Source organism: Patescibacteria group bacterium (genome assembly GCA_035529375.1).
GTDB lineage: Bacteria > Patescibacteriota > Microgenomatia > PFEM01 > JAHIFH01 > DATKWU01.
Map to the genome: position 1 here is coordinate 283,436 of DATKWU010000009.1, position 56,745 is coordinate 340,180.

Here is a 56,745-nt window from a genome sequence, read left to right on the forward strand (position 1 = left end):
ATCTCGGTGAATCTTAGCAAAAAAAATTATCACTTTCAAGTGACGATCGCTATTCTAAATACTGATAACAAACTTGTCAAGAGCTAATTAAATAGATTATCATTATCCTGAAGATGCGGAAGAAATTGCTCTTTTGGCATTTCAGGTTTCATCGAGGCGGGTGTTGAGAGTAAAAGATGTCTTCTCTCGAAAGAGGTTAAAGTAATGCTCCATGGCCGAGCATTACGGGAAGCTTTAACCTTCCACAAGAGAAACAAAATTTACTCTCTTTCCTCCCCCGCCTCTTTTCATAATTATCCCATAGTATTGACTTTTGCCTTATTTTATAGTATACTGCCCCAGCTTTCTCAGGGAAGCACTTTTCATTCTTGCGCACCTATCATGGAGAAAATCACCAAGGAGGAAAGAATGTCTATTCTCAATTGTGTCACCTGTCTCCTTGTACTTGGAACAGCTGTTTTTCTCTCAAAGGTGAGAGGAAAAAGGAGCATGGCGTTCCTTATCCTAGCCGGCTTTATTCTTCTCATCGCTCTGCTGAATAGTGGCGATTTTTTGATAAAAGTCGGCGAGTTGAGCCAGTCGGCTGGCAACTTCATACTAGGTGTCAGCCAAAAAGTACCATAAGCAATCCGCGCAAGAATGGAAAAGAAAGGCCTGTTAGAGGTAGAGATCTGGGTCAAAAGGCGCAGCAATATATAATTCATCATATATTGAACCCAGATAACTATCTCAGCAGGCCTCTTTTCTTGGTTAAAAAAGGAATTATTTCAAAATATTGTAAGCAGTCCAGATAATAATTAAGCCACCAATCATCACAAAAACCCAGTCTTTAAAGTTTATTTTTCTTATCCCTTTTCTAAAAATCTTGATGATTTTATAAACAAACCAGCCTAGAATTATTAAGGTGGTTGGCCAGGTAATTAAATCAACAAAAATCTCGACTTGGTGTCGGTAATTGCCTAGAAAATAACCTACTGATCCCCAAATTGAAACCCAAAAAATAATCGAGAAACTAATAAAAATTAAATACTTTTTATAGGGAACACCTAAAACTCCAGCCGCGGTAGAAACAAAAGTCGCAAAAGAAGGAATGACATGACCAAAAAAGAGAGCCTTTTTATTATACTTCTTCATGAGTTCCTCACCTTTTTTCAATCCCTTATCCATTCCCAACCAAAGAAGAAAACGATACCAACCATATTTCCCCAAAAAATAATTAAGATTATCACCAATAAACCAACCAATAACAGCCAAAATTAAAACATAAGGCAGAGAAAGAATTCCTTGGCGGGCGTAAAAAGTAGCCAAGAGAACAATAAAGGTTCCTGGTACTTGCCAAGAAAGACCAAAAATTGTTTCTAGAATAGAAAAAAGAAAAACAAGAGGATAACCGTAAACGACGTAATATTGTTCAAAAAAGGCAATAATCTCTGTACCCGAGGGCATAATCTTTACTCAATCCACTGAAAGCTTTCAGCTAGTTGAATAATAATAGGATTGTTAACTAATTGTTTTAAGTCTTTTTCCGGTGCTTCCTTGATTGGCGTCTGGATCACTAAAACATAACTGCCTTGCCTGAAAGCCACGGCTCCAATTCCTGTGGGTGTCAAACCTCCTTGAGGCAAAACGAATTGAAGGGCTTCCTGATTATTAATTTCCGTCTCTTGAGTCCAACTAACCCCATCACCAACATCAAAATAGCCCCGAACAAAACTCCCCAAGGAAATTGGTGAAGGCTGATCATAAATGTTAATAATATAAATTTCATCATCAGGATTTAAATTAATAGTGTAAAGGTGTTGTTGAGAAGGAGTAATTCGTTTTTCTTCAGGCAGATCCCAATCATTTAAATAAGCAATAGAAAAACCAAATTCCTCATTAGTGTAATTGGTGTAGTTTTGATCTTCTTTCGGTCCCAGGTTTACTTCAGGTGAATTAGTTTCTGTGGAAGCCCCAGAAGTAATGGCCGGTTTTTTAATTGAAAACCTGCCGGTAAAAATCGCCCAAAAGAGACCAACATTAACTAAAGCAAGAGAGGTTAAAAAAATTAAAACCAATCCTTTTTTATTCATTACTTCCCCTTACTTTTCAATTTCACAATTTCTTTTTTAATTTCCACAATCATACTCTCCAAAACTCTCATTTGTAAATCTCGAAATTCATTACCGTATCGAGCTGAGGCTACCTTATCACTTTTTTGAAGTCGACTATATTCCTCTTGATATTTTCCTAATTTCTGTTCAAGCTCTTCCAATTGATTCACAGGACAACTCTCCAACAAACAAAAACCTAAAAACTATTTCAAAAACAGATTATTCTGAGGTCGGTCCAGATTGTTCTTCCCCAGAGACAGGCTCCTCGCCTGCGATTGGTGAAGATACTGGTGTTTCTATCGGTTCAGGTTTTGGTGCTGGCTCTGTTGGCATCTCTGGTGCCGGCTCAGATGTTGGTATTGGTTCAGGTGTTGGTGTTGGTGCTGGCTCGGTTGCTAGTGGAGTGGTCGGTTCAGAGGTTCCTAATGCCGCACTGCCACCATCCCCTTTCCAAGCTGCCATACTACTCATTAATTGATCCGTTAATTTTTCTGCTTCTTCTTGAGTTTTACTCTGCTTCTGAATATAAAACTGAATCATCTTAGCTCGAACCTGGTCTTTTGGTAAGAGATTTCCTTGATCATCAGTACAATATTTGCAAAAAGGATTGTTGGCATCAACGCCACCATGATCCTCGAGTTTATCCATGGGCATACCGCATGATTGACAGTTCAGATTAATCACCTCCTTTCTTTTAATTTAAAACCAAAATAATAACAAACTTAACTAGAATCAATCCTAACATTAATGAAAATTAATTGGCAAGTCTCTAAAAGTGGAAAGGCTACCTGCTTCTTTGTCCCTAAGGACAAACAGGTAGCCTCTTTGGCTCTTTTCCTCCACGATTACTTGTTTCCTTCATGCTCTTGCCGACTCTCCTGCTGGTGCGGTCTTCCTCAGAAGAACAATCGTTGTTACTGCTCCGGAGAACATCCAGAAGACAATGAAACCCACCAGGTACAAACCTCTCGAGTTGCTTGGAGGGACACCCCATGTCGACTGAACAAGAGTCTCGAACCAAAGAGTACCCCCTATACCCGAGGCGATCCAGGCTACTGTTCCGAATAGAAAAGCAGTAGCATCTCTGTATCTTGAACCAAGAAAGCCACTGATCATCGATAGGCAACCCGTAAGAGTCCCTATCATCAGCCCTCCCAGGAGAAGGAGGAGATTGGTCGCCATCTGAGGTCCGGTCTGGTTGGTGATAATCGCCAAGGCGACTGGAACCGAACAATAGAGTGAGAAGAGGACTGGCTCGATGTATTTGAGCCGCCAACCGCTCGCTCTTTCGATCCGGTTACCTAGATCGATGACGTAAATCGCCACGTAGAACCAAACAGGACTAGCGATGACGAGGGAGATAACCAGATGGCGGGTTATGAGCCAAAAGACAAAACCCGCCAAGGTCGGTCCTCCAATCCAGATGAGTATCTCCCGTGCCAACGAACTCCGGGGGCCTTCGGTTAAGACGAAATAGATTAGCCAACCGAAGCCCAATACAGTTAGACCTACTATCGTCAAAACGAGCCAAACAGCCAACATCTCCGTCTCCCTCCTCTTCTTCTCTGTAATAGTGGAGTCAAAAAACCAGCTATCTTATAACATAAACTTTTAGGATAAGTCAATCAAGGCGAAGTTTTTTCAGTCTGCTTTGATATTCCTTTAAAACCCAATTTCTGGCATCTTGGGGATGAAAGCGAATCCGGCCGGCTTCAATCACCTCGGTTGTTCGCCGAGATTCCATATATTTTAACTGAGACCAGCGAGCTAGGGCTTCCAGTTTGGTAAAAATTGTTTCACCCATAAGTTTTTCTTGATAAACTGTTGATAAGTTTTGTCTTTATCCCAAAGAGGTTTTAACTGACAAACCTCATGAGCCGAAAATAAATCTCTTTCTTTCTTAGGAAGACTTAGATGGTCTTCATCTAAAAACATATTAGGGCAAATTTTATTTTTGATTTGATTAGGTTGGCGATAAAAACCAGTCAAACGTAAAAAAATCACTACCAATCCCCGACTAAGCCAGAGTCGGTTTTTAGTGGTAACAAAAAGTAGGTCAATATCATCTTCTTTGTCTGAATTTTCCATAGCTAAAGCACCAGTAACGGCAATCATTTTAATCGCAGGAATTAACTTTAACCAAGCCATTACTTTTTTGGCAATTTTCATTTTTTCTTGGCTCTGTTTCCTTCTTTTTTTACGTAAAGGAACTATTGTTTCCCCTCCTCTTAGAAAATAAAAATCACCTTTTTTGGCTACCAAAGAAGATTTTTCTAATTCTTGGTCAATCTTTAAAGGAAGAGACGAATCAGCCATTAAAAATTTAAGAATCTCTCCTTCTTTTAGAGGATAATCAAAAATGTCAGCGTAAGCCAAGGTTTTTAAAATCGCTTTTTTAACCATCTTTAAGGAGTCACGGCCGTTACCAAACCATATTGAGAGAGAAGTTGATTTATCCCTAAAGCCGCCGTGTCTAAAGCTTTGGTTGAATCTTGGCCTTTATTCACCGTATTAACCGCGTCTTCGAAATAACTGATTGTTTTGTCGTTAATGCCGTTATCATAGGTCCGAGAACAAAGATACCAGGTCTGGGCTTGAGAGGCTTGTTCAACAAAAGGAGTTACTAAAGGATTTGTTTTGGCCTGACTGGCCATTTCCACCCGAGAATAGGGTTCGCCAAAAAGACGAACCTTGGATTCGGCTTGATAAAGTTTCACCAGGGTTTCCTTACTGGAGAGATACTGAAGAAATTCCCAAGCTTCTTCTTTAAATTGACCTTTATTATTGACGCCTTCAACCCAGAAACTCGCCCAGCTAATGTTCGTGCCTGCTAACTGGGGTGCCTGAACCACCCCAAATTCTAAATTAGGATTAATATTCTTAATCTCGAAAATATCCCAGGAGTAGCCAAAATACATCGCCAGTTTTCCGTTGGCAAAAGCGAGCATCGAACTAGGTAAAGTTGAATCCCAAACCCGGTCTGTCCTACTGAAAATAGTATAAAAATCCAGAGCGTCTTCAGCTAAAGCGCCAGTGGGCTTGGCTAAATCTGCCTCATTCTGGAGCATCATTAAACCTAAAATATCTGACCAATGTTCAATATTATTGGTTGTCCCGAGGGCAACACCAGCGGTTTGGATTTTACCTTCTTCATCGTGAGTTGCTAATTCAATCGCTGTTTTTCTTAACTCATCCCAAGTCGCAGGTGGAACTTTGCCGGCTGTTTGAAAAATATCTTTGTTATAGAAAAGAGCCAGAGTATCAATCTCTAGGGGAATTCCCAAATAGCTTGAACCAGAACGAAGATTAGTCGCCGCGACCGGATAAAAGGTCGATTCGTATTGGGAGGCACTCATTACTTCAGTGGGTACCGAATCGAGCTGACCTTTAAGCATGGGTAACCAAGTGACGTGGAAACGAAAAATATCCGGTCCTTCACTTCGGGCAAGAGCTGATTGGAGCCGCTCCCGATATTGTTCTTTTGACTGCATCGAATAATTGACCTTAATACTAGGGTGGTCTTTATTCCAATCATCAATGACCTCACGCATGACTGATTCTGGTTCCCACAAACCCCAGTAAGTTAGAGTCACTTCTTTTTGTTTTTGAAAGCGTGGCAAGCCAAATTTAACCACTAAAAAAACAAGACCAATTACTACAATTAAACCTAAAATAATAGGCAAAATCTTTTTTAATCCCCCTAAAGGAGATTTACTTTGAGAGTGATAAGCTTGGACCGGACCCGAAGGCTCTTCTGGGATTTCTTCAGGAGGAGATTCAACTGGAGCTTCAACTAAAGGTGGAACATTAGGAATTGGTATTTCTACTGGCGGTGTTTCTGGTAAAGAGGGTTCGGTTGACAGATCAGTTTCTTCTGGAACTTCAGTCGTTTCGGGAATTTCAGTCATTGTCTCCTTCGGTAATTCTTCTGCCCCGAGTGCTGGAGTAATTTCAACTGCGGGTCTCTCTTCCTTCAAAGCTTCGGCTAAATCAGTCTCCTCTCCCGATTTTTCCTCTTCTCTTTGCCAGGGGGGCTTCACATTTGAACTTGAATCCGGAAATGGCTTTTCTCCAAAAGTTCGATCTTGGTTTGGGTCAGGCATATCTTAATGTTATCATATAAAAAATGAAGAACAAATTGCAAGCCATCCGTTTAAGGCTCTTATTCTCAATTATTTTGGCGATGATTGCCTTTTTGAGTTTGGTTTTTATTAGTTATCACCTTGCTTATTGGCAAAAGATTTATCCAGGCGTAACTGTCCTTGATCAATCTGTTGGTAACCAAAATTTAGAGACTGCTAATTTCACTATCAGCCGGATTATTAATCAAGCTAGCCCTAGTGCTAACTTGACCCTAACCCTAGAAGAACGAACTTGGTCGCTAGAATTAAGGGATCTCCAATACCAACCAGAAAAAACAGCCGAAAAAGCCTGGCAAATTGGTCGGAGCAACAATCCTCTGAAAAATCTCCAAGAAAAATATGAGGCCTGGATGGGTAAAATTAACCTTCCTTTGGAATATTCACTAGACAACGCTGTTCTTGATGAACAATTAGACCAAATCGCTGATCAGGTCTTTGTCCCGATGATCGAGCCGGCGATTAAAATAGACGCCCAAAAGCAAATTCAGATTGAACCTGGAAAATCAGGTTTAAACTTAGATAAAACCAGTTTATCTTCAACGGTTAACTCTCAATTAACTTATTTGAACTTTGAATCCATTGGATTGCTAACAATTCAGGCTTCTCCCCAACTAACTGAAAAACAGATAGAAGAAACTCGATCCCGAGCCGAAAAATTCCTTAATAAAAAACTCATCCTTATTAACAATGAAATGACTTGGGAATTAGATGATGAACAACTTATTCAACTACTTTCCTTTACTAATGGTTTCAACCAAGAAAAGATTGCCAGCTGGTCAGCCAATCTTGCTTCAGCCATCAACCATCCACCTCAAAACGCGGCTTTTGAGTTCAATCAAGGCCGAGTCACCCAATTTCGAGCCGCTAAAGATAGTCTCAATCTTGAAGAACAAAAAACCATTGATTTGATTGCTCATTCTTTAACCGAATTGGAAAATAATAAAGAAACAATCACGACTCAACTCCCGATTATCACCACGCCACCCCAAATTGCTACGGCCGAAGTTAACAATCTTGGTATTCAGCAATTAGTTGGTCGGGGTATCTCTTATTTCCGAGGTTCAATCAGTTCTCGAATTCACAACATCCAATTAGCGGCTTCGAGATTAAATGGCCTCCTGGTTGCCCCGGATGAAACTTTTTCCTTTAATCAATCCTTGGGTGAGGTTTCACCAACTACTGGTTTTCAACAAGCTTATATTATTAAAGAAGGTCGGACAGTTCTGGGCGATGGCGGTGGAGTTTGCCAAGTCTCCACCACTCTTTTTCGAGCCGCTTTAGATGCTGGCCTACCCATTATTGAACGCCAGGCTCATGCTTATCGCGTCGGCTATTATGAACAAAATTCGACCGTCGGTTTGGATGCGACCGTCTTTGATCCAACGGCTGACTTAAAATTTAAGAACGATACCCCCGCCTACTTATTAATTCAGACTCAAACTGACACTAAAAACCAAAAATTAACCTTTGAACTCTATGGAACCTATGATGGCCGAGTCACAACCATCTCCGAATCAAGAATTTGGGACCAAATCCCACCTCCCCCTGATCTTTATCAGGATGATCCTACTCTCCCGGCTGGCCGAATAAAACAGATTGATTGGCAAGCCTGGGGCGCGAAAGTTGCTTTTGACTATCGGGTTGAACATAACGGAGAAACTCTTCAAGACCGAACCTTTTATTCTAACTATCGTCCTTGGCAAGCAATTTACCTTCGGGGTACCGGCAATCAGTAAAATAAATTATAATAGCAAAAAAATGAAGATCTTAGGTATTGAAACTAGTTGTGACGAAACAGCGGCAGCCGTAGTCGAAAACGGCACTAAAATCCTTTCAAACGCAGTTGCTTCTTCGATCGAACTTCATCAAAAAACAGGTGGGATCATTCCCGAAGTAGCTGCCCGAGAACAAGTTCGGTGTATTATTCCGATTATCAAAGAAAGTCTCAAAAACAGTCAAGAAATTGATGCTTTAGCCGTAACTGTTGGCCCAGGTTTGATTGGTTCTCTTTTAGTCGGCGTCGAAACCGCTAAAACCTTAGCCTATGTTTGGAAAAAACCAATTATTCCCGTTAATCATCTCCAGGCGCACCTCTACGCTAATTGGTTAGAAAAAAAGAAACCTCAATTTCCAGCTATTGGTCTAGTTGTTTCTGGCGGCCACACTGATTTAGTTCTCTTAAAAAACCATACCAAAATAAAATGGCTTGGTGGTACCCGTGATGATGCGGCTGGTGAATGTTTTGATAAAACTGCTCGTCTTCTTAATTTAGGTTACCCTGGCGGTCCTAAAATCGCTAAATTAGCGGAAAAAGGTAATCCTCAAGCTTATGATTTACCCAGACCAATGATGAGACAGGAGAATTTGGATTGTTCTTTTTCTGGTTTAAAAACTGCGGTTATTAATCTTAAAAGAAAAGAGAAAAAAATTAACAAAGCTAACTTAGCCGCTTCTATTCAACAAGCAATTATTGATGTTTTGGTTAAAAAAACAATCAGAGCAACAAGAAAACACCAAGTTAAAAGTGTTCTTCTCGCTGGGGGTGTAGCAGCTAATAAACAATTGCGAGAACAAATGGAAGTCGAAATCTCTAAATTAAAACCCCGGGTTAAATTTTTTGTCCCCTCACCCCAACTTTGCACTGATAATGCTGCCTATATTGCTGCCCAGGCTTTTTTTAATTACCAACCTCTTCCTTGGCAAAAAATCCAAGCCAATCCTAGTCTCAGTATCGAAGAAGCTACTTCTTCTTAATTAAAAAAAGACCTAATTTGGGCAAAGCCAAACTGACTTCTAAGTTTAGGTTTTTAAGTTTAGTAGTCCACCAATTTGATTTTTTAACATTAACATGCGTTGAGTCTAAAAGATAATGCTTACCCTCAAAAGGATTATCTTTAACGCAGATTTGAAGTAAAACATATTTCTGAGAAACCCGCAAAAGTTCTTTTAAAGCAAAATCTGTCCTCTTAACTTCGATATGTTCCATTAAGGCTAGACAAGTTACTACTTCAAACTGACTGTTTTTAAAAGGCAGTTTCAAGATATCCCCTATTTGACACCGGGCTTGAACAATTGGTTTTGCTTTTACAAATCCTTGAGAACTAATATCCACACCAAGAGCTTCAATTTTCCATTTCAACGCCCATTTAACTAGCTTTCCCTCAGCACAACCCACATCAAGTAAATTTTTTGGTCTCAAGAATAATTTAATAAAAATGACATAAAAACAACTTTTAATCCCAGAAAAAAGAGGATTTCTTCTCTCAAAATAGGCTTGATTATAGCTTTTCCCTTTCACTATAAATAGTTTAGCAGGCTTGAGACCAAGAACAAAGTCAGCTATAATTAGTCCAGCAAGTTTATGGATAAAAATTACCAACCTCAAAAAGTTGAAAAGAAAATCTATCAATTTTGGGAAAAAAGTGGCTTTTTTACGCCTAAAATTGAACCCAAAAAGAAACCTTTTACCATTCTTCTTCCTTTGCCCAACGCTAATGATCCTCTCCACATGGGACACGCTATCTTTACGGTAGAAGATATTTTAACCAGGTATCATCGAATGTTAGGTGAACCTACCCTTTGGCTGCCAGGGGGTGATCACGCAGGAATTGAAACCCAATTTGTTTTTGAAAAAGAACTGGCAAAAAAAGGTAAAAGCCGTTTTGACTTCGATAGAGAAACACTTTACAGAATGATTGCCGATTTTGCAGAGAAAAATCGAGATATCAACAAAAAGGAATTAAGAAAGATGGGTTTTTCCCTTGACTGGACAAGATACCACTATAGTCTTGAACCCGAGATTATCGAGATTGTTTTTAAAACCTTCAGAAAATTACATCAAGATGATTTGATTTATCGAGGAGAGAGAATCGTTAATTACTGCACCCATTGTGGCACAGCTTTTTCCAATTTAGAAGTTAAATACAAAGAAAAGAGAGATCATCTTTATTACCTTGATTATGGGCCTCTTCAGATTGCCACTACCAGACCAGAGACAATTTTTGCTGATGTTGCTGTCGCAGTCCATCCCGAAGACAAAAGATATAAAAAAATTACTGGGAAAAAGGCTACTATTCCCTTAATTAATAAAAAAATCCCGATTATAACCGATAAGGTCATTGATATTAAGTTTGGTACTGGGGCTTTAAAAGTAACGCCTGGCCACGATCAAATTGACTTTGAGATCGGCCAAAGGAATAACTTAAAAATTATCAAGGTCATCAATCAAGAGGGAAAAATGATTAATCTTCCCAAAAAATACTTGGACATGAACATTAGTCAGGCTCGAGAAGAAACAGTTAAAGATCTGAAAAAAGAAAAAAAATTAGTAAAAACCGTACCTCTCAAGCATATGGTAAGTTTTTGTTATCGATGTGGGACCACAATCGAACCACTGACCATGCCCCAATGGTTTGTTAAAACCAAACCCCTGGCCAAGCCTATTATTAAAGCAGTCAAAGAGGGTAAAACTAAAATTGTTCCTAAAAAACGGTTCGAGAAAATGTACTTTGACTGGATGGAGAATATCTACGACTGGAATATTAGCCGGCAAATTGTTTGGGGACCAAGAATCCCTGCCTGGTACTGCCTAGACTGTAATCCCGAGATAGTCATCGATTTTCTCGACAAAAAAAATAAAAAGACCTCAGGTAAATATAAGGATTTAAAAGAAGTGTTCAGCTTTACTGAAATCAAAAAAGGCCTTCAACAATTAATTGCTCCTAAAGAGGCGTCTTATTCATTAGATAACCAGTTTTGCGAAAAATGTAAAGGTAAAAATATTCTTCAGGAAACAGACACTTTTGATACGTGGTTTCTATCTGGACAGTGGCCTATTTCTACCTTAGGTTTTCCTGATAGTCAAGATTTTAAGTATTTTTATCCGACTTCTGTCTTAGATACACTTTGGGATATTCTTTTTTTCTGGGTAGCGCGAATGATGATGCTTGGTTTTTACATGACCAAAGAGGTTCCCTTCCGCGTAGTTCATCTTCATGCGCGAGTGGTGGATGAACACGGACAAAAGATGAGCAAAAGCAAAGGGAATGTTATCAGCCCAACAGATATGATCGAAGAATATGGGGCCGACGCTTTAAGAATGGCCCTGACAGTTGGAGTTTCGCCAGGAAGTGACGTGGTTCTCTCCGATAATAAAGTTAGAGCCATGAGAAATTTTGCTAACAAAATCTGGAATGCCAGTCGGTTTATCTTATCCTACAAAGGAGAGGTTAAAAAAGACAAGAAAAATAAAGATGATCTGTGGATTTTAGGCGAATTGGAGAAAACTAACAAAAAAGTAACTAATCTAATTAATCGTTACCGTTTTGATCTGGCATCTGAAGAAATTTATCATTTCTTCTGGCATACCTTTTGTGATCAATATTTGGAAATGAGTAAAAAACGACGTGATGAAGCCCAGCCTACCCTGCTTTATACTCTGGAAACCAGTCTTAAACTCCTCCACCCTTTTATGCCCTTTATCACTGAGGAAATCTATCAACGTCTACCAAAACATAATCAAGCTCTTATTATCGAAAAATGGCCAAAATTCCAAAAGGACTCAAAAAAGTAAAAATTCAACCAGTTAAGCCCTGGTTCGCTAACAAGATTACTGAAGCCAGAAAGCTGAGTGAACATCGAGCGGCAAGGGCAGCCCGCCGCTGGGGCGCCCCTACGGGTGTGGCTATCCTAATTTTGATTATCCTTGGTTCTCTCTTTACTCCTAAAGATAATTTCCAAAAGGCTAAAGATAATCTCCTTAAAAACCCTAAAGATTTCCAAGCCCAGATTACCCTAGCGGAAACACTTCTCGCCAATAACCAATTTGAGGAAGCAGAAAAAACCCTTCTTTTAGCAGAAAGCCAAATGAAACAGACTAATGAACAAATTCTCGGTGAGCAAACTAATTTAAAACTCGAAGAACTTTGGCAGAAAAAATCTTACTCAGATCCAAATGATATTGAAAAACTCATTGCGGCTTGGGAAAAAATTATTGAAGAGAAATCTGATTACCGTGACGGTTATCTTCAACTCGCTTATCTTTATTATCAACTTTACGAGAACGAAAAAGCAGAAAAGTATCTTAAAAAAGCGATTGAGTTAGATCTGAATTATCAACCGGCAAGAGCGCTTGAGAAGTTAATCCAATAATCAATCTTTTATTTATTATCTGATTCTTGACTCTTTTCTTTTTTTGCTGAGGTTTCTGGTTCTTTAGAGGGTTGTTTTTCTTTTTCCTCTCCGACTGGTTGCTTGGTCTCTTCTTCAGATGGTTTCTCTTCAACTTCTACTCCGACTGAGACTTCCTCTTCAGGTGGCGGGGCAATTTCCTCCTCTTCCGCTAGTGGTTCAATCTTAGCTAAAACTTCTTTCTCTAAAACTAATATTTTGATTCCTTTTGGTACCTTTAGGTCGGCGACAGAGACAACGTCATCTACTTTTTCTAAACTCGAAACGTCTAACTCTAACTTATCGGGTAATTCAGCAGGTAAAGCTTCAACTTCTACTTCAGTTAAGGGCTGAATTAAAATCCCTATTTTCCCTTTAACGGCAGGCGCTTCGCCGACCAATTCAATCGGGACTTCTATAGTTACTTTCTCTTTCAAATCTACTTGATAAAAATCTACATGAAGGGGCCGATCGGTCACCGGATCGAGCTGAACATTATGAATTAGAATCGGACGAAACGTCTTTTCATCTTTGATCTTGAGTTTAACAATCCCTGTTTCTCCTGTTTCCCTATAGGTATCAAGGAATAACTTGAGGTTAAGCTGAACAGCTAAAGACTTGACCTTCTTACCATAAATATTCGCAGGTAATAAATCCCCTTTTCGCAAGGATTTAACTTTTCGACCAACAACTTTCCGTTTTTCGGCACTTAATTTTATTTCTTCTTTTTTCGCCATAGCAAGCTCCTATCTTAGCATCCTTCTCCGCTCAAAACAAGAGTTAAGGAAAACCCTCAAAAGGAAACCTCAAAAACTAAATCCTGATTGAATTGAGGAGCAAAAATCACTAATCCTGAAGCTAAGCTTGCTTCTGGACGAGTCGAAACTACGATCGTCCCTGATGGCGGAACTAACCAAAGATTAAAAATTTTATCCTCAATACCCGGTTGCTTTTGGAGGTAAAGTAAATACTGATTGCCAGAATCTGCGGGTAACTTGTCAGCTAATTGATAGCTTATCTCGACTGTCTTCTTAGTTTGAATCGGCACTTCCACTAGAAAACCAAAAGACGATTTTCCCTTTTCCTCAGTCTTATCAATTTTACCTTCATCGATTTCCTTTCCATCAATTACCACCCGCCTAAGCATTGTCTCCGGTGGCGTCAAAATCCGGAGATAATTCTTGTAATCCCCCGCTGGAAAAACTTCTGACTGACTCTGGTTATGGTAATCAATTCTTAAAACTTCTTCCACCTCTCCAGTCAAACTGAATTTAACCTGATGAGTTAGATTTCTCTTAACAAAATAGTTGGCTTTGTTGACACCATAATTAGATTCAACGATCATCAAATAATCAACCAAACACTTACCCTTCTCAGCCAAACAATTGACATTTCTTAATCCCCCATCCCAACTTAAATCAGCTAAAATTTTTGCCGCCTCCTGATTATTAAGGAAAATCAACAAATCCTTTGATTCGAGTGATTGATAGAAAGCCCGGCCGAGAGCCAACCATTTGTCACTCCCGGCTGTCCGAATTTCCTCAAAAAGAGCATTGGCTAAAGCTCCCAAAAAATCCCTTTTCTGAGTAGACCCGGGAAAGAAATTAACCTCAGAATAATATTCAGCTCTTTCAAAAAGGTTATCAGCATTAATTTCCTCCTGGTAATCAATTAATTTAACTGGTCCAATTGTTTGTAAAATACGCTGGGCTAAAAATAAATCAATGCCAATAACTCCATCCACTTTCCTGCCAATTTCCTTTTCTAAAAACCAGCTTGCCCGACTGGCAGAAACAGGAAAGTCCGGACTGAAATTAGAATCACGAAGATACCAACCGGCTTCACCAAGATAACGACGAATTGGTTCCGGCGGTTCAACATGGCCCTTAAGCTGACCGTCCGCAGAATAAACATCCAACACTTGAAAATCAATCAGCCTCCCCTCCTCTAAAGTCGCTAGAGCAAACGAACCGATAAAACCACCCGTTGGTCTCAATTCCATGTTATTTTGAAAGAGAATTAAATAAGTTTTCTTGGTATAAACGCCAGCTAAATCTGGCAATAACTTAACGCCTTCTTTGGCTTGTAAAAGCATTTCCCTAACAGACTTTAAGTTCTCCATTGGTTGATTATTAAATCTAGTAGCCAAGAATTGTTGGGCTCTGGGTTTTGATTTTAATTGGCCCTCAAGATAAGATAATTCACGATAGGCCGAATCAATCCCAGCACTAATTTCAAAAGATAATTCTTGAATATCAACCTTTTGATTTTGAAAAATCGTCTGACCAACCTGACTCATCTCTTGAGCGATTTCACCTAGAATAACGACACTTCTGCCGGCCTGCTGACCGAGAGTCAAGTAACCTTCTATTTTATTTTGAAGTTTTCTTTGCCCTACAAAAGTAAGCAAAGGTCCAAGCGATTGTAAGTTTCCTTGAGTCCGATTGAAATCTCTTTTAGCGGCATTAGCCGAGGCAGTCGTCTTAGTGAAATTACCAGCCAAAGTATTTTGATAGGCCGCATAGAGATTTTTAATCCCCAAAAGGCTATTGAAAACCAAAAGGCCTGGCAAAGAAAAAACAATAAGTAAGAAGATTAAGGTTAAACCAATAATTAATTTTTTCTGTCGGCTAATTGAAAAATTTTTCTTTTTCTTAACTTTCCTTTCTTTTTTCTCAGTCTTTTTTTCTTTATCCTCTTTATCTTCTTCCGTCTCTCTTTTAACTTCCTTTTTAATTCTTTCCCGAAAATAGGCCAAGGTCTGTTCTAAACCTCCACTTAAGTTAATTTTTGGTGTCCAATCTAACTTCCCTCCTTTACCCAAATCTGGCTCTAGTTCGAAAACAGGAAATTCTTCCTCAGCAACATATTCTATCTTCAAATTTTGACCAATAATATTTTGAAGTTGATGAGCCACTGATAAAACGGTTTCTTCCGTAGGATTTATGAGATTAAAGATTTTTCCTGAGGTGCCCGAGCTAAACATTGCTTTCGAAAGACCATAAACAACATCACTGATAAAAGTTGGTCTAATTCTTTGGGAACCATCCCCCGGGATAGCCAGAGATTCATTTTTAACTGCCTGTTTAATCAGTTGGGTTAAAATTCCTCCTTGCTCTAAATTCATCCTCGGTCCGTAGACCCAATTGAGACGAACAATTCGTGCGTCTATCTTCTCATTATCCATATATTCACTTACTAAGGCTTCGGCTGAACGCTTGGCTTCGGCAAAACTGGCCATTTTCGCTGCCGAACCTTGGCCAAAATAATCAATTAATTTTTGGGTTGAGATCTTGGCTTCAAAAACTTTGGGACTTGATCCAAGTAAAAATTTAGCCCCAGTTTCTTCAGCCAACTTTAGAAGGTTGATTGTTCCGGAGACATTGGTCAAAAAGGTCTCCAGAGAAAAATCACTTTCACCAACATAAGGATCAAGGGCGGCTAAATGAAAGATATAATCAAGGCGACTAGTTTCTAAATTGAGTGGTTGATTGAGATTTTGTTTTACAAAAATGAAGTTTTTGTTATTAAGAAGATTAGCAATGTTTTTTTTAGAGCCAGTGATTAAATTGTCAAGACAGATAACTCGACAATTTTGTTGGACAAGCAACTCGCTAAGAAAAGAGCCGATAAAACCCGCACCGCCTGCCACTAAAATCAGTGGTCTGTCTTGAATGTTATCTGAATTGTGAAAAGATTTTTGGGTCATTAATTTTCTTCACTATCATCATAACCCAAAAAAAAATTTCGTTCAACGAAAAAGCCCATAAGAAAAATTACTGTCCAGCACGTGAAAGAGTAGTTTAATATATTAAAGTAGTCTTTTGTTAAGAGTTTGATTGACTAAAGTATCAGCCAATGAATTTTCTTTCCTTGGAATTAATTGATAAGAAACACCTTTCTCTAATTCTCTTTCCAATTGACGAACTTTAATAACTAAGTTTCTCATTTTAACTTCTTTAACTTTGAAAAGGCCATTAAGCTGATTGACCACTAATTTTGAGTCAAGAAAAAATTGGACGCCACTAACCGAAAATTTGGATTTGTCCACTAACCATTTTAAAGCTTCAATTACTGCTTGATATTCTGCGACATTGTTAGTGGTTCTACCAATATATTTTCCTTGCTGATAGACAGTTTTCCCCATCTTGTCTTTAACAACAAAACCTATGGCCGCCGGGCCAGGATTGCCTCGGGATCCACCATCAGCGAAAACTAAAAAATCTTTTTTCATTTCAAAAAATCTTACCACGATTCTTAATAAATTCAACCACTGTTTTTGGAAATTGAATAGGTGAAGGAATAATTCCTAATAAGCGGAAAATAAAAATTGTTGTAATTAACAAAACAAGTCCTTCAGTAAAAATGGTTACGACCGCTGCCCCATAGTAAGAGAATTGAGGTATAATCAAAGCATTACTAACTACGTTAAAAATTAAAGCTCCAAAGGCAATGAAAAAATAACGACGCTGTTTTCCTAGGGCAACAATGGTATAGCCAGTTAGATGATTAAGATAGGCCAAGAAAAGAGCTATGGCTAATAATCTTAAAACAATGACAGAATCGCCAAATTCCGAAAAACGTTTCTGGGTGATCAATTTAACAGCCAAAGGGGCAAAAAACCAGACACTAATCATTGCCGTCAAAGACATTAATAATAAAATGTCAAAAGACTTCTGATAAATATTTTTTACTTTTTCTTTCCATTTATTCAAATCAGAATAGCGAGAGAGAACAGGAAGAAGAGCAATCATAAAATAAGCAGCTCCTAAAATTAAAACATCATAAATCCGATAGGCAGCCGCATAAATCCCTACTGCCCCACTGCCCTTAATTGAACCCAACATAACCGTATCAATTTTATTATCAATAGTAAAAATCAAAAGGATCGCCCCCATAGGGAAGGATTCAATTAACAATTGCTTGACAAATCCCCTATCGAATCGCCAATCAAATCTAATTGTCCTGGTAACTAAGAAAAAACCAATCACTATTCCTATCAAATTAGCCAAAACAATCGCCCCAATAAGTGGGATTAATCCTTGGCCTTGCTGGACCAAGAGAAAGCTGATTAACAAAATGAGAATACTGGTTACCAAATCAATTACGGTTTGTTTTTGGAGTTGTAATTTAGTTTGGAAAATAACTAACAAAGAGGCTTTGATTGTATTGAGAATTAAAATCAAAGAACCAAGCATAATTGCTTGGCGAACAATTAATGGTTGGTTTGTTTGAAGAGGAATAATAACCGCAGCGCCGACCATGATTAAAGCTGCCACTAAGGAAAAAAACATTCTTACTAAAAAGATATTAGCTAAAACTCGACCCTGATCTTTTCTTTCTTTGACTGCCTCACGGGCACCAATCGTAGCTGTTCCCCAATCGGCAAAAGCCCCAAAGATAATTGCTAAGGCAACCACATACATGTAGTTACCAAAACCTTCAGGTCCTAGATAACCAGTCAAAAGAATGGTTACCAATAAACCAAAAAAAACGGTAATCGCTTTAGTCCCAATCTGGACAGCTGTGTTAAAAGCTACTTTCTGAGAGAGATTCATTATTCCCATGATAAACCAAAAACTATTGCCAATAAAAGCTGAGATTGTTGAAGAGTAAACCAATAATGATCAAAAAGACCTAATGACAAAACAACACTGAGAGCCAAAATTAATTGCCAGGAGCTAGTTGTCAATAACCTTCTAAAAGTTAAACCGAGAAGCCAGAAGAAAATCAAAAGCCCAACGAAACCAGTTTCAGCTAAGATAAGTAAATAAATATTATGGACTGGCTGCAACCAGTAAGTTGTTCCAAATTGCTGCCAATAAAAAGGCAATTGGGGAATAAAATTATTAAAACCAATACCTGAAAGGGGATTAGCTCGTATCATTTTAATTGCCACTTGGGCTAGAGAAAAGCGCTGCCAAACAGTCTCCCTACCAGAGAGTGGTAAAGCGATCTGGTAGTAAAAACCACTGATTAAGAGCAGACTAATAATGGTGATTATCACTAAAACTGACTTTCTCCTTTTTTGCCACTGATTCTTAATCACTAATCCTAGGCCAACTAAAATACTTATTAGCCAAACAGAGCGAGAAAAAGAAAAAATAATGGCGACCCCACCTAAAATTAAGGCAAACCAGGTAATCACTTTTCTAAATCCTTGCCTTCTTATACCTAAGCCAATTAAAATCATTGAAACCAAAATAAAACCTGCCAAAACATTAGGATGGGGAAAAGTAGCGTAGGGTCGAAGAATTAAACGGCCACCAATAATGGTTTTGGCAATTCCGGGCGTAATCAAACTAAAGTTCCTTTCTCCCAACCACCAAAAAAGACCACCAACCGTCCCCTGTTTAATAAATTGGGTTAAAGTAATTAAAGCACTATAAATTATTGCTCCGCTTAAAGGAAGAATAATCTCGTTTATTTTATATTGTTCTTTGAATACATAGAATCCAAGAAAGACAAACTCAATTACTTTAGCCAATTTGAAAATAGCCGCTTCTTTATTAGGAGCCAAAAGGGCATTGACCAAAAGAAAAAGAAAAATTGCTAAAAACCACCAATTATTTTTCAACCAATCGACAGCTTTTTTTAATCTTAACGGAGATCTCGTCTCAATCAACCAGAAAAGAAGAATAACAAAAACTAGCAAGTCAGTTAAATAAATAGTTGGGGATAGATAATCAATCGGTAGACCTAAAACTTGGGTCCATTCCGGCCAGAAATGGCGACCGAGCTGAATGGGCAATAAAAAAACTAAAAGCCCAAACAAATAGCGATGTAATTTCATAGCTTAGGCCGAACCACCACATACCGATTCCGGCCTTCTCCTTCAGAAACCGTTTCGATATCAGCCTCATCCGCTAGAACTAGATGGATTATTCTCCTTTCAGAAGCAGGCATTGGTGGTAAAGATTGAGCCTCTTTAGAAAAACGCGCTTTTTGAGCCGCAATCTTAGCCATCTTCTCTAAAGTCTCTTGTCTTCTCTGACGGTAATCACCAACATTAACTGTTATCTTCACCCACTCTTCTCTTTTTCGATAAATAATCATGGCCACTATCCTTTGAATTGCCCTTAAGGTTTCACCATGATAACCAATAAGAATACCAGGATCATTGGTCTCTAGTTGAATCTGGTAGAGTTCTTTATCTGAACTAACATCTACTTCTGCTTCAACCCCAAGAAGGTTAAGGAGATTTTTAACAATTTCTTTGATTTCTGTTATTTTTTGATCTTTAGTTTTTTGAGCCATGGTTCAACGCCGCCCCAACCGCCAATGAAATATTGTTGGATAATCATTATCAGCGAAAAGGCAGACCAATAGAGAACCAAACCAGAAGGAAAAGAATAACCAATAAGAATCGTCAATAAAGGAAAAAGATAGGTCATTTGAGTTTGCATTGAAGTCGCCATATCATCAGCTTTACCTGGCGTTTTGGCTGCTTCTTTTTGGGCAGTGGCTAAAGCCGGCATCATCATTTTCGAAGAAATTAACTGCGACAAAGCAGCCGCTAATAAAAAGAAACCTGGCAGGGGAAAAGGCAAACCAGCGATTGGGAAAACATCTGGTTTCGCCAAATCTAAGTACAAAAATTTCGTATTGATGACTGTTTCTACTGGCAACCGTAATTGGGAATAAAGGATTTCGTTAAGTTTTTGAATAACATCTCCATCAATCCTTAAAACCTGGATAAAAGCTTGATAAAGAGCAATTAAAACAATCAATTGAATAATTTGGGGAAAACAGCCAGCAGCCGGATTGGCTCCGTGTTTTTTATAAAGATCCATTTGGGCTTTGGTATAAGCTTGTTTATCCTTACCATATTTCTTTTTAAGCTTTTCCAGCTCAGGCGCGAGTTCTTTCATTTTATTAGTCGCTTTCATTGAAGATTGAGTTAAAGGTAAAAGAAGGAGGCGAATCCCAACGGTCAAAACAATAATTGCCAGACCAAAATTATGGAAAAGTAACTGGTAAAGAAAAATCAAAGCGTTAACCAGGGGTTGATATAAAAGCAAGTGCCAGAGTTCTCTCATTTTAAATTTAACAAAATAATTTATCTAACTGGATCATCGCCTCCTTTGTTCCAGGGATGACACCTTATAATTCTTCTTAAGCCTAAAAGGCTGCCTCGGATTATACCATAGCGTTCGACTGCTTGATAGGTGTATTCAGCACAAGTTGGCTGAAAACGACAGGCAGCATCCGACAAGAAAAAAAACTTAAGAAGCGATGAGCGAAAAAACCAGGATTTTTTGTAGGCTTTAATTAGAGCCAAAAAGACTTTCTTCACTTATTCAATCACCCCCACCTTGAGAAAAAGTTTCTTAATTTCCGCTCTAATCTCTTGATCATCAACATTAATAATCTTTTTTTTAGCTAAAAAAACAACATCAAAACTAGGTTTAATTTTTAAAGTCATAATCGTTTCACTTAATAATCTCTTCACTCGATTTCTCTTAACGGCTTTTTTATGAATTTTAGAGGAAATGATGAAACCAAAACGTGTTGGTTGGCTTTTACTAGATTTACTTACCTGGAGACTAAATAATTTTCCTTGAATAAGTCTGCCTTCTTTTTTAACTCGCTTTAATTCCGTTCTTAGGGGAAGACGGTATTTTTTAGGTAACATTTAAACATTAAGTTTCTTTCGTCCTTTAAGGCGGCGTCTTTTAATAACCTTCCTACTATTTCCTGTCTTCATTCTTGCTCGAAAACCGTGACTTTTCTTTCTTTTTTTACTTTTGGGTTGATAGGTTCGTTTTGGCATAGTCTTAGGATACTAGGAAATAAATAAAGAAACAAGAGTATTTTCCTTCTTGACATTCTGTGGATAAGTTGTTTAAACTGGAAATCACCCCTGCTCCACGGTAATTAATCTTTAAACATGGAAAAAGATAAACTCTGGCAAACCGTTTTAGAAAATTTAAAACTCACTCTCTCTTCAGCTAATTTCGCCACTTGGTTTCCCCAAACATTCATCAATAAGGTAAAAGAAGTTAATAAAGAACATCAGATTATCGAAATTGCTTCACCTTCTTCCTTTATTAGAGACACCATTGAAAATCGCTATTATGGTTTAATCAAAGAAGCTTTGGATAAAACAACAAAGAAAAAAAATGATTTGACCTTTATTATTAAACAGTCCAAGAAAACTAAAGGTGAAACTGTAAGGGCAACTAAAGAAGGGCCTCTCTTTGAAAAAACAAAACCAGAAAAATCGGTCACCCAGGAAGCGATCATTCGGGCCGGTCTCCGGCCAGATTTTAATTTTGAAACTTTTGCTGTTAATACCACTAACCAAATGGCTCATGCAGCTGCCAGAGCAGTCGCTGACTCACCTGGTAAGGCCTACAACCCACTTTTCCTTTATGGTGGGGTTGGCGTTGGGAAGACTCATCTGATGCAAGCTATTGGAACGGCTGTCCTTGAACGCCGCCCAAGGACAAATATTATCTACTGTATGGGTGAGGAATTCACCACTGAAATTGTAGACGCTATTCGGAAGAAAACGACCAAACAATTTAAAGATAAATATCGATCGGCCAAGATCCTTTTAATTGATGATATTCAATTTATTGCTGGAAAAACAACTGTTCAGGAAGAGTTCTTTCATACTTTCAACGCTATTTGGCGGGCCGGAGGCCAAATTGTGATGATTTCTGATCGACGACCTGATGAAATTAGCAATCTTGAAAACCGTCTTCGCTCCCGTTTTGAAGGCGGCTTAATTATTGATATCCAAGATCCTGATTTTGAATTAAGAACAGCTATTGTCCTTATCAAAGCCCAACAGCGAAGAGTTAAATTGCCGATGGACGTTGCTCAGTTAATTGCCGGCAATATCACTTCTACTCGTCGTTTGGAAGGTTTTCTTATTCGTTTAATTACCGAAACAAAAACAAAAAACGAACCGATTACTCCCGAATTGGCTTCAGCTATCTTAGGCACAACTAACACTGAATCAATACCTAAAAGAATTGTTAAACCAAAAGAGGTTCTGAGCGCCGTCGCCGGTTTTTACAATTTTAAAAATCGCGACCTCCTAGGACCAAGAAGGCCAAAAAAATTAGCCTTATGTCGTCAAGTCTTAATGTATCTTCTACGGACGGAATTAAAAATGCCTTTGATGGATATTGGTCAATTTCTTAATAATCGCGACCACACTACGGTGATGTATGGGGTTGAAAAAATTACTAAACTTTTACCTGAATCTGAAGATTTACGAGTGGATATTGTGGGGATAAAACAAAAACTTTATGGATAAAAATTTCTAGTTATTAACTTATCCACCAAAGAGTGAAAAATATTAACCAAGATTTGAACAAAAAGAAAAACCGAAAAGTAGGTTAATTGGCAAACAAATATTCACTTGTCAACAAACCAACAACAACAACAATTATTAATAATAAGATTAGGTCCTTGAGATCTTAAAAAATTAAAAGTAAAATTGGGGAGAAGCTTTAAATGAAACTTTCAACTCTTCAAGAAAATCTTGCTAAAGGTTTAACAACAGCCAGTCGTTCGGTTGCTAGCCGGGCGCAGTTACCGGTTCTAAATAATATCCTTCTAGTAACTGACCGGGGTCGGTTAAAACTTTCGGCTACCAATTTAGAAACAGGTGTTAATTATTGGCTAGGAGCTAAGGTTGAGAAAGAAGGGACTCTCTCGGTTCCGGCTAAGGTTTTTACTGAATTTATTACTTCTTTACCAGCGGAAAAGGTTGAATTAGAAGCTAAAGAGAATAATTTGTTAGTTAATTGTGGTTCTTATCAAGCTGAATTTAATGGTTTAGCCGCCACTGAATTTCCCAAAATTCCTTCAATCAAGGGTAAGACTGATTTAAGTTTTGTTTCTACTGAATTAATTGAATCGATCAATCAGGTTGCTTTTGCGGCTGCCCAGGATGAAGGCCGGCCTGTTTTGACTGGCGTTTTGTTGGCGATTGAGGGTAAAAATTTAAGCTTAGTGGCTACGGATGGTTATCGTTTAAGTTTGAAAAAGATACCGAGTACTAAAGGAATTGCTCAATCTAAAGAATTGAAGAAAGGTTTGATTATTCCTTCGCGAACTTTGATTGAGTTAGCCCGAACGATTGGCGATTCTGGTCAAGGAAAAGATATTGGTTTGACCATCACAGAGAAATCAAATCAAGCCATTTTTTCCACAACTGATATTGAGATAATCTCTCGTTTAATTGAAGGTAAGTATCCTGATTACAAACGGATTATTCCTGATAAAGGCAAGACAAATATTATTCTTGACACCACTGAATTGACCAGAGCCATTCGAGTGGCTGCCATCTTTGCCAGGGAAGCAGCTAATATTATTCGCCTTAACATTGACAAAAAAGGTTTAGAAATTACCGCCAATACGGCTCAGGTAGGCCGAAACAGAGTTCGTCTTGAAGCTAAAGTCAGTGGTCCTGGTGGTAAGATTGCCTTTAATTCTCGTTATCTTTTGGATTTATTAGGAGTGGCTAATAGTGAACAGATAAACTTAGAAATGGCTGGTTCTCTGAATCCAGGTGTTTTCACCCTGGTAGGTGAGAAGTCTTATCTCCACATTATTATGCCGGTTAGAGTCCAAGAATAAATTAGGATTAAAAATGTTCTTGAGTAGGCTTCAAATACTCTGAAGAAATAGCTGGGAGAGTAAGAACAGCTTGATAGCGATTACTATCTCTTAGAGTGACGTCACCTTTTAAAAGAAAAACTGGCTGGTGATATTCTTGAACTTCAGTGGTTTCGTAATAGGCAATTGAAACCGAGGAGATTTTGACTTCTCGGATTTCTTCTGGAAAAGGGATGATTTTATAGTCTCCGCTTTCAGTCATTAATTCAATGATTTGAGCTTGACCCTCTTTAATTTCGTTGATAACTTCTTCATAAGATTTAAGAGGATATTGACTGATGACTTCCTGGTCTGTTTGGTGAAGCGAGAAAAAGAGATTAAGGAGATTGCCTTGGTTATCAACTTTAGCTTCAAGTAAATTTCGAACTTGACCAATGCCAACTAGAGGATAGCCATTAAGACTGGATTTAAAAGTGATATTAAAAATAGTGGCTTGATCAAGATTGATAACTGGGTTTAATTCCATTCCTACAGGAACAAAGCCGGTCATTACTTCCACCTCTGGCTTACTGGCAGTTAGGCCCCAGGTTTTAATTTTTTCGGCTACTAGATCACCAATTTTGGTAGAACTAGTGGTTTGATTTTGGACTAAAGGACTTTTGCCGATAAAAGAAAATTGACCAGAAGAAAGATTGACTTTAAGGTAATTTTCTTCCTCTCGCCAGATAAGAAAGTTTCCTTCTTTTCTTTGTTGTTCTTCGGGTGTTCCTAGAAAACCAAGGTCAACAATCATTTTCGAAAGACGAGAGAGAATTTCTTCCTGGGCGAATTTTTTGATTTGATAAACCGCTAGGGATTTAGGGAAACTGGCAAAATCATTTTCTGAGAGTAAAACATCGTAAATTGGTTCTTTACCCAGTGGTTGACTTAACTCTGATTGGGGTTGAGATAGAGAACCAAATTGAGGTGTTGGTAGGGGCTGAGAAGAAGGAGAGGTTGGTCGATAGATAAACCGGATGGCCAAAAGGCTGACCACGATAGTGGCTAGTAAAATGAAAAGCCAATAACGTTTAAAAAAATTAAGAATGTTTTCTTTTTTTATTGACATAGAGGTAAACCTTGACAGGCTTCGTCGACGCTGTGATATTCGCAGCTGTCACTACAAATTAAATAATCACAAGGATCAGGCGTTTTACCGCCATCAATAAAGCAGTTTAATTCACCGCAGCTACTAAAGCCAAGGTGGAGGTGACAACCAGTTGATCTGGTGCCCGTAGAGCCAATGTAGCCGATAATTTCGTCTCGCTCAATTGTTTGACCAGGACTAACTTCCCAGGACTCTAAGTGGGCGTAAAGACTATAGAGACCGTTGTGTTTAATAACCACATAATTACCATAACCATCGGCTCGACCAGCGGCCTGGATAGTGCCTTTGGCGGTCGGATAAACAGCAATTCCACAGGAACTGGTTTTGGGCTGAGGTGTCACAATATCAATACCAGTGTGATATTGACAGCAAGGAATGGCGGCAACAGGGTTGCTGCGGTAACCAAAATTTGATGAACAATAAGCAGCATTTCTAATTGGCCACTGAAAACCTAGACCAGCTGGAGGTTTGATAACCGGTGGTTCTTTTGGTGGTGGATAGGCTTGACTTATTTCTGTTGGGCCGATGGGAAGGATAAAAGCACCGGCGGTCGTCATAACAATAAAAAAGGTTAAAACCATGGAGGTACCAATTGTGCCCACCACTAGCAAAATAATGGCGCTACTAGAAATGGGGGCAACTGTTAAGGAGGTGAAGAAAGCAATTACGCCACCACCCAAGCCACCGACAATCGAACCAGCGCTGGCAACTCCCCAACCAATTAAACCAATAATCCCGACCGTAGCTACTCCGACGCCAATAGCAACTAAAGGTCCAGAAAAGGAAAAGAGAGCGGCGATGCCGATGCCACCAAAAGCAAGGGCTAAAGATTTTTCTGGATCTCTAAGGACGGATTTGATTCCATCCCAGATACCTTGAAGACGAGCTTTGATAAAGTCGATGGCTTTACCAACCGCGAGACCAATGACTGTCCCTACTCCAGGCGCTAAGGCGGTTCCAGCGGCAGCAGCACCAAATTGAACACCTAACTTGGTGGCAATCCAAGTAGCGGCCTTAGTTACTAATTTACTGCTTAAGATTTTTTTGGCAATCGGGGTGAAAAATCTTCCCAACGACTTTTGGTAAAGAGTGACACCTAATTGTTTAAAGGATTCAAAACGACCAAAAGAAATGAATTTAATAATTCGGTTCGGTAAAGTGAATCGAATTATGTTTTTACCTGGACCAACGGTTATGGTTTCATAAATTCTGCTCCCTAGACCGATCTTATTTAGAACCTGATGGAGTCCCCAAGAGTAACCGCTTTTTTCTGACCAATCAGGAGCAGGTGAGGTTTGGTAAAAAATACCTGAGGCTTCATCTTGGGCAAGATGAAAGCCGGTTCGTTTGGGAAAGCTATACCACTGTTTGAGAATAGAGGCGGCCGGTTTATCTTGATAGTAAAAGGTTCTATCCGGACGAACGATTTTGATTTTTTGTTGGGCGCGGAATTTAAGGCCTTTATCGTTTAAATATCTGATAATAGGGTCACTGTCTTTTAAACCTAATTCTTTTAGCTTACTAATGGTGGTTTCAATATCTTCAGAAAAAACTCCTTTTTCAATCATTTCCCGCCATTCGGGGGTCATTTCAGGTGTTCCTGCCGCGATTCTCATTATGCCGACTGGTACGGCATAGGGAATTCTCCTGACATAAGAAACGCCCGCTTGGGGTTGGAGTAAAGAATAGAGAGTTAAGGAGGCGACACCATCGGTTTCGAGATTTAATTGTCTAATAATATCTTCAGGTAGTTTCAGATCTTCTGGTTTGATTGTTTTATCAGCAACGGCAGTCGCTTTCGCGATTCTTTCTCGAGGGGTTATAGCAACTTCTCTTGCTTGTTCTAGAGTATCTTTAGAAGCTTCTTCAACAAAATTTTCGGCAACAACTTTTGGTTCTTTCTCTCCAATCCTTCTTAAATTTTGGCTAATTTCTTTTTTGGTTTGGACAAGGATTTGGTGATATTCTTCTTCGGTCAAAGCAACCTTAAGAGCGACAGGTTCGAGTTTGTCAGTAATGTTTTTGGTGATTTCTTCAGTGACTGCCTCTTGAAGGAGAGGATTATCTCTAAATTTTTCTGTGATTTTTTCAGATTGTTCGCCAATTTCCTGGGCAATTCTCTGCTGAAGAAGTTTAAATCTTTCTCGATATTCAGGTGGGGCTTTTTCCGACTCTAGAATTTGACGTTTCTCTAGATATCGCTCGTAATCTTCTCTTAATTCTCGGACTTTAATGGGATCAAGAAGGCTGGTGTCTAGAACTTTATCACGGTCAGCTAGAAGATCAGCAATTTTATCAATTAGTTTGATAAGGAAGTCTTTGTCTTTGGGGCTAATATCAAGACTTTGAGCGGCGAAGACAACTTCGTTTTTGGCTTCGCCTTCATCTCCAAGTTCAGCCGGCCAGGTTCCCAATTGAAGAAAAAAAGCCAAACGTTGAATATGTTGGTAATACTCTTGAAGCTCTTCTTTATTCATCAATTAAATAATAGCAGATTACAACGGCGTTATCTCGGTTTTTTCTTCTCGGTCGGTGGTTTTGCTTTCTTGACTTTCGGTTTCCTTAGCTTCCTCTATTTTAAGTAGCTCCTCGGGTTTAGAGGTGATTAATTGGTGTTCTTCTTTTGAGGCAACCACTCTGATGGCAACATGATTAGGACCGGCAAAGAAAATACCTTCGCCGACATCAGCGCTTAAGAGAAGGTGTTTTTCACCCTCAGAGAGATAAAAGATTTCAGCAACCTTATCAATAGCAGCCGGTGACATTTTCATTAAAGTTTGAATTGAAGAGTTTTGGATAATGGCTTTACCGTGTTCGGAAACCAGGAAATCCTCAACGTCTTGGGTAATGGTAGTTAAGCCCAGATAATATTTTCTGGCTCTTTTGGCAATTGAGTAAAGGAAGTTGGCCGAATCTGGATACTGCATTAGATACCAAGCCTCATCAACTATCAAAATTCTTTTTTTCATTTCTTTTTTGACCTTGGTCCAAATGTAGTCCAGAATAATAAACATGGCAATTGGTCTTAAAGCGTCTTCTAGATCCCTAATCGAAAAAACAGTGAATTTATTTTTAATGTCCACGTTTGAGCGTTGATCAAAGATACCAGAGAAGGACCCTTTGACAAATTTTTCAATCCGGTCGGCCAAGGAGGAAGCTTCAGGCTCTTCCATACCTCTTAAAGCCTTATATAAATCTTCCATTAAAGGCGGTTCTTTTTTCTGGGTGGCTGGGTCTGGGGTAATCCCTTTCATTTTGTAAGTTAGGATTAAAGCTCGATCAAGAACCGCTTCTTCAGTGGCTGAAAGGTTGCCCATAATGACTTTAAATAGAGAGTGCAGAGAAAGAATTTTTAGGCCTAATTCGTTCTCGCCTTCTTCATAAATCGCTGAGAGATCAAAAGGGTTGATTTTCGAGGGTGAATTAAAACCAAAGGTAATGTATTCACCGCCAACTGCTTCGGCTAAAACTTTATATTCAGATTCGGGGTCAATGGCGATAATCTCCGTACCAAACAAAAGAGAACGTAAGGCTTCAAGTTTGACCATGTAAGATTTCCCGGCTCCTGACTTGGCAAAGATGACTGAATTGGCGTTTTCCAGTGTAAAGCGGTCGAAAACAACCAAAGAATCATTATGTTCGTTAATTCCATACATGATCCCTTCATTGGCCGTTAATTCCGAGGAAGTAAAGGGAAAGGTGGTGGCCAAGGAAGTGGTATCCATATTTCGGGTGATCATCAGTCGGTCGACACAAGTTGGGATGGTAGCTCGAAAACCATCTTCCATTTGAAGAGTGGCGTGTTTAGAAATAATTAATAAAGAACCAAGAGCTGATTCAATTTCTTTGGAGGCTTGATTTAGTTCTTCGAGTGAATCGGCCGGAATGGTGATGTAAAGACCGAATTGGAAGAAACGTTCGGCACCTTTAACCAGCTGCTCTTGGAGAGTCCGGGCATCTTCAAGTTTGGCTTGGGTTGCCGGATCAACAATCTTACCACGCTGCATATCGGTTTGAATTTCCGCTTCCATTTCGGCAATCTTACGCCGCAATTCATCAAGGATTGATTTACCTTCAACCGGATAAACGTACATCGCCACGTCCAGGGAGTGATCAAAATTAATCAAGGGCGCTAGCCAATTAGCGGCCACAAAACGGGGATAGCCGGCCACAAATAAAGTTCTGAAATATTTATTGCCTATTTTCAAATGATCAAAGTCAACCTCAAGCGCACCAGGAGCAATCACGTCCTGAACAGAAACCATGCCTTCAGCGAGTTGGGTAATTGGGTCGACGGGTAGTTTGGTCACCACTTGAGGTGATTCAGGCATTTTTCCTTTTTCTTCTGGTTTACCCTGGGCCAAAGGCAGGCCAATCTTTGAAGACCCCTTTTTACTAATATCGGCGATTTTGTTAAGACCCGGTATTTTCATCTTTATTAACAGCTTGTTTAACTAAACCATTAATTTGATTTCTAATTGAATCTTGATTTGGGATTATCTCCTCGGTTGTTGATGATTGGGCGGTTGAGTCGATTGGTGTTGTCTCAATCTTAATTTCTCCTTGAAGTGAGGTTGTTCTTCTAGGTGGTTCGGCTTGGCTTTCTGTTGTTTCCGGCATTGTTTTTGTTATTGAGCTTCTTTCTTGGGTTGTTTCCATAGCTGCTTCCATGATTGGTGTCTGGTATTGCTTAGAACCAGTCATTTGCTGACCTTTAACTTCAGGATTGTAAATATTGAAGTAGAGCTGAATAAGTTCCTGAGTGTTAAGCTGTTTGCCTTTGAGACCTAAACGAGCGAGTTGTCTTAAAATATGATCCCTTTTAGGATAGAGGTTGGTCTTGGCTTTTTGGAGAATGTAGCTCTTATCAAAAGGGAGTTTCTTTCTAGAAAAGGTAGAAGTGAGGATCTGTTTGACGCCTAGTTCTAAGGCACTCATGGGAATGACGAGATAAAACTTTTTATCAAGAACATTGTTTCTGGCAACCGTTTCTTCGATAAACTGGCGATATTTTTGAATCTGAATTTTAATCTCGTCTTTGGTTTCTTTTTCTTCGGCTCTTTTGATTAATTTAAGATAGCCGGAAATATCTTTTCTTTGGGAGCAAAGAACGATTTGAATAGAAAAAGTGAGTGAGTTTAGAAGGCCGGCATAAGCGTAGATGGTGGCTTCCTGTTCTCTTTCTGAAAGGAGACCAAAGTTAATCGCCGTGGTAGCAATCGCCAAACAACAGCTACCGTCTTTGAGAATAACAATCCCGTCTTGGATATCCTCAATATCAAGATGTTCTTGAGTTGAAGCTCTAATCGGTATTTTGGTTGGATCAAGTGTTTTGGGCAGGTTCATGGATTTTTCCTTTGGTGCGAATCTCTAAGGGTTCGACGATCGCGCCAGTAAGATTGGTTTTAATAATATCAAATTGATAACCTTCTTTTTCAGCTTCAATTTCGTATTGACCGTTATCTAGGGGAGTGACGCTTCGAAATTGGCCTAATTTATTAGTTTTCAGAGCCCTGACTGGAATTCCCTGAGTATTTCTGATTTCTATAATCGCATTTTCAATAATTTTGCCCTCAAGGTCAAGAACCATTCCCACAAGAGTATTAGGTTGAGTAGGAGCTTGAGGAAAAGGTAGTTCAGGACTGAATTTAGCTTCCACCGTGGGTTTTCTAGGTTGAGCTGGTTGTTTGGGTAAGACAAAAGGTTTTCTTTTGGGAGTACTTGTTTTTTGAGGATAGCTAATTTTTGGTTTAAAAGTTGTTTCAGGCTTGGTTATTGGTTGGAAAGGTTGCCGAATGGGCGGAATCTTTTCTGTTGGTTGAGCCATATTCGCCGGCATTTTGGTTAATTGGAACATATTAAGAGATTTTTTAATAAAGTTTTCTTCTTGTTGGTCAAGTTGACTTTGAGATTCGGTTGGGAGAGTTGAGAGGTATTCTCTTAATTGTTTTTTATTTGGTGGTGGGGCGGCCTTTTTTTGAAAAACAACCTTTTTGTAACCAGTTTTGAAGATATCAGGCTCCTTAGCTTGTCTTTCCCAGACGAATTGAGTTGGTGAGAAAATAGCTTTGATAAAGGCAACAATCCACTTATCAAGCGGCCTTTCCTGAATCGGCATAAAAGCCATGGCAAAACCAAGAAAAACAGCCAGAGCCACCAAAGGCCATTTAATGATTGGCACGAGGGGAGTGGCATAGAGAATCAAGCCAATAATACAACCACCAGCCAAAAAGCCAAATTGTCGAACGGTCATATCACCAACCAGACGGAATTGGTAAGAAGAAATGTGTTGTGGTACTGGATGTTGTTCCATGACTACCTCTCTATTCTAAAGTGATTTTAAACTCGATTCAACCGTTTCAAACTAGGTCAAATTACAAGGAAAATAGGGCAATTGTCGTTGAAAAGAGTTCTATGATATAATCCAATCAGCATGGCTGGAGAGGAAACATATATTCCAAAACCTAAAGGTCTGGAGGAGATGACTGGAGGTAGTTTACCAGAAGGAAGAGACGAGGAAATTAGGAGAATGGTTGAAGAAAGACCAATTAGCGGTGGTCAGGATGTGCCTGAGGATGAAGGCAAGGTTGATATTAGTGAATTAGTTAAAGCCCAGGTAGAAGCGGCGGTCGCTAGTGTGAGAACGGAATTATCAGACCAAATTTCTGGTTTACAAACCAAACTTCAAGTGAGTGAAGCCCAAAAAGAGGCTTTAGAAAAGAGAATGGAAGGTTTAGAGGGTATCGAGGGGCTAAAAAGACCACTTAATAAAATTCTTAAGGCAATAGAGAGAACGGCTGTGGGAGCAGAAAGAACTGCGGCTAGTGGACAGGCTTCGTCTGAAAGACTTTTAATCCCCGAATCAGAAAGGCCCAAAACAAAAGAAGGCTGGGCTGATTTGGCAAGAGAAGAATTAACAGTTTTAAGAGATCGAGGTGAATCCCCTTATTCTCCTTTTCTATGGGGAGAGAGACCTGAAGTTAAAAGAGTTCTTGAGAGTATTCCTAAAAAAGATTGGGAAGGTATTTCAGCTAAAGAATGGGAAAAATTACAAAAAGAATTAGAAAAAGAGATTTGGGTGATTCAAAAAGAAGACGGTTTAGCAACCCAGTGGTCTCAAAGGTCTAGTAATTTAAAAGCGTTAGGAGAATTAACTGACCTTATTTCGGCCACGGGAGTAGCCTTAGATCCCGAAAAACTAAATGCCTTATCTAGTCTTGCTCCAGCCAAGACACCCGAGTATCTAAAAGAAGAAGGAAAAGAAATTATTCCTGAGGGAGAAAGTATGTCTATCCAGGTTAGTAGAGCCCTTCACATTTACGCTAAATATTTTGGTGTTTGGGCTGAGGAGATAGCTAATGAGATGGATAAACCAGGGGGAATAGAAGATAGACTAAGAACAAGGTGGCTAAAAGGTGACTTTAGCAAGGATAAAAAGAAATGGGGGAAAGCGGTTGATGACGAGATAGATGCGTTTGATTATCGAAATAATTCTAAACTAAGTAAAGCGGGTAAAGAAGTTTTAGAGAGATTAGGATTCGGTAGTGACGGAAAAATTCCTTATAAAACTTTACAAGAAATTTTTAAAGAGATGCCTGATGAGGCTAGTAAGGAAAGGAAATATCAAGATTTGAAGAAGCAGATTGATGATGCTGTTAAAGCTAAAGATACAGGTGGTCTTTCTCTGGCTGAACTTTTCGATAGAAATATATTTTGTCAAAATATTAATGTAAGTGAATCAAGATATACTCAGTGGTTAGTGGCAATGCTCGCTGGTAGTGAATATGCTGGTGAGTCGGCTATGAGATTTTTAAGATATACCGGTGAATCAGGGGAGATGAATACAACTCATGTTCCAGGCGCTTGGGTGAGTGATGGTTTTACTCGTATTCCTTGGATAGAAAGAAGAAGGTTGTCAGAAGCGAGGAAGAGGCGAGTCCGTGGCCCTAATATAACTTTAGGCAGGTATAAATTTCCTATTGAAAGAGAGGGAAAAGAAAGAGGTCTATGCCACAGTTGGGTAAGAGAAGCAGAAGTTAAAATTGGAGATAAAAAGATGAAAATAATTGAGCTTTTAAGAGGCGATAATCGTTGGTTTCATGAGATTCCTTGGGACCAATTGGGTCAAGAGACTTATATTAGTAATTTTACTTTGGCTGTCACTCACGGTGTGAATATTTTTGGATTACTTACCAATCCTAATATTGAATTAACTGGAAGAGAGGGATTACTTAGTCAAGCAGAAGAATTAAAAAAATTAAATAAATCGATGCAATATTCATTTAAAGACTGGGAAAGTGGGGAAATCGCTCTCAAAAAAGAAGACGGGACACCAATAGATGGTGATGGTGGTTGGGAGAAGAGAGAGAATTGGGCTCAATATTGGTTAGAAAAAGTTAAGTCTATAAAAGGATTGTCTGCGTTTGGGAAAAGTCTATGGAGTCCTTGGTTTACTTTTTACCTTGGGGCAATTTATGAACATCATCCGAATCGAAATCTTCCCCAAAGGGAAATTCATTCCCCCACCGGAATCTATAGGAAGAGAAAAATTCCCCATTCTCGAAGATGGAATGAAGAAAGAGAGACGGCTGAGGGAGGGCGTATCTATAGGGAAAATTCGGTTGCCGATTTTATCGGTGAGGGAGTAGAGCAAGAAGTTTTAACTCCAGGGGAAGCAGAACTTCTTATAGCTGTTTGCCAGATATCTAAAGTAAAAAAAGCCGATATTTTGGGTCTTTAAACTTTTCTAAAGAAATTTTCAAGAAATTGCCTTTTCAAAGAGGGAGCGTCGTTGGGTTTTTGAGGAGCTACTTTTTCTAAGACATCTTTTTTGGTTATTTTAAGAACAATTTTCCCGGTTTCAGTAATTGGTCTTACTACTCTCTTGATGCTATTTTCCATTTGATCTACAACGCTTTTTAACCTGAGACTTTTTTACTAAGTACTTCAATAACGCTCGAAATGCCCGTTTCTAAGCTTTTTGGTTTCTCGCCGCTTCCCCTTCCCTCCTTTCCCCATGTGATTCTTTCTGCTATTTTTGGACCAGCACCCATCATCGCCATACCTGCTACTCCCCTTATTGGACCAACTGCTTCGCCAATAGCTGCTCCATATTCAAACGGCTTACCGGCAAGAAAAGCTTTAATTATATCTGTGACTTTTGGGGTGAGGGCAAGAATGCCAATACTAATAAAGAGCATAATGATGGTCGATATAACATTAGCTGAACCCAAATTCCGAAATGCTGCAACAAGATCCTCTAAAAAAGTAGAACTGGTATTACCTTCGATACTGCTTACAACTAAGCTTCCTAAATTAGATTTTCTAAAAAGCGGAGCAATAGCCAAATAACCAGAGAGAAAAATCATTGCTATCGTGGCTGGCAGAACAACTAAGTTGGCAATGAGATTTCTAAACCAGCTGGAAATAGCGTTACTTCCTGGCAGAATACCAACTAATATTTCGAAGGGAGCAAAAATTAAATGAAGGACAACCATAACATAGGCCTTTAAGAGTGCCCATAAGATACGGATGTAGATAATAAGAAAAATGATAGCCAAAAGAAAAAGAATTGTTACGTTTAAGCCTATTATCATAGGAGATATAGGCCATAAGATAATGCTAGTAATTATGGTAGGGGTAGAAGTGATAATGGTAAAGGTTAGAAAAGTAGCAAAGGCAGGCCCGAGTAAGATTATGAAGATACCAGCAGCCAAATGACTAGCATCAGTAACAGCTTGAGCAGTAATTAGTCGAGAGAGCCATTGAGGAAAATTCGGGTCTGTATCAGGGATGTGTTTGAAAGTAAAAATAATCAGATTTGTAAAGACCCACATAAAATCAATCATGAGGCCAACGATTGCGTAAGAGAAGGTTATTAAAATAAGGCCAATGACTACTTTTGGAAGAGCTGATTGAATGGTGATTACAGTTTGAGGATTGATTTTAACCCGGAACATAATAGCAAACCCCATAAAGACAAGGATGAGAACAAAGAAAACATAGGTAATATTTCGAAAGGTTTTCCAGAGAGGGAGATAGTCAGCCATTCGTTCGAATCCAGTATCTTCTTGGGCGTAGGTTGGTTTGACAACTCTCAGTTTTTCACCGATGCTTGCTAAATATTGAATCCCAGAAGCAGGCGGGGTAGCGTAAATATAGGCGATAAAACTGCCGATAGTTCTAATCATTCCTGTTTGGTTTTGGTTTTGTTCTCCCTGGTTCAAGACAACACCGAAAATAAAATGAACGATCGAGCCAAAGATTGCTTTGATTGTTTCGTAAACAAAACTTTGGAGGTTCATTTCTTCTGAATTGATAGCGCTTTCAAATTGAAATTGGTAAGTACTTTCAGGTGTGGAAAATGCTTGAATCGGGCCAGATAAGATAAAGGAGAATAGAAAGAAGAAAAGGAGAGTTAGAGTAATTTTTTTCTTGGTAAATAATTTGGTTAACATGATTCAATTCAACGATAACATTCCCTAAAAATTATTTCAACTTACTTTTATTGAACAATTGTTCCCCATAGCCATTGCAAAAGGTTTTTACCTTCGTCTTTGGGTACAAGTGATTTAGTTACCCATTCTTTGGCTAATTGAACACCACCAAGGTAGTTGTAATAGAATCTGCCTTCTGAGGGAGTAATATCTTCTGGGCTTTGGCTGTCTTTGTAATAGAACTGAATTTCACTGGCCGCATCCATTTCTCGGAATTCCGGCCAGGTGGCTGGGCGGAAAATATTAAAGAGACCATTGGTGTCTAATTTACCGGTTTGTTCCCAGATCTGGGTTAGGTAAGGATGAAGGAGACGGGTGCCAAAATCCCTTTTAACCGATCTCTCAATAATCTCCTTGCAGGGATCTTTACATTTCTCGCACTCGTTAGGATCTTTTGATTTAGGGTCGAGTACGCAACCAGGAATTGGTTTACAATCGAGACCTTCTTGACGGCACTTTTCGTATTCAGGATTTTCCCAAGCATCAACAGCTACCAGAGGAATATTGATTTTGCATTCTTCATCACAACAAAGCTTGTCATTATCATTAGGGTCTGTAATCGCTGGCAATTCACAGTTAGATACTTGAACAAGAGGACCAGAAACACCACAAGTTGCTGGCGGTTCATAAGGTTCGCCTTTGCAAGAACCTGTTCCGTTCTCATCAAGAGTCATACAACAACCTTCACTAACTCCAACGTGTCCAGTGGAAGTTCCAATATTATAGTTGATGGCACTGACATTAATGCAAGCTGTTCCGCCAGGTCCAGGAGAACCTATGTGGTATTCTAGACCCGGACCGAGATTGTTTATTCCCATGAATTGGCCGTTGATTTCCACCCAGACATGACCATCACCAGAGGCATCAATAATGATTGTACAGCCTCCTCCTGAACAAGTGATAGACCTAATATTAATACTTGAACATTGGTCGCCGTCAGGATCACAGCCACTAGCTTGAGCTAGAAGTTTTTTCTCTCCTGGTGAAGCGATAATAAGGCTTGTTTGATTTTGGGCATACATTAAACTGCTATCCCATTGCGTTAAAAGCATGTTATTTAGTTCCTGAGTGGCTTCATTCAGGCGAGCAACATGAGGAACATCTTCTACCTGCGGTTCAATATTTTTGGGAATATCATCAGATTTATAGCCGTAATAGGGCATAATCCAGCCAATGGTATCATCACGACTGATCAAGGGAGCGACCACCCAGAGATTGGACCATTTACCGTTTTCTGCTTCTTTCCATTCTTGATATTTTATTTCGTAATTTTCCTCTTCAGGGTCTGGAGGAAGATGATCAGCCAGACTCGTTAAAGTGCTGGTAGCTCCAGTTTCGTCCCAATGAGAAATTTTAATAGGGGAACTATCAAGAATAGTCTTAACTCCAGCAATCAAAGCATCATCCAAGGGATTTAAAGTTTTATCACTAAAGAGACAGTAGTTAGAAAATTCTTCAGCCTTTTTAACGACAATATTACTACCTGTTAGTTTTCCTGCTATTGTGATAAGGGCTTCCGCCCAAAAAGGCGCGTCCCAACAAAGGCGGCCAATATAATTAAGGTTGTAATCGTGAACGCCACCTTCGTGGATATTTTTTTCTATAGTTTCTTTTGCTCTCTTGACCATGTTTTTCTTCAGCTCGTCTTGGTAGGCCATAGGGGTTAATTTGCGAAGAACACCAGCGTGGTTAACCCAATCTAGCCAGTATTGCCCATAGTTCTGGTAGTATTCATTGGTTCCTTCGAAGTAGTCAGCCAAATATTTTTGTTCGTAATCGGATTTATCATCAACGCCCTCGCCTTTATAACCAACAAAAGGGATAGTGGTATCTGAAGGATCGATAGTGACGATTCCCCCCCATTTTCTACTGACACAATGAGGCGGTTCTTCAGTGCCGTCACCCCGTTCATAAGTAACGGTATCGTGAACTGTAAAACTCGTGGCGCATGAAGGACAGTAATTGTGGGTATCGTCACAAGAATCGCAAGGAACCGGTCGGGAATCATAATCGCCGCCGTCGGAGGGGTTACAGGTGGGTGGCGGGGCGACAACGACATAAGGTGATGGGGTAGGGATGGGAAAGGGAATAAATTCAAAATCAGGAATAATTCCTTCAAGCAAGGCCGCATAAAGTTGAAAATAGAAAAATGCCAATTTGGGATTACCAAAAATATCTACTAAGCCAAAACCCGGTCCGCCGAAGTCCGAAAAGGTATACCAAAGAACGGTCGCCACCTCATTACCGAATTCTCGGGCAACTAATTCATAAACGGCTTTAAGATAATCAGCCTGGAGTTGTTGATCAGCTACTTCCCAGCCAAATTCAGTTATCCAGAGAGGTTTACCCTCTGAGACCGCTAAAAAATTTAAAAGAGTTTGTCTAACTAGATTGATGTCAAGAGTGTAGGGGTGAACCCCAACCCCATCAGCCGGCAAGCCACCAGCAATTTCAATTACTTTTATTAGATAATTTGGGTCGCCAGCCACCATTCCTCCGGTGACAACAAAACTATTTGAATTTTCATTTATAGCGTTATAGGCAGCTGCCAAAAGGGCGGCATAATTTCCAGGGGGAATATAAATTGAGGCAACATTATTTTGAGCGTCTTGCTCATTCCAGATTTCATAAGCGGCTACCCTATCCCCGAAGCGAGCTGCGGTCTCAGCTGCCATGTTGGCAAAATTATTTACATAATTAGAATTAATTTCTAAGTTTGGCGGCCAAAGTGTTTGCTGGTTTAGAACCATAACAACATCGATTCCCGCCTGATTAAGTTCATTTATATAGGAATCGTAGTTGAAACCAGAATCGGGCACATAAACAAATCTTACCCAACTAGCCCCCAGAGCTTGAAGGTCGCTGGCACTTGGTCTTGATTGGGGATTAATAGGACCAATATTAATCCCCGCGCCCCCTGCTTGAGCAGAAACTTTTTGGGGAGAAACAAGGAAAAAGAAAAGTAGTAATATTCCTAGGCAGATTTTTTTCATTATTCAAACTTAAACTCAAGCAATCCTTCGATGCCAGTAAAGTCAGCAATGAATTTAAGAATGAACCAAGCAATGATAATCAAGACTAGACCAAGAATGGCATAGGTAATTGTGTTCCTTGCTGATTCAACTGCCTTAGGATCACCACCAGAAGTCAACCATTTGAAGCCACCAAGAATAATCATGATGAAAGTAGCAATTCCGGCTAAACGAATAGCCAAATTTAGAAGATTCCACATGATTTGAATTAGGTCTGAAATTCGAGCTGGATCTTCCATTAAACTAACTTTACAACACCAAAACACCTACCGTCAAGGGTAGGTGTCGGTACGCACTTTAATTATTTAAACCGCTTCTATATAAGGATTAGATTCTTTATTATTTAATCGTTGGAATTGCTAGTCCGGTGAGAATATGAATTCCAAAGAATGTCTCCAATAATCTAATGATGGCCCAGGAGGCAAAAACAATTGCTAGACCAATTAGAGCGGCCGTGAGCGTGCTTTGAGCATTGGCCGTTCCTTCTTTGTCACCACCAGAGGTAATCCATTTAATCCCACCAATGATGAGAAAGAAAAAGGAAATCAGAGCTGCCACTACCAAGAGCAATTTAATAGCAGCAGAAATTATACCCGGAATAGTAATAGTGCCTAAAGCCCCAAAGTCTTCACCTGTAGGTAAGATGCTAATGGTATCACTAGCCGCCAAAGCAGGAGCAATCATTAAGTAATTTGTCAATTCTTTAATTTTCTTCATTTTTTCACCCCCTTTCCTTTTATTTGATTAGATAAGGCGAAATATCAAAAAAGAGATTCTCGAGCGCCTCAATCCCAAAGAAACTCCCAATTAATTTGATTATAGCAAAGACAGCAAAAAGAGCAATTAGACCAACAATCGCACTGACGACTTTACCTCGGGCTGACTCTAGAGCCGCCTTGTCGCCGCCAGCGGTCATCCATTGAATCGCCCCAACCACCAGAAAAATGAAAGCAACGATAACCCCGACGATAAGAAGAATGGCGATAATATTACCCAGGAAAAGGTTAATAATATCAAGGCCTTCACCAGTACCAACCAGAGGATTAAGAGCAGGATTGTAAATACCTTCTTGGTATTCGCCTGCGCCTCCTCCTTCACCTGGTGTCGCAGCAGCTAAATAGATTTTTTCTATCATTTTTAGGGCCCTAGTTGTTCAATAATTTCTTGAGGATTAAGAATGTCAAATCCTAAAAAATTGCCGATAAGAGAAATAAGAGCATAGGCGAGAACAATAACAATCAGGCCAGTCAAGCCATTACTGATTCTTTTAGTAGCCCCTTCAACTGCTTTAGAATCACCACCAGCCGTTAAATAGCCAAAAGCGCCGATAACAAGAATGAAGAAGAACCAAATACCGGCAATAACGGTCATAATGCCGATGATTTTTGAAAGGATTGAAGTGAAGTGTCTGGCGGCAACACCAACATTACTGAATCGGTAGAGAGCTCCCCAGGGACCGAAACCTTCACTGGGGTCTCCGCCAATGGGACCAAGATCAACTTCAGCGGCAAAGATTTTTTCTATCATTTTTTAAGGCCCGTAAATTTTCGGATTAAGAATGGCGCTGGCATTGCCAAATAACAAATAACCAAAAATGGCAGCTAGAACAAAAGAGCCCAGAATAAACAAAAGCCCCATCAGTGATTGCCAGATTCTCGCCCAAGCTGCCCCCATTTTTTTAGGATCATCACCCGCACTTAAAAAACCATAGCCGGCAATGATTAAGTTAAAAAAAGCAAAAAGACCGCCGACAACAATTAAAAGACGGATAATATTATTCAAAAACTTGATCATCCCAAAATTTGGCCCAGGCTCGCCAGCATAGCCAGTAATCCCCATTTTGGTAAAAGGATTTTCAATGGCTCCAAAAATTTCGAAAATCATATGCCTAAACCCCCACTAAGAAAATCAATACCGGTAATAACTTTAATAATTTGTATTATCCAATAACTGGCAAAAATAATCAAGAAACCAATTAGAGCGGCGGTCACCGCCTGGGTTCCTTTAGCCGCTCCCTCAGGATTTTCCTGGCCAGCGCTGATAAGGAACATCAACCCACCACCAATCAGAAGAAAGAAGAGAATAATACCAGCTAAAACATAGATGTTGGGTAGAAGATTGGAGATAATGCCCCCCAAAGTCATACTCGTACTCAAACCTGAGTGTTCGCCAAAAAGGGCTTTGCCAATTTCGAAATTCTGCATCACATTTAGTCTATCAATATCAAATTTAAGTGTCAACTTTTGCAAGTGGTCAAGATTTTGTTATACTTCTCGCCATGGAAGCAAAGGCTTATCTTCAAGATTACGTTAAAAAAACAGAGCCACTATTAGATTCCTTTTTTAAAACTAAGGAGAAAGAAGCGGCTGAGATTTCACCCCTGGCCGCAGAAATGATGAGAATTTATCGTCAGTTTATGGGTGGCAAAAACATTCGTGGAGCTCTGGTCAAATTAGGTTATGAATGTTTTGGTGGTAAGAATGAAAAAGCGATTCTTGAAGCCTCTTTAATGGTGACTCTGACTCACGCTTTTATTTTAATCCATGATGACGTGATGGATCGGGATGTCTTAAGAAGGAACAAACCAACCATTCATGTTCAATATAGTAATCTCTACAGAAAACGTCATCAAGATAAAAGAGATCAGGCCGAGCATTATGGTCTGAGTATGGCGATTGATCTTGGTGATATTGGTTTTACTCTGGCCCATCTCCTTTTGGTTGATACCGATTTTAGTGATGAGATTAAAACCAGAGTTTTGAGAAGATTTAATCAACAGATTTTGACAACCGCTTTTGGTCAGGCTCTTGATGTCACTCTTGAAGCCACTGATAAGCTCTCAGAAAAAGATATTACCAAGATTCATCATTACAAAACAGCCGACTACACGGTTACTGGTCCCTTACAGTACGGGGCTTTGTTCGCTGGTGCAAATGAAAAGGAAATAAAAAAGATAGGGAAATTTGGTTTACCAGTTGGGATTGCTTTTCAGTTGCGGGATGATGAATTAGGTCTTTTTGCTGATGAAAAAATTTTAGGCAAACCAATTGGCAGTGATGTTAAGGAAAACAAAAACACAATTCTTCATCTTAAGGTTCTAGGATTAGCTAAGGGAAAAGAGAAACAATTTATTCAACAAGTTTATGGCAAGAAGAATCTGACTAAAAAAGAACTGGAAAGAGTCAGGCGGATTACTGAAGAGACTGGGGTTTTAGCTTATTCCCAAAAAATGGCGAAGAGTTTGGTTGAAAAAGGCAAGAAATATATTTCCCAAATTACTCGGAAACCTGAATTAGCCGATACTTTAAGAAAAATGGCTGATTTTATGATTGAACGCGAGAGTTAGGAGTGGTAGAATCCAGTCCGATGCCGAAAAAAACTTCTAAGACCAAAATAGATAAAAAAAATCTTCCCAGACATATTGGCATTATTATGGATGGTAACCGACGTTGGGCTGCAAAAAGAGATTTGACACCAATGGAAGGCCACCAAGCCGGAGTCAAAGCCCTAATCAAAATTGTGGATTATTGTTTGGATCTGAAGATAGAAACCTTAACGATTTATGCTCTCTCAACCGAAAATTGGCGGAAAAGAGCCAAGAAAGAAGTGGAAGGACTTTTTAACTTGTTGGTCAGAGCCGTGGAAGAGAAAAAAGAAGAGTACAAAGAAAAAGGCGTCAAGTTAGTGGTTTTAGGCAATTTTCAGGCTTTTCCTAGGAAAGTCGTTCGGGCGATTGAAGAGATGTTAGCCATTGTTAAAACTCATGAGAGATTAAAGGTCAATGTCGCTTTAAATTATGGCGGTCGAGACGAAATTATTAGGGCCATCAAGAAAATTGTTGAAGATGAAGTTCCGCCCAAAAAGATTAATGAAAAAATGTTTGGTAAATTCCTTTACACTAATGGCGAACCAGACCCCGACTTAATTATTCGGACTGGCGGCGAATCAAGGCTTTCTAATTTTCTTCTCTGGCAATCTAGCTATTCCGAGCTTTATTTTACTAAAACTCTTTGGCCAGACTTTTCTCCAGCCAAGCTCGACAAAACAATTCTTGCTTATCAAAAGCGGACCAGAAGATTTGGTGGGGGTACGTTTGCTATCTACAGGAAGAAAGCTAAAAAATCTTCAAGCCAAAAATAACTTCCAAAATTTGAATCAGCCAATAGGCAACAAAAATAATAACAAAGCCGATGACAGCGCCCGTGAGTCTTCCTTTAGCTGACTCCATTTTCTTTGGGTCACCAGCCGAAGTCATCATTTCAAAGCCAGCCCAAATCAGGATTAAAAGCAAAGCCAAACCAGCCAAAGCAAAAATATAGGGGATCAGGTCATTGATAATATTGCTAATATTCCCACTGGCAAATGCAAAGCTAGGTGGATCATTAATTGATTCGCCGCCAGGAAAAGTTAAAGCTAATTTTTTCATTTTATTCAAATCCTGGGATAGCTAATATTTCCACTCCAATAATTCTTAAAATAAAAACAGCAAAAACAATTAGTAAGAGACCAGAGATCGCCGAAGTGATGAGCTCTTTACCTGATTGGACTTTTTCCGGATTACCTCCAGAAGTTAAGACCTGAAGCCCTCCAAAGATAATTAAGAGAGTAGCAATCCCACCGCCAATACCAATGGCGAAAGCTAGAATTCTACTAACGAAAGCTTGGGGACTTTCAACATTAATTGGCCCAATGGCGGTATTAATAATTGCTTCAGCTAGGGTTGGACTGGCGAGAATAAAAATTAAAGCAAACAATAAGACGGTCACAGCTAGTTTTTTCATCAGCTAAAGTTTAACATAATTCCTTTTCAAGAGGCAACCTAAGTTGAATTAGCCTCTATGATATACTTTTATCAGAATGAAAAAGGTAAAAGTTTTGATCAGTCTCTTAATGGCTTCTTCAATTTTAATTTTTCTTTTTTCTCATTCTTTTATTGTTCAGGCTGCTTGTCCGGAAAGTGATTATGATTGTCAATTTGAGGAAATTCAAAAAATCATTGATGCTCTCGCCCCAGCCCACGAACAAAACAAAACCGAATTAGCCAAACTTAAAACTCAATTAGCCGATCTTCAGAAAAGGCTTGATGCCATTACCTTGGGTTTGAAACAGCTTGAGAAGAGTATTCTTGAGAGGGAGGTTGATTTGGCTTTTCAGGAAAAAATTTTAGCGGCTAAGGTAAGAAGTTATTATATTCAAAGCCAAAAATCTTCTCCCTTTCTCTTGTTTTTGTCTTCGAATAATGCTCAAGAACTGGCTCGAGAATTAGCTTTCCGGCTTAAAGTTGTTAATCAAGACAGATTGACGATTGTTCAAATTTCGGCTGATTTGAAGAAACTTCAAGAGGATAAGATTACTTATGAGCGAAGTCAAGCGAGTTTAGCCCAAGCCCAAAAACAGGTTGATGATCGGGCCACTTTTTTAGAAGGAGAAGTCGAGAAGGTTGAGTCAGCCATTGCCTCTTTGACCGCTAAGCAACAACAAATATTAGCCCAAAAATTAGCCAGTTTAAATCTTCCCACCACCTTAGGTGCTGGGCCTTTGGTTTGTGTTGATGATCGAGATCGAGATCCTGGTTTTCGTCCCGCTTTTGCTTTTTTTACTTACGGGATTCCTCATCGAGTGGGGATGAATCAATACGGAGCTTACGGTCGGGCCAAGGCCGGTCAATCATACCAAGAGATTCTTAAAATTTATTACGAAGGGATTACGATTGAAAAGAAACCCAACGTTAGTCTCCAAGTTCAAGGTTATGGAGCGATGCCTTTAGAACAGTATTTATTAGGGATTTACGAGATGCCTGAAAGTTGGCCAATCGAAGCCCAAAAAGCTCAAGCGGTGGCGGCCCGGTCTTATGCCTTGGCCTATACTGACAATGGGTCTAAAGAAATTTGCACCAGTCAACAATGCCAAGTTTATAAGGGAGGCAATAAAGGCGGTAATTGGGAAGCAGCGGTCAAAGCAACAGAAGGCGAAGTTGCCGTTCATAGCGGTCAGGTGATTACTGCTTGGTATGCTTCAACCGCTGGTGGTTACACTTTTTTTTCTTCTGATGTCGGTTGGAGTCAGCGGCCTTGGACCAAAAGATTACGAGACACCAGTGGTGAAGTCAGTAGTTTTGCTGATCTTCAGGGTAAAGCCTATGATAAAGACTCACCTTGTTTTTATGCGGCTCAAGGTTGGCGGAAAGAGTATGCTAGTTCTGCCTGGTTAAAATCTGAAGAAGTGACTGATATTATCAATGTTCTGCTTTTAGCTAAAGCTGATCCTTCAAGTCAACAACACCTGGCCCAGGTGGATAAACCTAATCCTGATGGAGTGGATACTTGGGATGCTGGTCGAGTTAAACAAGAATTAAAGAGTCGAGGGATTACCCCTTTTGATAATGTCTCTAGTGTTTCTGTCGGTTGGGACAATGGTCTGGGAAGAACAACCTCTGTCAGTGTTTCTGGCAGTGCTGGTAATCAAACTTTTGATGGTCCGGAGTTCAAAAACTTTTTTAATCTTCGAGCGCCGGCTAATATCCAGATTGTTGGGCCGTTGTTTAATGTTGAGAAAAAGTAGTTATCTTGTTTCTCTTGGATCTGAAATGATAAAATACTAGAACAATGCCTGATATTTATATTGCTAAAGACAAAGAAAAAAAAGCTGCTGAAGAAACGTCTAAATCTAAAAAAGAAAAAACCGAGTCAGTTGCTGATAAACTTAAGAATCAAAGAACAACCAATCCTTTTGCTTCTTTAGTGATTCGGCCCCAAAAACTTACTTTTGAGACTCAAGATAAAGAAGAAAAGGTAATTCTTTTAGCTCGCCAGCACCTGATTACTAATATTAAATGGATTTTAGCCGCCGTGGCCATGCTTTTTGGGCCAAGCCTTATCTTTATGATTTTTCCTGATTTTTTTAGTTCTTTTCGATACCGATCGCTTTTGAATTTAGTTTGGTATTTATTAACTTTTTCTTTTGTTTTTCAACGCTTTCTCAGATGGTTTTTCAATGTTAGTATCATCACTGATGAGAGAGTGGTTGATATTGACTTTCCTAGTCTTCTTTATCGAGATATCTCCAGCACCAAAATTGATATGATTCAGGATGTCAGTGTTAAGATGGGTGGTTTTGTTCGTTCCCTTTTTAATTATGGTGATGTCCACATTCAAACAGCGGCTGAACAAAAAGAGTTTATCTTTGAAGCAATTTCCCAGCCTGAGAGAGTAATTAAGATTCTTAATGAGCTGATTACTGAAGAGGAACAGGAGAAAATAGAAGGGAGGGTACGATGACGCCTTTCGAAAGGTTGATTGAACAATTGGTAACCGTCAGTTTTAGTTTCCATTGGGTTTTTAAAGCGATTCTCTTAATCGGGATGTTTTTCTATTTGGCTTTTGGCGTGATTGTTGTTCGTCAGGTAAGCTTGATGGCCAAGACTCTCAACGGCGCTTTTGCCTCGCCAATTAAGGTGATTGCCTGGATTCAATTGGGACTGATTATTGGTTTATTTTTGATTATTCTTCTTGCTTAACGAGTAATGAAAAAATTTCTTCTCGAAACTGCCAAAATCGTCGGAACCACCACTGACCAAGCCTGGTCACAAGTTCACACTTTTTCTCCGACCGAAGAGAAAAAATTAGCCAGACGTGGTCAATTTTTAGCGGTCATCAGTCTCTCTGGATTGGAAGAAGGGATTGAAACTGTGACGGTTGGAAAAGAAATTCTTTCTCGTCTTCATGAAGAATATTATGGTCATTTAGAAGCAAAGGCAATTGACCAATTAAAAAAAGCCTTAGAACAAGTAACAAGAGAAACAGAAGGCGAAGTTCAAATAGAGATTGAAGCCGCGGTTTTAATAGGCGAAATAATCTATTTTGCGGTGGCCGGTGAGGGCAGGATTTTGGTTCAGCGAGAAGGGAAAACGGCGACGGTTTTATTGGGAAATAAAGGTGAAGTCGAAATAGCCAGTGGCCGGGTGGTTAAAGATGATGTTTTTCTTTTGGGTAATCCAAGATTTTTTTCTTTTCTCGCCGAAGGCGCTATTAGTGCCGCTCTATCAATGGGCTCGGTTAATGAGGCGGCTGAATCATTAACACCAATGGTTCATGGCCAGGAAAAAGACGGGATTGCAGCCGCCGTTATTTCAAAAATTATTGGTCCAAAAGAAGAAGAGGTGCCAACGACCACACCCTCAGATAAAGAACAGGAGAAGCCAGGCGAGTCTTCTTTTAAAGTCTCGGGTTTAAAAACAGGTTTAAAAGATAAATTGACTGATTGGTTAAAAGTCGGAGCAAAAATAGGACGAGGATTTCTTTTCAAGATTGAAAAAAAACTTAAGCGCCGGGCAATTTACTTAGAAAAAGAAAATAAAGAAAAGGAAAAAACCCGTCGAACTTTAATCACTATTGCTGCTATTTTACTTGTTTTGCTAATGGTCAGCATTGTCTTAGGGATCAGGCAGCGAGGCCGAGGTCAGACGAGCAGCGGTCAAAACGCTATTTTACAACAGGCTCAGATTAAGAAAGAAGAAGGCGAGGCTTTGATTGATCTTAATCCGATTAGAGCTCGCCAATTATTACTTGAAGCAAGAGATTTAATTGATGAGATTGAGCCTGAAGAAGCGAATCAGGCCGTCCTTGATTTTCGGGAAGAATTAGAAGCTTCCCTTTCTTTGGTGATGCGGGAGCATGAGGTCGAACCAAAAGCTTTCTTTGAATTAGGTATTATTAAGGATGGGGCGAAAGGGGATGATTTAGCGGTTTCAGGCAAGGAATTAATTCTTTTTGATCGCGGTAAACAGGCTATTTACAGCTTGGAGATAGACAGCAAAAAGTCGGCGATCCTAGCTGGTGGAGAGAACTTAGCCGATGGTCACCAAGTGGCCGCCTTTTTACCGAAAATTTTTCTTTTAACCGAGAGAGGGATTGTCCAATTTGATAAAGAGACTAAAAGAGAAGAATTGGTTATTGAGACTGATGAGGAATGGGGAGAAATTGTTGATTTAAGAGCCTTCGGCGGCAATCTTTATTTGCTTGATAAAAAAGGCGAGATTTGGAAATATCCGGGGATTGAAGGGGGTTTTGGGGCTTACCGGCGTTGGCTTCAAGGAAGCGAGGTCGATTTTAGTAATGCCGTGGGGATGAGTATTGACGCTTCGGTCTGGATTCTCAAAAGCAATGGTTCTGTTCTTAAATACACTCAGGGATTGAAGGATGGTTTTACGATTTCTGGCTTAGACAAGTCTTTTAGTAATCCGACCGCTATTTTTACTGACGATGACCAGGAGAATCTTTACATTCTTGATCAAGGTAATTCCCGAGTGGTAGTGATCAATAAATCTGGGGAATATTATTCTCAGTATCGTTGGGAAGGGATGAACCAGGTCACTAGTTTAATGGCCTCGGAAGAAGAGGGCAAGATTTTCCTTCTGGCGGGTGATAAGATTTATCAGATTGACCTAAAATAAAGTGAAAGTTATTAACCGTCGAGCTCGCTATGATTACTATCTTTTAGAGAAGTTTGAAGCAGGCATTGCCTTAACTGGCTCAGAGGTCAAATCAGTTAAGGCAAGCAAACTAAGCCTTAACGAAGGCTTTGTTAAGATAATTGGAGGCGAGGCTTGGTTACTTAATGCCTATATCAACCCTTATCCTTATGCCGATAATCGAGATTATGATTCCAAGCGTAACCGGAAGCTGCTTTTACATAAAAACGAGCTCCTAAAATTAAGCCAGCAAACTAAGGAAAAGAATTTGACGATTGTACCTGTTTCGTGCTATACTAAGGGTCGAAAAATCAAACTAGAGATTGCCTTAGCTAGAGGGAAAAAGAAGTATGATAAAAGAGAAACAAAGAAACGCAAGGCAATTGAAAGAGAAATTGAACAGACATTAAAAGATAAGGGGATGTAAGTCTCGACGGGAAGGGTTCTTTAAAAACAGCAAGCCGACCTGAAATAAGCCGTTAAAAGGTTTCAAAAAAAATATAACTGGCAACCCAAAAGTTGCTAATTATGCTTATGCTTACGCTTAAAAGCGCTTGGGCATAAGCCATTCATAGTTTTTTCTCCTGGTGAGAAACTATGGGTGACAACCCAGCCAGGATACAATTCAATTGGTTTGGCTAGACTGATTGAGCCAAGTTTAATTAGCCTTGGTTTTAACTTTCCGGTTGACAGGATCAGGTTAAGACGACAATTAAGAGTCAACTAAGCTTGTAGAAGTTTTTAGAAATTCTTTTCGGACGCCGGTTCACTCCGGCCATCTCCACCAGATCATCTTTAATTCTTAATAGACTTAAGAAATAGAAACTAATGAAAGAGGGGGGTCCCACCGCTGCCGAAATCATCGCAATTTATGACGAAGTCCGTGGTTACTTCCGGACTCCTCAGGCAATTAAAGGTATCTCTCCTGAGAAAGAAGAAAAACTTCCTACTAAACAAACTCCTGAACAAGTCCAAGATAAAACTTCTCCTAAGAAATAAACCCTGTTAAAATTAGTTTAATGCTGCTCGATCTCTTTTTTCCTCGTCGTTGTTTGGGTTGTGGTGCTTGGGGTAATTACTTTTGTCGAGATTGCCAGCAAGAGATTAAAACCATCAAACTCCAGATTTGCCCGATTTGTCAAAAACCAGCTCTTCAAGGTCAGACTCATCCAGTTTGTCAAACGCCTTACTCTCTTGATGGTTTAACTTCAATTTTCACTTTTGAAGGGGTGATTAAAGAAGCGATTGGCAAATTAAAGTATTGGTTAATTACGGATCTAATTGAGGAACTGGTGGCTCTTAGTGTTGATCAAATGCCTCGTAAATTAACCCGATCTTTAATTCTCGTTCCCATTCCCCTTCATCCGCGCCGCCAACGCTGGCGAGGTTTTAATCAAGCAGAGCTTTTAGCAAAGATTCTAGGTAAACAGTTTAATTGGCAGATCTCCACTGATTATCTAATCCGTTCTAAAGCCACTCAACCCCAAATTAAGTTAAAAAGCAAAGAAAGAAAAATAAATGTTCAAAAAGCTTTTAAACTTAATCCCAAAGCTAGAGCTAAAGTGAGAAACAAAAAATTGATTGTTTTTGATGATGTTTGGACGACTGGTTCCACTCTACGTCAGGCTGCACAGGTTTTAAAAAGAGCCCAGGCTCAAGAGGTTTGGGGTTTGACCTTAGCTAGGTGAAAAAAGGCTAGTTTTTTGCTAAAATAGGAACCATTAGGAAGGATGCCAGAGTGGTTAAATGGGACGGTTTGCTAAACCGTTGGTCTGAAAGGACCGCGTGGGTTCGAATCCCACTCCTTCCGCCAGGTGGGGTGCCGGAGCGGCTAAACGGCCCGGTCTTGAAAACCGTGGAGAAAGCAATTTCTACGTGGGTTCGAATCCCACCCCCACCGCCTCTCCCATCATTAACAAAAATTTGCTATCATAGAAATAAGGAAAACTAATTATGCCTGCTCAAAACAATCAACCAGAAATAAAACCACGTACTTTAAAAACTTTGTTAGCCTGGAAAGCACCAGAACGACATTTTAAAAAGCGAACGCGGGAATATTTTACAACCATTGGCGCGATTATCTTTTTAATTGGTGTTATTCTCCTTTTCCTCCAAGAATGGCTTTTGATTGTCGTGATGGTGGCTTTGGTTTTTGTGGCCTACATTCTTTCGACAGTAGCGCCGCGGGAAGTAGAACATCAAATTACTAATCGATGGATTGTGACCGGTGGGAGGAGATATTATTGGGAACAATTAGGCCGTTTTTGGTTTACTGAAAAGCAGGGCCAAGAAGCTTTGATGGTCGAAACATTTTTTGGTTTACCCGGCCGTTTAATCTTGCTCTTAGGCGAGGTTAAGAAAGATCAGGTTAAGAAAATTCTCTCTGAATACCTCCCCTTTGAGGAACCAGAAAAAACCTGGATCGATAATGCTAGCGATTGGATCTCGCGGCGGGTTCCTTTAGAGTCGTCTTCTTAAGAATCAGCGCCCGTAGCTCAATTGGACAGAGCATCTCGTTGCGGACGAGAAGGTTGTGAGTTCGAGTCTCACTGGGCGCACTTGTGGTGGGATGCCGGAGTGGTCTAACGGGCTGGTTTCGAAAACCAAGCGTTCTGTAAAGGACACGGGGGTTCGAATCCCTCTCCCACCGCTTTGCAGGCGCTCGTAGTTCAATTGGATAGAACGTCGGATTCCGGATCCGAAAGTTGGGGGTTCGAATCCCTTCGGGCGCACCGATGACCAAGAAAAAACCAGTTAAAAGGGAATTTTCCGCTGGTGGGGTGGTTTTCAAAAAAGAAAAGAAAAAAACTCTTTGGCTAATCATTCAACCTGAAATTAAGGATGAACTTTGGCGTCAAGACAGATGGCAGCTGCCTAAAGGTTGGATTGATGAGGGTGAAACTGGTTCTCAGGCGGCTTTAAGAGAAGTTAAGGAAGAAGGCGGTGTTGAAGTTGAGGTAATTGAAAAAATCGGTCGGATTAATATTTTCTTTTACAACGAAGAAAAGCAGAAGGTCCTTAAAAACATTGTTTTTTTCTTAATGGAATACCAAAAGGGAAGCATCAGAAATCATTCTTGGGAAACAAAAGAAGCGATTTGGTTGCCTTTTCAAAAGGCTTCCAAGAGATTAACTTTTGATTCAGAGAAGAAAATTTTAAAAAAAGCCAAAGAACTTTTAGAAGCAAAAGAGAAACAACCGAAACTGATTTAGGAGAGGTGGCAGAGTGGTCAAATGCGCACGCTTGGAAAGCGTGTATGGCGGCAACGTCATCGTGGGTTCGAATCCCACTCTCTCCGCTAGTCTGCGGAAATAATGCGGTAAATATGCAGGAAATAATTTTATGCCAGATGATCAATTAGAAGAAATTCGGCGAAAAATCGATATCATTGAACTGATTAATGAATACACGCCTTTAAAGAAAACCGGCCGTAATTTCAAGGCGCTTTGTCCTTTTCATTCAGAAAAAATTCCTTCTTTTGTCGTTTCGCCAGAAAGACAGATTTTTAAATGTTTTGGCTGTGGGGCTGGTGGCGATATCTTTAGATTTTTAATGCTGACTGAAAACATGGAGTTTGGTGAGGCCCTGCGGACTTTGGCGAAACGAGCCGGGGTTAAATTACGTCATTACCAACCTTCAGAAGGGGAAAAACAGAAACAACTTTTTTATGAAATTAATCATTTAGCCAGTGAATATTATCATTATCTTTTAACCAAACATGCGGCCGGTCGGAAAGCTTTGAACTACATTTTGGGTCGGGGAATTACCCGCGAGTCTTTGGCTCGTTTTAAGATTGGCTATTCGCCTAATTTATGGGAAGCCCTTCAGGATTTTTTGGTTAAAAAGAAAAATTATCGAGGTGAAGATTTGGAAAAAGCCGGCTTGGTGATTAAGAGTCAAAGGGGTCGGGGTTTTTATGATCGTTTTCGGGGGAGATTGATGTTCACTTTACGAGATCATCGGAATAATGTGGTTGGTTTTGCCGGTCGAACCTTGGATCCTAAGCAAGAAGAAGCCAAATACATTAACACTCCAGAGACCTTGGTCTATCATAAATCAGACTTGCTTTATGGTTTAGTCGAGACCAAAGAAGCCATTAAAAAAGAGGATGAAGCCATTGTGGTTGAAGGCGAACTTGATGCCGTTTCTTCTTTACAGGCAGGGGTGGAAAATGTCGTCGCCCTTAAAGGCACGGCTTTAACCCAAGGTCAGATAGATTTAATTAGTCGGTTTACCGAGAATCTTATTTTAGCCTTGGACCGAGACTTGGCGGGTGATCAGGCGGCTCGTCGGGGGATTGAATTAGCGGATGCTGCTAATCTAGCCATTAGAGTGGTCGAATTAGAAGGGGGTAAAGATCCTGATGAAGTCGCTCAAAAGAACCCAAGTCAGTGGCGTCAATTAGTTAAACAAGCCGTCCCTATTTATGATTACTTTATTGATTCGGCTTTGAATCGGTTTGATGGTCGAACTGCAGACGGGAAGCGAAAAATCAGCCTGGAGTTAATTCCGGTTTTAGCCAAAATTAGCAACAAGGTGGTTCAGGCTCATTACGTCCGTTTGTTGGCGGAGCGATTCAGAGTTGATGAAGAAGCGGTGGTGGCGGAAATGGCGAAATTTATTGATAAAGAAAGCGCTAAAGCACCTTTAGAGAGAACTGATTACAAGAAAGAGGAAAAGCTAAGTCGTCAGGAAATTTTGGAAGAACATTTATTAGCCCTGGCGTTTCAATCAGGCAACTGGCCGCTCTTAAGAAAAAGAAAGATTCAGGCCTTGATCAAAACGTCTCACTTTCAGAAGATTGTTGAGGTTTTAGGTAAGTATCTAAAGCGCTATAAAACTTTTGAGAGCCAGCGCTTGGCCAAGCTGTTGCCCGCCGAATTAAAAGAAACCTTTGACAAACTTTATTTACTGGAAATGGTCGATTTGCTGGAGAACGAAGAAAAGCTGGAGAAAGAAATTGAAAAAACAAAAAAAGAATTAGAAAAGCTTGATTCAAGAGGAAGATTAAGAGAAATCGGTCAAGAAATCAGCGGTTCAGAAAGAAAAGAAAAACCTAATCAGACAGAAAAAAAGAAATTAAACAAACTCCACGAACAGTTTCGAGATTTATCTGGAGAATTAGCTAAACTTGAAGCCGAGTGAAAATTGTAATAATCTAGAAGCAAGAAAAATGGCCAAAAAGAGAGTTGATACCAAAAAAATCATTGAAAAAGGAGGAAAGCAGGGTTTCATTACCCAAGAAGAAATCCTCAAGCTTTTTCCTGATGCCGAAGAAAGGGTCGAAGAATTAGACGAACTCTACGCTAATTTATTGGCTGAAGGGGTTGATGTTTTTGAATCCGTTACTGAAGAAGAGATGGCTGAAGATGAAAAAGCGACCACGGAATTAGCTAAAGAACTAGAGGTTCTAGCGACCCTGGAAGACAAAACCCTAACCGATCCGGTCCGAATGTACCTTAAAGAAATAGGGAGAATACCTCTTTTAACGGCGGAGCAAGAAATTGACCTTGCTCAAGGAGTGGAGAAAGGCAGTCGGGCGGCTAAAAAGAAATTGATTCAATCCAACTTAAGACTGGTGGTTTCGATTGCCAAAAAGTATGTAGGTAGAGGGATGAGCTTCCTTGATCTTATTCAAGAAGGTAATCAAGGTTTGATGAGAGCGGTAGAAAAATATGATTGGCGGCGAGGCTATAAATTCTCCACTTACGCCACCTGGTGGATTAGACAGGCGATTACCCGAGCGATTGCTGACCAAGCCAGAACCATTAGAATTCCGGTTCATATGGTCGAAACGATTAACAAACTGATTCGAACCTCAAGAAAACTAGCTCAACAATTAGGCCGAGAACCAATGGCTGAGGAAATTGGTAAAGAAATGGAACTCGAGCCAGATCGAGTCAGAGAGATTTTTAAGATTGCCCAAAACACCACTTCCTTAGAAAAACCAGTCGGTGATGAAGAAGATTCTCTTTTAGGTGATTTTATCGAAGACACCTCTCAACCTTCACCAGTGGACCAAGCTTCAAAACAGCTCTTAAAAGAAAACATTGAAGAAGTTTTAGAAAGCCTTTCGGACAGAGAAGCCAGAGTCTTGAAAATGAGATTTGGTTTAGATGGTTATCAACCAATGACCTTAGAAGAAGTAGGCAGAGAATTTGGGGTGACCAGAGAAAGAATTAGACAAATTGAAGCCAAAGCCCTAAGAAAACTCAAACACCCTTCAAGAAGAAAAAAACTTCAGGATTATCTTGAGTAAGAGCGATAGTTACTCAACTTGATTTACTTTGTTCGATATGCTAAAAATGGATTAATGGGGTATGCAGGTAAGTTAGAAGAAAAAAGACAAGCTCTTGAACTTCGCCAAAAAGGCATTTCTTATGGTGAAATCCAAAAAAAAGTTCCAGTTTCTAAAGACACACTCAGTCGTTGGTGTCGAGATGTAATCCTGGTTCCCTCTCAGATGGAGAGATTGAAAAAGAGAAGACTAAGAGGAGCAGAGAAGGGAAGAATAATTGGTGCAAAAAAACAACAACGGGATCGAATTAAAAGAACCAAAAGATTAATAAAGGAAGGCAAAAGAGAAGTTGGAAAATTGGCCAAGAGAGATAGATTTACGGCTGGAATAGCCCTTTATTTGGGTGACGGGTACAAATCAGATAAAAGCATTGGTTTTTCAAATTCTAATCCTCAAATAATTTCTTTTATGATGAGATGGTTTCGGGAGTTTTGCCAAGTTCCTGAAGAAAAATTTCGTGGACAAATTTGGATTCATGAAGGTTTGGATGAATTGAAAGCAAGAAGATATTGGTCGAAAATTACCAGTATTCCAATAGGTCAGTTTCAAAAAAGTTATATTGCTAAGAATAAAAAAGAAAGCAGAAAAGTTAGGAAAAAATTACACGATTATGGTGTATTTGCAATTAGAATCTCTAGTGCGGAGAGACAGAGAAAAATTCTTGGTTGGATAGCTGGTATTTTAGGCAAGGAATTAGTATAATATCGTTGTATTTTGACAATCCGCGGTAGCTCAATGGTAGAGCGACTGCCTGTCAATTTGGCAGCTTTTCGCTGAAAGGCGAATTGAAAAACCGGGTGAATTCAGGGAAACCTAAATCTTTTTGATATGGTAATCCTGAGCCAAGTCCGCCCAGGCGGAAAGGTGCAGAGACTAGGTGAGTACACCTTAAAGCGCCCGGCACCTAAAGCTTAAAGCTACGGTGATGAGATAGTCCACACCTTTTGGAAACAAAGGGATTTGTGTAAGCAGTTGGTTGTAGGTTCGAATCCTACCCGCGGAGCCAGTTGGAACTTAATATACCAAGTTTAGCCTCATTCAAAACTTGGAGTGCCGGAGTGTATTCGACCTCCATTATTTTCTTATCTTGTACCCATATCTTTTGGAAGAAAAAGTGTAAATAAGCACGCTTGTGATCAATGTCCGAATCCTCATAGGTTTGAACAATATTTCGAGTTAGTTTAAGTACTTCATTTATGATCGAAGTATCAATGGTATTGGTCTTATCCTGTTCCACAAGTTCTTTCTGAATGACTAGAGCTTCTGCATCTAGTTGAGTATTATATTTTTGGAGTTGTTCGACAGGAAGTTTGTTATCAAAGTAGTCTTTTTCAATCTTTATTCTTTTTTGGTCAACTGCATCCCTTTTGTTATATAGAGCTTTTTTAGCGCGCTGAATACGATCAATACTTTCGTCATAAACACGAGTGATATTGGTTTCTACTGCTTGGATGAATTCATCAGTAAAGGCTAGCTTATCGACCTCTTGTTTTACTTGGTCCTCAAGATTAGTGAGTAATACATATCTTGAAGGGCAACCACCACGCTTACCAGTTTGAGAGCAGTGATACATTCCAATCTTTCCATTACCAGTTTTATATTTTTCGTGATAATGCCACTCTGCAACATAACGTCTGCCACAGTCTTTGCAAAAGACAACGCCCCGAAGAAGAAAGTTGTGTTTTCTCTTGCGAAGACCATAATCGCCTTTTTCTGAGAGTATCTTTTGAACTAAATCAAAAGTCTGCTTATCAACTAGAGGTTCGTGTTTCCCCATACCTTCATGTCCTCCGTGTTTCATCCAACCCCAATAAAATGAATTCTTAAGCATATTGCCAACAATAGAGTATTGAATCGGTTTCCCTTTTCTACCTGTTACTCCATTTTTGTGGAGGTACTGGCGAATATCATAAATTGCATAGTCACGAGTTGCATACAATTTATAAGCCTGTCGAACAAAAGGAGCTATAGCAGGATCAGGAATGACAATCTTTTTGTCGTAAGAGCCTTCAGGATTTTTATTGACAACATTTAAGTAACCCAATGGCGCCCACGAAGGATAATATCCTGCTTTAAACTTTTCAGAAGCTGTTTGTTTGACCTTGTAGCTAGTCATACGAGGAAAGAAAGCGTTCATTACCGCCATCATTTCATTCATGGTTCTACTTACTGGATCACCATTAATTACTCCTGAAAGAGGAACGATTTTAACTCCACATTTTTCTAGTTCGCTAACAATGAAACAGTATTCGAAAGTGTCACGAGAGAGTCGGGATATGTCTTGCACAACAAGATACGCAATATCTTTTTTGTAACATCTACT

58 protein-coding genes, 6 tRNA genes, 1 other RNA gene and 1 pseudogene (1 of these 66 running past the window's edge) are annotated in these 56,745 nt (G+C 39.6%); 30 read left to right on the top strand and 36 right to left on the bottom strand.

Annotated elements, in window-relative coordinates; all coding sequences use genetic code 11:
* Positions 1 to 381 precede the first annotated feature (381 nt).
* Complete coding sequence (locus VMY36_02720) at positions 382 to 624, top strand: hypothetical protein (protein HUV42799.1); 243 nt, start codon at positions 382 to 384, stop codon at positions 622 to 624.
* A gap of 138 nt (positions 625 to 762) precedes the next feature.
* Here VMY36_02720 and VMY36_02725 read toward each other — a convergent pair whose 3' ends face one another.
* The 8 genes from VMY36_02725 to VMY36_02760 all read right to left on the bottom strand — a co-directional run bounded on the left by VMY36_02725 (position 763) and on the right by VMY36_02760 (position 6,133).
* Positions 763 to 1,446, bottom strand: a complete 684-nt coding sequence (locus tag VMY36_02725; protein ID HUV42800.1) for a DedA family protein — start codon at positions 1,444 to 1,446, stop codon at positions 763 to 765.
* Between the two features lie 5 nt (positions 1,447 to 1,451).
* Complete coding sequence (locus VMY36_02730; GenBank protein HUV42801.1) at positions 1,452 to 2,072, bottom strand: hypothetical protein; 621 nt, start codon at positions 2,070 to 2,072, stop codon at positions 1,452 to 1,454.
* Entirely contained in the window at positions 2,072 to 2,263 is a 192-nt protein-coding gene (locus VMY36_02735; GenBank protein HUV42802.1) for a hypothetical protein, read from the bottom strand. Before VMY36_02735 ends, VMY36_02730 begins: the two co-directional genes overlap by 1 nt.
* Before the next feature lie 49 nt (positions 2,264 to 2,312).
* Positions 2,313 to 2,777, bottom strand: coding sequence for a zinc ribbon domain-containing protein (locus VMY36_02740; GenBank protein ID HUV42803.1), 465 nt, complete (start codon positions 2,775 to 2,777; stop codon positions 2,313 to 2,315).
* A 174-nt stretch (positions 2,778 to 2,951) separates the two neighbouring features.
* On the bottom strand, positions 2,952 to 3,239 hold the full coding sequence (locus VMY36_02745) for a hypothetical protein (GenBank protein HUV42804.1): 288 nt from the start codon (positions 3,237 to 3,239) through the stop codon (positions 2,952 to 2,954).
* 475 nt (positions 3,240 to 3,714) lie between these two features.
* Positions 3,715 to 3,897: a hypothetical protein gene (locus VMY36_02750; protein ID HUV42805.1), complete on the bottom strand. Its 183-nt coding sequence runs from the start codon at positions 3,895 to 3,897 to the stop codon at positions 3,715 to 3,717.
* Positions 3,861 to 4,496: a hypothetical protein gene (locus tag VMY36_02755; GenBank protein HUV42806.1), complete on the bottom strand. Its 636-nt coding sequence runs from the start codon at positions 4,494 to 4,496 to the stop codon at positions 3,861 to 3,863. The genes VMY36_02750 and VMY36_02755 overlap by 37 nt, the downstream gene beginning before the upstream one ends.
* A 2-nt stretch (positions 4,497 to 4,498) precedes the next feature.
* Entirely contained in the window at positions 4,499 to 6,133 is a 1,635-nt protein-coding gene (locus tag VMY36_02760) for an extracellular solute-binding protein (GenBank protein ID HUV42807.1), read from the bottom strand.
* An 86-nt stretch (positions 6,134 to 6,219) separates the two neighbouring features.
* Here VMY36_02760 and VMY36_02765 point away from each other — a divergent pair, with 86 nt between their 5' ends.
* Positions 6,220 to 7,971, top strand: coding sequence for a VanW family protein (locus VMY36_02765; protein ID HUV42808.1), 1,752 nt, complete (start codon positions 6,220 to 6,222; stop codon positions 7,969 to 7,971).
* Positions 7,972 to 7,993: 22 nt separating this feature from the next.
* Complete coding sequence (gene tsaD / locus VMY36_02770) at positions 7,994 to 8,989, top strand: tRNA (adenosine(37)-N6)-threonylcarbamoyltransferase complex transferase subunit TsaD (protein ID HUV42809.1); 996 nt, start codon at positions 7,994 to 7,996, stop codon at positions 8,987 to 8,989.
* On the opposite strand, the gene VMY36_02775 is transcribed toward tsaD, so the two are convergent.
* The gene (locus VMY36_02775; GenBank protein HUV42810.1) at positions 8,976 to 9,533 is read right to left on the bottom strand and encodes a class I SAM-dependent methyltransferase; all 558 of its coding nucleotides are present in this window, start codon (positions 9,531 to 9,533) and stop codon (positions 8,976 to 8,978) included. The genes tsaD and VMY36_02775 overlap by 14 nt on opposite strands.
* A 63-nt stretch (positions 9,534 to 9,596) precedes the next feature.
* Between VMY36_02775 and VMY36_02780 the strand changes: the two genes are divergently transcribed.
* Both VMY36_02780 and VMY36_02785 read left to right on the top strand, forming a co-directional pair.
* Positions 9,597 to 11,807, top strand: a complete 2,211-nt coding sequence (locus VMY36_02780) for a valine--tRNA ligase (GenBank protein ID HUV42811.1) — start codon at positions 9,597 to 9,599, stop codon at positions 11,805 to 11,807.
* Positions 11,774 to 12,385, top strand: coding sequence for a hypothetical protein (locus VMY36_02785; protein ID HUV42812.1), 612 nt, complete (start codon positions 11,774 to 11,776; stop codon positions 12,383 to 12,385). The genes VMY36_02780 and VMY36_02785 overlap by 34 nt, the downstream gene beginning before the upstream one ends.
* 8 nt (positions 12,386 to 12,393) lie before the next feature.
* Here VMY36_02785 and VMY36_02790 read toward each other — a convergent pair whose 3' ends face one another.
* From VMY36_02790 to rpmH, 10 genes are all read right to left on the bottom strand, one after another.
* On the bottom strand, positions 12,394 to 13,140 hold the full coding sequence (locus VMY36_02790; GenBank protein HUV42813.1) for a 50S ribosomal protein L25: 747 nt from the start codon (positions 13,138 to 13,140) through the stop codon (positions 12,394 to 12,396).
* A gap of 56 nt (positions 13,141 to 13,196) precedes the next feature.
* Positions 13,197 to 16,112 (bottom strand): NAD-dependent epimerase/dehydratase family protein, encoded by a 2,916-nt coding sequence (locus tag VMY36_02795; protein HUV42814.1) that lies wholly within the window; start codon positions 16,110 to 16,112, stop codon positions 13,197 to 13,199.
* A gap of 102 nt (positions 16,113 to 16,214) precedes the next feature.
* A complete protein-coding gene (locus VMY36_02800) occupies positions 16,215 to 16,637 on the bottom strand; it encodes a ribonuclease HI family protein (GenBank protein ID HUV42815.1) in 423 nt (140 codons plus the stop codon).
* A 1-nt stretch (position 16,638) separates the two neighbouring features.
* Positions 16,639 to 17,961, bottom strand: a complete 1,323-nt coding sequence (locus VMY36_02805; GenBank protein HUV42816.1) for a flippase — start codon at positions 17,959 to 17,961, stop codon at positions 16,639 to 16,641.
* The gene (locus VMY36_02810) at positions 17,961 to 19,196 is read right to left on the bottom strand and encodes an O-antigen ligase family protein (GenBank protein HUV42817.1); all 1,236 of its coding nucleotides are present in this window, start codon (positions 19,194 to 19,196) and stop codon (positions 17,961 to 17,963) included. Before VMY36_02810 ends, VMY36_02805 begins: the two co-directional genes overlap by 1 nt.
* Positions 19,193 to 19,660 (bottom strand): R3H domain-containing nucleic acid-binding protein, encoded by a 468-nt coding sequence (locus VMY36_02815; protein ID HUV42818.1) that lies wholly within the window; start codon positions 19,658 to 19,660, stop codon positions 19,193 to 19,195. The genes VMY36_02810 and VMY36_02815 overlap by 4 nt, the downstream gene beginning before the upstream one ends.
* Entirely contained in the window at positions 19,630 to 20,442 is an 813-nt protein-coding gene (locus VMY36_02820) for a YidC/Oxa1 family membrane protein insertase (protein HUV42819.1), read from the bottom strand. The genes VMY36_02815 and VMY36_02820 overlap by 31 nt, the downstream gene beginning before the upstream one ends.
* A 20-nt stretch (positions 20,443 to 20,462) precedes the next feature.
* A complete protein-coding gene (yidD, locus tag VMY36_02825) occupies positions 20,463 to 20,699 on the bottom strand; it encodes a membrane protein insertion efficiency factor YidD (GenBank protein ID HUV42820.1) in 237 nt (78 codons plus the stop codon).
* Complete coding sequence (gene rnpA, locus VMY36_02830; GenBank protein ID HUV42821.1) at positions 20,700 to 21,038, bottom strand: ribonuclease P protein component; 339 nt, start codon at positions 21,036 to 21,038, stop codon at positions 20,700 to 20,702.
* On the bottom strand, positions 21,039 to 21,176 hold the full coding sequence (gene rpmH, locus VMY36_02835; protein ID HUV42822.1) for a 50S ribosomal protein L34: 138 nt from the start codon (positions 21,174 to 21,176) through the stop codon (positions 21,039 to 21,041).
* Positions 21,177 to 21,293: 117 nt separating this feature from the next.
* On the opposite strand from rpmH, the gene dnaA reads away from it, so the two are divergent.
* Together dnaA and dnaN are read left to right on the top strand one after the other, a co-directional pair.
* Positions 21,294 to 22,673, top strand: coding sequence for a chromosomal replication initiator protein DnaA (gene dnaA, locus VMY36_02840; GenBank protein HUV42823.1), 1,380 nt, complete (start codon positions 21,294 to 21,296; stop codon positions 22,671 to 22,673).
* A gap of 200 nt (positions 22,674 to 22,873) precedes the next feature.
* Positions 22,874 to 24,001 (top strand): DNA polymerase III subunit beta, encoded by a 1,128-nt coding sequence (gene dnaN / locus VMY36_02845; GenBank protein ID HUV42824.1) that lies wholly within the window; start codon positions 22,874 to 22,876, stop codon positions 23,999 to 24,001.
* 7 nt (positions 24,002 to 24,008) lie between these two features.
* On the opposite strand, the gene VMY36_02850 is transcribed toward dnaN, so the two are convergent.
* The 5 genes from VMY36_02850 to VMY36_02870 are packed head-to-tail and all read right to left on the bottom strand — an operon-like array spanning position 24,009 to position 31,440.
* Complete coding sequence (locus VMY36_02850) at positions 24,009 to 25,088, bottom strand: hypothetical protein (GenBank protein ID HUV42825.1); 1,080 nt, start codon at positions 25,086 to 25,088, stop codon at positions 24,009 to 24,011.
* Positions 25,079 to 27,604 (bottom strand): peptidoglycan DD-metalloendopeptidase family protein, encoded by a 2,526-nt coding sequence (locus tag VMY36_02855; protein HUV42826.1) that lies wholly within the window; start codon positions 27,602 to 27,604, stop codon positions 25,079 to 25,081. Before VMY36_02855 ends, VMY36_02850 begins: the two co-directional genes overlap by 10 nt.
* A gap of 18 nt (positions 27,605 to 27,622) precedes the next feature.
* Positions 27,623 to 29,560 (bottom strand): ATP-binding protein, encoded by a 1,938-nt coding sequence (locus VMY36_02860; GenBank protein ID HUV42827.1) that lies wholly within the window; start codon positions 29,558 to 29,560, stop codon positions 27,623 to 27,625.
* Complete coding sequence (locus VMY36_02865; protein HUV42828.1) at positions 29,541 to 30,473, bottom strand: hypothetical protein; 933 nt, start codon at positions 30,471 to 30,473, stop codon at positions 29,541 to 29,543. The genes VMY36_02860 and VMY36_02865 overlap by 20 nt, the downstream gene beginning before the upstream one ends.
* A complete protein-coding gene (locus VMY36_02870; GenBank protein ID HUV42829.1) occupies positions 30,451 to 31,440 on the bottom strand; it encodes a PrgI family protein in 990 nt (329 codons plus the stop codon). The genes VMY36_02865 and VMY36_02870 overlap by 23 nt, the downstream gene beginning before the upstream one ends.
* A gap of 120 nt (positions 31,441 to 31,560) precedes the next feature.
* On the opposite strand from VMY36_02870, the gene VMY36_02875 reads away from it, so the two are divergent.
* Positions 31,561 to 33,867 carry a hypothetical protein gene (locus tag VMY36_02875; protein HUV42830.1) on the top strand — a complete coding sequence of 769 codons (2,307 nt, stop codon included), beginning with the start codon at positions 31,561 to 31,563 and terminating at the stop codon, positions 33,865 to 33,867.
* Here VMY36_02875 and VMY36_02880 read toward each other — a convergent pair.
* From VMY36_02880 to VMY36_02920, 9 genes are all read right to left on the bottom strand, one after another.
* Complete coding sequence (locus VMY36_02880) at positions 33,864 to 34,028, bottom strand: hypothetical protein (GenBank protein ID HUV42831.1); 165 nt, start codon at positions 34,026 to 34,028, stop codon at positions 33,864 to 33,866. The genes VMY36_02875 and VMY36_02880 overlap by 4 nt on opposite strands.
* A gap of 17 nt (positions 34,029 to 34,045) precedes the next feature.
* Positions 34,046 to 35,584 (bottom strand): hypothetical protein, encoded by a 1,539-nt coding sequence (locus tag VMY36_02885; protein ID HUV42832.1) that lies wholly within the window; start codon positions 35,582 to 35,584, stop codon positions 34,046 to 34,048.
* A gap of 47 nt (positions 35,585 to 35,631) precedes the next feature.
* Positions 35,632 to 38,616 (bottom strand): hypothetical protein, encoded by a 2,985-nt coding sequence (locus VMY36_02890; GenBank protein ID HUV42833.1) that lies wholly within the window; start codon positions 38,614 to 38,616, stop codon positions 35,632 to 35,634.
* Positions 38,616 to 38,894 carry a hypothetical protein gene (locus VMY36_02895; GenBank protein HUV42834.1) on the bottom strand — a complete coding sequence of 93 codons (279 nt, stop codon included), beginning with the start codon at positions 38,892 to 38,894 and terminating at the stop codon, positions 38,616 to 38,618. Before VMY36_02895 ends, VMY36_02890 begins: the two co-directional genes overlap by 1 nt.
* A gap of 100 nt (positions 38,895 to 38,994) precedes the next feature.
* On the bottom strand, positions 38,995 to 39,372 hold the full coding sequence (locus VMY36_02900; protein ID HUV42835.1) for a hypothetical protein: 378 nt from the start codon (positions 39,370 to 39,372) through the stop codon (positions 38,995 to 38,997).
* Between the two features lie 19 nt (positions 39,373 to 39,391).
* Complete coding sequence (locus VMY36_02905; protein ID HUV42836.1) at positions 39,392 to 39,790, bottom strand: hypothetical protein; 399 nt, start codon at positions 39,788 to 39,790, stop codon at positions 39,392 to 39,394.
* A 2-nt stretch (positions 39,791 to 39,792) separates the two neighbouring features.
* A complete protein-coding gene (locus VMY36_02910) occupies positions 39,793 to 40,182 on the bottom strand; it encodes a hypothetical protein (GenBank protein HUV42837.1) in 390 nt (129 codons plus the stop codon).
* Positions 40,183 to 40,185: 3 nt separating this feature from the next.
* The gene (locus VMY36_02915) at positions 40,186 to 40,539 is read right to left on the bottom strand and encodes a hypothetical protein (protein HUV42838.1); all 354 of its coding nucleotides are present in this window, start codon (positions 40,537 to 40,539) and stop codon (positions 40,186 to 40,188) included.
* Positions 40,536 to 40,859, bottom strand: a complete 324-nt coding sequence (locus tag VMY36_02920) for a hypothetical protein (protein ID HUV42839.1) — start codon at positions 40,857 to 40,859, stop codon at positions 40,536 to 40,538. Before VMY36_02920 ends, VMY36_02915 begins: the two co-directional genes overlap by 4 nt.
* Positions 40,860 to 40,933: 74 nt before the next feature.
* On the opposite strand from VMY36_02920, the gene VMY36_02925 reads away from it, so the two are divergent.
* Positions 40,934 to 42,001 carry a polyprenyl synthetase family protein gene (locus VMY36_02925; GenBank protein HUV42840.1) on the top strand — a complete coding sequence of 356 codons (1,068 nt, stop codon included), beginning with the start codon at positions 40,934 to 40,936 and terminating at the stop codon, positions 41,999 to 42,001.
* Positions 42,002 to 42,021: 20 nt separating this feature from the next.
* Positions 42,022 to 42,795 (top strand): polyprenyl diphosphate synthase, encoded by a 774-nt coding sequence (gene uppS, locus VMY36_02930; GenBank protein HUV42841.1) that lies wholly within the window; start codon positions 42,022 to 42,024, stop codon positions 42,793 to 42,795.
* Here the strand turns inward: uppS and VMY36_02935 are convergent.
* Entirely contained in the window at positions 42,770 to 43,081 is a 312-nt protein-coding gene (locus VMY36_02935; protein HUV42842.1) for a TrbC/VirB2 family protein, read from the bottom strand. The genes uppS and VMY36_02935 overlap by 26 nt on opposite strands.
* A gap of 1 nt (position 43,082) precedes the next feature.
* Positions 43,083 to 43,436 carry a hypothetical protein gene (locus VMY36_02940; protein ID HUV42843.1) on the bottom strand — a complete coding sequence of 118 codons (354 nt, stop codon included), beginning with the start codon at positions 43,434 to 43,436 and terminating at the stop codon, positions 43,083 to 43,085.
* A gap of 820 nt (positions 43,437 to 44,256) precedes the next feature.
* On the opposite strand from VMY36_02940, the pseudogene VMY36_02945 reads away from it, so the two are divergent.
* The 20 genes and pseudogenes from VMY36_02945 (at position 44,257) to VMY36_03040 (ending at position 55,124) form a co-directional block, all read left to right on the top strand.
* Positions 44,257 to 44,367: pseudogene (locus VMY36_02945) on the top strand (stage II sporulation protein D).
* Between the two features lie 45 nt (positions 44,368 to 44,412).
* Positions 44,413 to 45,216 (top strand): SpoIID/LytB domain-containing protein, encoded by an 804-nt coding sequence (locus tag VMY36_02950; GenBank protein HUV42844.1) that lies wholly within the window; start codon positions 44,413 to 44,415, stop codon positions 45,214 to 45,216.
* A gap of 44 nt (positions 45,217 to 45,260) precedes the next feature.
* Positions 45,261 to 45,932, top strand: coding sequence for a hypothetical protein (locus VMY36_02955; GenBank protein ID HUV42845.1), 672 nt, complete (start codon positions 45,261 to 45,263; stop codon positions 45,930 to 45,932).
* Complete coding sequence (locus VMY36_02960; GenBank protein HUV42846.1) at positions 45,929 to 46,171, top strand: DUF5657 family protein; 243 nt, start codon at positions 45,929 to 45,931, stop codon at positions 46,169 to 46,171. Before VMY36_02955 ends, VMY36_02960 begins: the two co-directional genes overlap by 4 nt.
* A gap of 6 nt (positions 46,172 to 46,177) precedes the next feature.
* Positions 46,178 to 48,106 (top strand): hypothetical protein, encoded by a 1,929-nt coding sequence (locus VMY36_02965; protein HUV42847.1) that lies wholly within the window; start codon positions 46,178 to 46,180, stop codon positions 48,104 to 48,106.
* A 1-nt stretch (position 48,107) separates the two neighbouring features.
* Entirely contained in the window at positions 48,108 to 48,551 is a 444-nt protein-coding gene (smpB, locus tag VMY36_02970; GenBank protein ID HUV42848.1) for an SsrA-binding protein SmpB, read from the top strand.
* Positions 48,542 to 48,911: a transfer-messenger RNA gene (gene ssrA / locus VMY36_02975) on the top strand. Before smpB ends, ssrA begins: the two co-directional genes overlap by 10 nt.
* A gap of 41 nt (positions 48,912 to 48,952) precedes the next feature.
* Positions 48,953 to 49,123, top strand: coding sequence for a hypothetical protein (locus tag VMY36_02980; GenBank protein ID HUV42849.1), 171 nt, complete (start codon positions 48,953 to 48,955; stop codon positions 49,121 to 49,123).
* Positions 49,124 to 49,143: 20 nt separating this feature from the next.
* The gene (locus VMY36_02985; protein ID HUV42850.1) at positions 49,144 to 49,812 is read left to right on the top strand and encodes a ComF family protein; all 669 of its coding nucleotides are present in this window, start codon (positions 49,144 to 49,146) and stop codon (positions 49,810 to 49,812) included.
* A 36-nt stretch (positions 49,813 to 49,848) separates the two neighbouring features.
* A tRNA-Ser gene (locus VMY36_02990) sits at positions 49,849 to 49,937 on the top strand.
* Positions 49,938 to 50,024: transfer RNA gene (locus VMY36_02995), tRNA-Ser, on the top strand.
* Positions 50,025 to 50,077: 53 nt separating this feature from the next.
* Entirely contained in the window at positions 50,078 to 50,602 is a 525-nt protein-coding gene (locus VMY36_03000) for a hypothetical protein (GenBank protein ID HUV42851.1), read from the top strand.
* A gap of 6 nt (positions 50,603 to 50,608) precedes the next feature.
* Positions 50,609 to 50,682: transfer RNA gene (locus tag VMY36_03005), tRNA-Arg, on the top strand.
* Between the two features lie 5 nt (positions 50,683 to 50,687).
* Positions 50,688 to 50,774: transfer RNA gene (locus VMY36_03010), tRNA-Ser, on the top strand.
* 8 nt (positions 50,775 to 50,782) lie between these two features.
* A tRNA-Arg gene (locus VMY36_03015) sits at positions 50,783 to 50,856 on the top strand.
* Between the two features lie 3 nt (positions 50,857 to 50,859).
* The gene (locus VMY36_03020; protein HUV42852.1) at positions 50,860 to 51,336 is read left to right on the top strand and encodes an NUDIX domain-containing protein; all 477 of its coding nucleotides are present in this window, start codon (positions 50,860 to 50,862) and stop codon (positions 51,334 to 51,336) included.
* Positions 51,336 to 51,422, top strand: a tRNA-Ser gene (locus VMY36_03025). The genes VMY36_03020 and VMY36_03025 overlap by 1 nt, the downstream gene beginning before the upstream one ends.
* Positions 51,423 to 51,466: 44 nt before the next feature.
* Complete coding sequence (dnaG, locus tag VMY36_03030) at positions 51,467 to 53,269, top strand: DNA primase (GenBank protein HUV42853.1); 1,803 nt, start codon at positions 51,467 to 51,469, stop codon at positions 53,267 to 53,269.
* A 28-nt stretch (positions 53,270 to 53,297) separates the two neighbouring features.
* Positions 53,298 to 54,383 carry an RNA polymerase sigma factor RpoD gene (gene rpoD / locus VMY36_03035; GenBank protein HUV42854.1) on the top strand — a complete coding sequence of 362 codons (1,086 nt, stop codon included), beginning with the start codon at positions 53,298 to 53,300 and terminating at the stop codon, positions 54,381 to 54,383.
* 54 nt (positions 54,384 to 54,437) lie between these two features.
* Positions 54,438 to 55,124, top strand: coding sequence for a hypothetical protein (locus VMY36_03040; GenBank protein HUV42855.1), 687 nt, complete (start codon positions 54,438 to 54,440; stop codon positions 55,122 to 55,124).
* A 289-nt stretch (positions 55,125 to 55,413) separates the two neighbouring features.
* Here the strand turns inward: VMY36_03040 and VMY36_03045 are convergent, their stop codons facing one another.
* On the bottom strand, positions 55,414 to 56,745 hold the 3' portion of the coding sequence (locus VMY36_03045; GenBank protein ID HUV42856.1) for a recombinase family protein. The gene runs 228 nt beyond the window's last position; only the last 1,332 of its 1,560 coding nucleotides appear in the window; its start codon lies beyond the right edge, outside the window; its stop codon occupies positions 55,414 to 55,416.

What these genes read in the sequence shown, in the direction of transcription:
- VMY36_02720 (HUV42799.1), top strand. Translation starts at nt 382, where the DNA reads ATGGAGAAAATCACCAAGGAGGAAAGAATGTCTATTCTCAATTGTGTC.
- VMY36_02725 (HUV42800.1), bottom strand. Translation starts at nt 1,446, where the DNA reads ATGCCCTCGGGTACAGAGATTATTGCCTTTTTTGAACAATATTACGTC.
- VMY36_02730 (HUV42801.1), bottom strand. Translation starts at nt 2,072, where the DNA reads ATGAATAAAAAAGGATTGGTTTTAATTTTTTTAACCTCTCTTGCTTTA.
- VMY36_02745 (HUV42804.1), bottom strand. Translation starts at nt 3,239, where the DNA reads ATGATAGGGACTCTTACGGGTTGCCTATCGATGATCAGTGGCTTTCTT.
- VMY36_02750 (HUV42805.1), bottom strand. Translation starts at nt 3,897, where the DNA reads ATGGGTGAAACAATTTTTACCAAACTGGAAGCCCTAGCTCGCTGGTCT.
- VMY36_02755 (HUV42806.1), bottom strand. Translation starts at nt 4,496, where the DNA reads ATGGTTAAAAAAGCGATTTTAAAAACCTTGGCTTACGCTGACATTTTT.
- VMY36_02765 (HUV42808.1), top strand. Translation starts at nt 6,220, where the DNA reads ATGAAGAACAAATTGCAAGCCATCCGTTTAAGGCTCTTATTCTCAATT.
- tsaD (HUV42809.1), top strand. Translation starts at nt 7,994, where the DNA reads ATGAAGATCTTAGGTATTGAAACTAGTTGTGACGAAACAGCGGCAGCC.
- VMY36_02780 (HUV42811.1), top strand. Translation starts at nt 9,597, where the DNA reads ATGGATAAAAATTACCAACCTCAAAAAGTTGAAAAGAAAATCTATCAA.
- VMY36_02785 (HUV42812.1), top strand. Translation starts at nt 11,774, where the DNA reads ATGGCCAAAATTCCAAAAGGACTCAAAAAAGTAAAAATTCAACCAGTT.
- VMY36_02790 (HUV42813.1), bottom strand. Translation starts at nt 13,140, where the DNA reads ATGGCGAAAAAAGAAGAAATAAAATTAAGTGCCGAAAAACGGAAAGTT.
- VMY36_02795 (HUV42814.1), bottom strand. Translation starts at nt 16,112, where the DNA reads ATGACCCAAAAATCTTTTCACAATTCAGATAACATTCAAGACAGACCA.
- VMY36_02800 (HUV42815.1), bottom strand. Translation starts at nt 16,637, where the DNA reads ATGAAAAAAGATTTTTTAGTTTTCGCTGATGGTGGATCCCGAGGCAAT.
- VMY36_02805 (HUV42816.1), bottom strand. Translation starts at nt 17,961, where the DNA reads ATGAATCTCTCTCAGAAAGTAGCTTTTAACACAGCTGTCCAGATTGGG.
- VMY36_02810 (HUV42817.1), bottom strand. Translation starts at nt 19,196, where the DNA reads ATGAAATTACATCGCTATTTGTTTGGGCTTTTAGTTTTTTTATTGCCC.
- VMY36_02815 (HUV42818.1), bottom strand. Translation starts at nt 19,660, where the DNA reads ATGGCTCAAAAAACTAAAGATCAAAAAATAACAGAAATCAAAGAAATT.
- VMY36_02820 (HUV42819.1), bottom strand. Translation starts at nt 20,442, where the DNA reads ATGAGAGAACTCTGGCACTTGCTTTTATATCAACCCCTGGTTAACGCT.
- rnpA (HUV42821.1), bottom strand. Translation starts at nt 21,038, where the DNA reads ATGTTACCTAAAAAATACCGTCTTCCCCTAAGAACGGAATTAAAGCGA.
- rpmH (HUV42822.1), bottom strand. Translation starts at nt 21,176, where the DNA reads ATGCCAAAACGAACCTATCAACCCAAAAGTAAAAAAAGAAAGAAAAGT.
- dnaA (HUV42823.1), top strand. Translation starts at nt 21,294, where the DNA reads ATGGAAAAAGATAAACTCTGGCAAACCGTTTTAGAAAATTTAAAACTC.
- dnaN (HUV42824.1), top strand. Translation starts at nt 22,874, where the DNA reads ATGAAACTTTCAACTCTTCAAGAAAATCTTGCTAAAGGTTTAACAACA.
- VMY36_02850 (HUV42825.1), bottom strand. Translation starts at nt 25,088, where the DNA reads ATGTCAATAAAAAAAGAAAACATTCTTAATTTTTTTAAACGTTATTGG.
- VMY36_02855 (HUV42826.1), bottom strand. Translation starts at nt 27,604, where the DNA reads ATGAATAAAGAAGAGCTTCAAGAGTATTACCAACATATTCAACGTTTG.
- VMY36_02860 (HUV42827.1), bottom strand. Translation starts at nt 29,560, where the DNA reads ATGAAAATACCGGGTCTTAACAAAATCGCCGATATTAGTAAAAAGGGG.
- VMY36_02865 (HUV42828.1), bottom strand. Translation starts at nt 30,473, where the DNA reads ATGAACCTGCCCAAAACACTTGATCCAACCAAAATACCGATTAGAGCT.
- VMY36_02870 (HUV42829.1), bottom strand. Translation starts at nt 31,440, where the DNA reads ATGGAACAACATCCAGTACCACAACACATTTCTTCTTACCAATTCCGT.
- VMY36_02875 (HUV42830.1), top strand. Translation starts at nt 31,561, where the DNA reads ATGGCTGGAGAGGAAACATATATTCCAAAACCTAAAGGTCTGGAGGAG.
- VMY36_02880 (HUV42831.1), bottom strand. Translation starts at nt 34,028, where the DNA reads ATGGAAAATAGCATCAAGAGAGTAGTAAGACCAATTACTGAAACCGGG.
- VMY36_02885 (HUV42832.1), bottom strand. Translation starts at nt 35,584, where the DNA reads ATGTTAACCAAATTATTTACCAAGAAAAAAATTACTCTAACTCTCCTT.
- VMY36_02890 (HUV42833.1), bottom strand. Translation starts at nt 38,616, where the DNA reads ATGAAAAAAATCTGCCTAGGAATATTACTACTTTTCTTTTTCCTTGTT.
- VMY36_02895 (HUV42834.1), bottom strand. Translation starts at nt 38,894, where the DNA reads ATGGAAGATCCAGCTCGAATTTCAGACCTAATTCAAATCATGTGGAAT.
- VMY36_02900 (HUV42835.1), bottom strand. Translation starts at nt 39,372, where the DNA reads ATGAAGAAAATTAAAGAATTGACAAATTACTTAATGATTGCTCCTGCT.
- VMY36_02905 (HUV42836.1), bottom strand. Translation starts at nt 39,790, where the DNA reads ATGATAGAAAAAATCTATTTAGCTGCTGCGACACCAGGTGAAGGAGGA.
- VMY36_02910 (HUV42837.1), bottom strand. Translation starts at nt 40,182, where the DNA reads ATGATAGAAAAAATCTTTGCCGCTGAAGTTGATCTTGGTCCCATTGGC.
- VMY36_02915 (HUV42838.1), bottom strand. Translation starts at nt 40,539, where the DNA reads ATGATTTTCGAAATTTTTGGAGCCATTGAAAATCCTTTTACCAAAATG.
- VMY36_02920 (HUV42839.1), bottom strand. Translation starts at nt 40,859, where the DNA reads ATGCAGAATTTCGAAATTGGCAAAGCCCTTTTTGGCGAACACTCAGGT.
- VMY36_02925 (HUV42840.1), top strand. Translation starts at nt 40,934, where the DNA reads ATGGAAGCAAAGGCTTATCTTCAAGATTACGTTAAAAAAACAGAGCCA.
- uppS (HUV42841.1), top strand. Translation starts at nt 42,022, where the DNA reads ATGCCGAAAAAAACTTCTAAGACCAAAATAGATAAAAAAAATCTTCCC.
- VMY36_02935 (HUV42842.1), bottom strand. Translation starts at nt 43,081, where the DNA reads ATGAAAAAATTAGCTTTAACTTTTCCTGGCGGCGAATCAATTAATGAT.
- VMY36_02940 (HUV42843.1), bottom strand. Translation starts at nt 43,436, where the DNA reads ATGAAAAAACTAGCTGTGACCGTCTTATTGTTTGCTTTAATTTTTATT.
- VMY36_02950 (HUV42844.1), top strand. Translation starts at nt 44,413, where the DNA reads ATGCCTTTAGAACAGTATTTATTAGGGATTTACGAGATGCCTGAAAGT.
- VMY36_02955 (HUV42845.1), top strand. Translation starts at nt 45,261, where the DNA reads ATGCCTGATATTTATATTGCTAAAGACAAAGAAAAAAAAGCTGCTGAA.
- VMY36_02960 (HUV42846.1), top strand. Translation starts at nt 45,929, where the DNA reads ATGACGCCTTTCGAAAGGTTGATTGAACAATTGGTAACCGTCAGTTTT.
- VMY36_02965 (HUV42847.1), top strand. Translation starts at nt 46,178, where the DNA reads ATGAAAAAATTTCTTCTCGAAACTGCCAAAATCGTCGGAACCACCACT.
- VMY36_02980 (HUV42849.1), top strand. Translation starts at nt 48,953, where the DNA reads ATGAAAGAGGGGGGTCCCACCGCTGCCGAAATCATCGCAATTTATGAC.
- VMY36_02985 (HUV42850.1), top strand. Translation starts at nt 49,144, where the DNA reads ATGCTGCTCGATCTCTTTTTTCCTCGTCGTTGTTTGGGTTGTGGTGCT.
- VMY36_03000 (HUV42851.1), top strand. Translation starts at nt 50,078, where the DNA reads ATGCCTGCTCAAAACAATCAACCAGAAATAAAACCACGTACTTTAAAA.
- VMY36_03020 (HUV42852.1), top strand. Translation starts at nt 50,860, where the DNA reads ATGACCAAGAAAAAACCAGTTAAAAGGGAATTTTCCGCTGGTGGGGTG.
- dnaG (HUV42853.1), top strand. Translation starts at nt 51,467, where the DNA reads ATGCCAGATGATCAATTAGAAGAAATTCGGCGAAAAATCGATATCATT.
- rpoD (HUV42854.1), top strand. Translation starts at nt 53,298, where the DNA reads ATGGCCAAAAAGAGAGTTGATACCAAAAAAATCATTGAAAAAGGAGGA.
- VMY36_03040 (HUV42855.1), top strand. Translation starts at nt 54,438, where the DNA reads ATGGGGTATGCAGGTAAGTTAGAAGAAAAAAGACAAGCTCTTGAACTT.